At 45.1% G+C, this 46,947-nt stretch carries 35 protein-coding genes; 18 read left to right on the plus strand and 17 right to left on the minus strand.

All coding sequences use genetic code 11. The annotated features are described in order from the left end of the window. Positions 1–91: 91 nt before the first annotated feature. The 4 genes from QUA88_RS23105 (at position 92) to QUA88_RS23120 (ending at position 9,552) form a co-directional block, all read left to right on the plus strand. Entirely contained in the window at positions 92–1,591 is a 1,500-nt protein-coding gene (locus tag QUA88_RS23105) for a hypothetical protein (RefSeq protein WP_333057313.1), read from the plus strand. Positions 1,592–2,051: 460 nt separating this feature from the next. Next, positions 2,052–4,808 carry an NHL repeat-containing protein gene (locus tag QUA88_RS23110; RefSeq protein WP_333274046.1) on the plus strand — a complete coding sequence of 919 codons (2,757 nt, stop codon included), beginning with the start codon at positions 2,052–2,054 and terminating at the stop codon, positions 4,806–4,808. 569 nt (positions 4,809–5,377) lie between these two features. Next, on the plus strand, positions 5,378–7,378 hold the full coding sequence (locus tag QUA88_RS23115) for a cation:proton antiporter domain-containing protein (protein ID WP_333274049.1): 2,001 nt from the start codon (positions 5,378–5,380) through the stop codon (positions 7,376–7,378). 515 nt (positions 7,379–7,893) lie between these two features. After that, positions 7,894–9,552 (plus strand): alpha/beta hydrolase, encoded by a 1,659-nt coding sequence (locus tag QUA88_RS23120; protein WP_333274052.1) that lies wholly within the window; start codon positions 7,894–7,896, stop codon positions 9,550–9,552. A 994-nt stretch (positions 9,553–10,546) separates the two neighbouring features. On the opposite strand, the gene ilvC is transcribed toward QUA88_RS23120, so the two are convergent. After that, entirely contained in the window at positions 10,547–11,596 is a 1,050-nt protein-coding gene (ilvC, locus tag QUA88_RS23125) for a ketol-acid reductoisomerase (RefSeq protein ID WP_333057309.1), read from the minus strand. A gap of 318 nt (positions 11,597–11,914) precedes the next feature. On the opposite strand from ilvC, the gene gloA2 reads away from it, so the two are divergent. Both gloA2 and QUA88_RS23135 read left to right on the plus strand, forming a co-directional pair. Further along, positions 11,915–12,301, plus strand: a complete 387-nt coding sequence (gloA2, locus tag QUA88_RS23130; RefSeq protein ID WP_333274055.1) for an SMU1112c/YaeR family gloxylase I-like metalloprotein — start codon at positions 11,915–11,917, stop codon at positions 12,299–12,301. A gap of 339 nt (positions 12,302–12,640) precedes the next feature. Then, positions 12,641–12,835 (plus strand): hypothetical protein, encoded by a 195-nt coding sequence (locus QUA88_RS23135; RefSeq protein ID WP_333211094.1) that lies wholly within the window; start codon positions 12,641–12,643, stop codon positions 12,833–12,835. A gap of 6 nt (positions 12,836–12,841) precedes the next feature. Here the strand turns inward: QUA88_RS23135 and QUA88_RS23140 are convergent, their stop codons facing one another. The 5 genes from QUA88_RS23140 to QUA88_RS23160 all read right to left on the minus strand — a co-directional run bounded on the left by QUA88_RS23140 (position 12,842) and on the right by QUA88_RS23160 (position 18,101). Continuing rightward, positions 12,842–13,084: a hypothetical protein gene (locus tag QUA88_RS23140; protein ID WP_333274058.1), complete on the minus strand. Its 243-nt coding sequence runs from the start codon at positions 13,082–13,084 to the stop codon at positions 12,842–12,844. A gap of 54 nt (positions 13,085–13,138) precedes the next feature. Beyond that, on the minus strand, positions 13,139–14,809 hold the full coding sequence (locus tag QUA88_RS23145) for a dynamin family protein (RefSeq protein WP_333057303.1): 1,671 nt from the start codon (positions 14,807–14,809) through the stop codon (positions 13,139–13,141). A 14-nt stretch (positions 14,810–14,823) separates the two neighbouring features. Further along, entirely contained in the window at positions 14,824–16,899 is a 2,076-nt protein-coding gene (locus QUA88_RS23150; RefSeq protein WP_333057302.1) for a dynamin family protein, read from the minus strand. Positions 16,900–16,932: 33 nt separating this feature from the next. After that, a complete protein-coding gene (locus tag QUA88_RS23155) occupies positions 16,933–17,265 on the minus strand; it encodes a hypothetical protein (RefSeq protein ID WP_333057300.1) in 333 nt (110 codons plus the stop codon). A gap of 314 nt (positions 17,266–17,579) precedes the next feature. After that, on the minus strand, positions 17,580–18,101 hold the full coding sequence (locus QUA88_RS23160; protein ID WP_333057299.1) for a pentapeptide repeat-containing protein: 522 nt from the start codon (positions 18,099–18,101) through the stop codon (positions 17,580–17,582). A gap of 227 nt (positions 18,102–18,328) precedes the next feature. On the opposite strand from QUA88_RS23160, the gene QUA88_RS23165 reads away from it, so the two are divergent. Beyond that, complete coding sequence (locus QUA88_RS23165) at positions 18,329–19,867, plus strand: SagB/ThcOx family dehydrogenase (protein WP_333057298.1); 1,539 nt, start codon at positions 18,329–18,331, stop codon at positions 19,865–19,867. A gap of 378 nt (positions 19,868–20,245) precedes the next feature. Here the strand turns inward: QUA88_RS23165 and mnmE are convergent, their stop codons facing one another. Both mnmE and QUA88_RS23175 read right to left on the minus strand, forming a co-directional pair. Further along, positions 20,246–21,631, minus strand: a complete 1,386-nt coding sequence (mnmE, locus tag QUA88_RS23170; RefSeq protein WP_333211085.1) for a tRNA uridine-5-carboxymethylaminomethyl(34) synthesis GTPase MnmE — start codon at positions 21,629–21,631, stop codon at positions 20,246–20,248. Positions 21,632–21,681: 50 nt separating this feature from the next. After that, entirely contained in the window at positions 21,682–21,891 is a 210-nt protein-coding gene (locus QUA88_RS23175; protein WP_333057296.1) for a hypothetical protein, read from the minus strand. Between the two features lie 502 nt (positions 21,892–22,393). Between QUA88_RS23175 and QUA88_RS23180 the strand changes: the two genes are divergently transcribed. Both QUA88_RS23180 and QUA88_RS23185 read left to right on the plus strand, forming a co-directional pair. Next, complete coding sequence (locus QUA88_RS23180; protein ID WP_333274063.1) at positions 22,394–24,592, plus strand: tetratricopeptide repeat protein; 2,199 nt, start codon at positions 22,394–22,396, stop codon at positions 24,590–24,592. A 153-nt stretch (positions 24,593–24,745) separates the two neighbouring features. Beyond that, positions 24,746–26,935 carry a tetratricopeptide repeat protein gene (locus QUA88_RS23185; RefSeq protein WP_333057293.1) on the plus strand — a complete coding sequence of 730 codons (2,190 nt, stop codon included), beginning with the start codon at positions 24,746–24,748 and terminating at the stop codon, positions 26,933–26,935. Between the two features lie 499 nt (positions 26,936–27,434). On the opposite strand, the gene QUA88_RS23190 is transcribed toward QUA88_RS23185, so the two are convergent. From QUA88_RS23190 to QUA88_RS23205, 4 genes are all read right to left on the minus strand, one after another. Beyond that, positions 27,435–28,868 (minus strand): protein adenylyltransferase SelO family protein, encoded by a 1,434-nt coding sequence (locus tag QUA88_RS23190; RefSeq protein WP_333274066.1) that lies wholly within the window; start codon positions 28,866–28,868, stop codon positions 27,435–27,437. 557 nt (positions 28,869–29,425) lie between these two features. Then, positions 29,426–31,837: a GH116 family glycosyl hydrolase gene (locus tag QUA88_RS23195; RefSeq protein ID WP_333274069.1), complete on the minus strand. Its 2,412-nt coding sequence runs from the start codon at positions 31,835–31,837 to the stop codon at positions 29,426–29,428. Positions 31,838–32,121: 284 nt separating this feature from the next. Next, entirely contained in the window at positions 32,122–32,727 is a 606-nt protein-coding gene (locus tag QUA88_RS23200; RefSeq protein WP_333058342.1) for a Uma2 family endonuclease, read from the minus strand. Positions 32,728–32,768: 41 nt separating this feature from the next. Next, complete coding sequence (locus tag QUA88_RS23205) at positions 32,769–33,314, minus strand: gamma carbonic anhydrase family protein (RefSeq protein ID WP_333274072.1); 546 nt, start codon at positions 33,312–33,314, stop codon at positions 32,769–32,771. A 106-nt stretch (positions 33,315–33,420) separates the two neighbouring features. On the opposite strand from QUA88_RS23205, the gene QUA88_RS23210 reads away from it, so the two are divergent. The 5 genes from QUA88_RS23210 (at position 33,421) to QUA88_RS23230 (ending at position 39,219) form a co-directional block, all read left to right on the plus strand. Beyond that, a complete protein-coding gene (locus QUA88_RS23210) occupies positions 33,421–33,930 on the plus strand; it encodes a TIGR02652 family protein (RefSeq protein WP_015175878.1) in 510 nt (169 codons plus the stop codon). 190 nt (positions 33,931–34,120) lie between these two features. Beyond that, positions 34,121–34,555: a VOC family protein gene (locus QUA88_RS23215; RefSeq protein ID WP_333040106.1), complete on the plus strand. Its 435-nt coding sequence runs from the start codon at positions 34,121–34,123 to the stop codon at positions 34,553–34,555. A gap of 217 nt (positions 34,556–34,772) precedes the next feature. Next, the gene (locus tag QUA88_RS23220; protein WP_333274075.1) at positions 34,773–36,743 is read left to right on the plus strand and encodes a heavy metal translocating P-type ATPase; all 1,971 of its coding nucleotides are present in this window, start codon (positions 34,773–34,775) and stop codon (positions 36,741–36,743) included. 70 nt (positions 36,744–36,813) lie between these two features. Next, complete coding sequence (locus QUA88_RS23225; RefSeq protein WP_333274078.1) at positions 36,814–37,734, plus strand: vitamin K epoxide reductase family protein; 921 nt, start codon at positions 36,814–36,816, stop codon at positions 37,732–37,734. 180 nt (positions 37,735–37,914) lie between these two features. Continuing rightward, positions 37,915–39,219: an Nramp family divalent metal transporter gene (locus QUA88_RS23230; RefSeq protein ID WP_333274080.1), complete on the plus strand. Its 1,305-nt coding sequence runs from the start codon at positions 37,915–37,917 to the stop codon at positions 39,217–39,219. A 92-nt stretch (positions 39,220–39,311) separates the two neighbouring features. Here QUA88_RS23230 and ctpB read toward each other — a convergent pair whose 3' ends face one another. Continuing rightward, complete coding sequence (gene ctpB, locus QUA88_RS23235) at positions 39,312–40,631, minus strand: carboxyl-terminal processing protease CtpB (protein ID WP_333274083.1); 1,320 nt, start codon at positions 40,629–40,631, stop codon at positions 39,312–39,314. Positions 40,632–40,827: 196 nt separating this feature from the next. On the opposite strand from ctpB, the gene QUA88_RS23240 reads away from it, so the two are divergent. Then, positions 40,828–41,673 (plus strand): hypothetical protein, encoded by an 846-nt coding sequence (locus QUA88_RS23240; protein ID WP_333234232.1) that lies wholly within the window; start codon positions 40,828–40,830, stop codon positions 41,671–41,673. Positions 41,674–41,851: 178 nt separating this feature from the next. On the opposite strand, the gene QUA88_RS23245 is transcribed toward QUA88_RS23240, so the two are convergent. After that, the gene (locus tag QUA88_RS23245; protein ID WP_333274086.1) at positions 41,852–42,421 is read right to left on the minus strand and encodes an rRNA large subunit pseudouridine synthase E; all 570 of its coding nucleotides are present in this window, start codon (positions 42,419–42,421) and stop codon (positions 41,852–41,854) included. 261 nt (positions 42,422–42,682) lie between these two features. Here QUA88_RS23245 and wecB point away from each other — a divergent pair, with 261 nt between their 5' ends. Continuing rightward, positions 42,683–43,795: a non-hydrolyzing UDP-N-acetylglucosamine 2-epimerase gene (gene wecB, locus QUA88_RS23250; RefSeq protein ID WP_333264346.1), complete on the plus strand. Its 1,113-nt coding sequence runs from the start codon at positions 42,683–42,685 to the stop codon at positions 43,793–43,795. A 109-nt stretch (positions 43,796–43,904) separates the two neighbouring features. On the opposite strand, the gene QUA88_RS23255 is transcribed toward wecB, so the two are convergent. From QUA88_RS23255 to QUA88_RS23265, 3 genes are all read right to left on the minus strand, one after another. Then, positions 43,905–44,777: a TPM domain-containing protein gene (locus tag QUA88_RS23255; protein WP_333212745.1), complete on the minus strand. Its 873-nt coding sequence runs from the start codon at positions 44,775–44,777 to the stop codon at positions 43,905–43,907. A 288-nt stretch (positions 44,778–45,065) separates the two neighbouring features. Beyond that, positions 45,066–45,587, minus strand: coding sequence for a hypothetical protein (locus tag QUA88_RS23260; RefSeq protein ID WP_333058332.1), 522 nt, complete (start codon positions 45,585–45,587; stop codon positions 45,066–45,068). 8 nt (positions 45,588–45,595) lie between these two features. Beyond that, entirely contained in the window at positions 45,596–46,093 is a 498-nt protein-coding gene (locus QUA88_RS23265; RefSeq protein WP_333058331.1) for a TIGR00725 family protein, read from the minus strand. Between the two features lie 210 nt (positions 46,094–46,303). Between QUA88_RS23265 and QUA88_RS23270 the strand changes: the two genes are divergently transcribed. Both QUA88_RS23270 and QUA88_RS23275 read left to right on the plus strand, forming a co-directional pair. Beyond that, on the plus strand, positions 46,304–46,480 hold the full coding sequence (locus QUA88_RS23270; protein ID WP_333212743.1) for a toxin-antitoxin system, antitoxin component, Xre family protein: 177 nt from the start codon (positions 46,304–46,306) through the stop codon (positions 46,478–46,480). Next, positions 46,467–46,811 (plus strand): type II toxin-antitoxin system PemK/MazF family toxin, encoded by a 345-nt coding sequence (locus QUA88_RS23275; RefSeq protein WP_333058329.1) that lies wholly within the window; start codon positions 46,467–46,469, stop codon positions 46,809–46,811. Before QUA88_RS23270 ends, QUA88_RS23275 begins: the two co-directional genes overlap by 14 nt. Positions 46,812–46,947: the final 136 nt, after the last annotated feature.

The following is a 46,947-nucleotide window of genomic DNA, read 5'->3' on the forward strand; positions in this document are numbered from 1 at the left end:
CAATCATGAGTTAGCTCTAGCCGATTAAAATTAAAACTTCTGATTATAACATATATCTTTTTTGCAAGAGGTCTATTGAGAGGTCGAATCAATGCCTTCCCTAACTTACATCAAAGGTCTTCCAACGCCAGCAAACGAACTAAATGCTTTAGGATTCACGGATTTTGAGATGTTCCTAGAGGCATTTGCGCCCATCTTTCGAGATGCCGCAATTGAAACAGTCAACCACCTAAAGAACGGCACTGAATTCAACAAATCAATGTGGAACACCCATTTGCAGAAGACCTATCAAATTAGCAAGCGTCATGCAAATGGTGTCATTGCCTATGCAAAAGGTAAAGTAGACGGCTCAAAAGAACATCAAGCTTTGCATATTAAAACATTGTTCGGGAAGGCGAAATCAATCAAAGCTTGGATTAAGAAGGCAGAGCGCAAGCTGAAACTTGCTCGAAAGTTCTACGCAAAAAAGAATTGGGAGAATTCAAAAACAGGTTGCAATTTCCCTCTGTCCTGTTCGTTGAACCATAAAGATACGAATTGGCAAAATTTGAAGTTTCAACTTCATGGAAAAAAACGCAAACTGTACCTGATTCAAGCCAAGATCGAATTCTTGAAACATAAACCCATTAAGGTGTCCGTCCCGCACGGTCAAGTTTTTATTGTTGGGGCCGCAGACGAAAGTTTTGGGAATCAGGTCGCACAGTGGGACGGTAAAACTATTAAATTCCGTGTCCCTGCCTGTCTAGAAACTCGGTTTGGGAAGTCCGTAGTTTCTGAAGTTGGCAACTTCGATCGCAACATTAACCGTTTACCTGAAACAGGCTCTAAGACCTGGCATCTCTTCAAAAAAGATGGCAAGTGGAATATTGCGGTACAGTTTACAGCTTCTGAGGTGAAGCGCCAATCCAAAGATCGTGCCTATGGCTGTATTGGAATTGACATGAATCCCGGTTCGATTGGTTGGAGCTATGTTGACACTGAAGGCAACCTGAAAGCTCATGGTAAAATTCCCCTAGAAATCGGACTCCCATCCGGTAAGCAGCAGGCTCAAATCGTTGATGCCTGTCTGTCTCTGGCTAACCTTGCAATTTGCTTTTCTTGCCCGGTCGTGTGCGAAGAACTTGATTTTGCGCACAAGAAAGAGTGCTTAGGTGAGCAAAGCAAGAAATACGCCAGAATGATGTCTTCATGGGCTTACAGCGAGTTTTTCAAACAACTGAACGCAATCTTATCAAACCGTGGCATTGAGCTAATTACGGTCAATCCTGCATACAGTTCAATTATTGGTTTAGTGAAGTACATGAAAATGTACGGACTAGCCAGTGATGAAGCGGCTGCATTGGTTATTGCCAGACGCGGAATGCGGCTGAGTGAAAGACTGCCATCAACCATAACCGCCTATGTTGAGGTGAACTCAGCAAAGCACGTATGGTCGATGTGGAACCAACTGAATAAACAGATCGAGCGTTCCGGTAAGGTTAATCGCAGACACGATTACTTTACCGTTTCTAACTGGAGTTTCCTAGCCAACCTCGAAAATGAGGAAGATTTATCACTAGGAAAGAACGCTTTCACTTACACCGTGGAGTGAGGTGCGGACAAATTATCTAGCATTGGGTAGTTTTGTCCACACATTTAGAAGCGGTATGCCAAATCAGGATTTGTGTGCGGGGAACTAGAAATCCGGTTTTTCGCATAAATTTCTATTGACTGTTGACCCCCTCGCATCCAGGATACCCGCCACGTGATTCATCCGTCCAGAAATAAAAAACCTCTATCCGATAAAGGAGCCCCCGAATTGATCCGTGGGGTCAATTCTAAAATCTAAAATCTAAAATCTAAAATCTAAAATCTAAAATCGATTGACTGTTTGACATTTGAACAATACCGATGCCACGGGAAACGAGAGGATTGAGAAAGGGGACAAATTTCAGGTTTAATTATGGCAAGGAAATATAAAATACTTCTTAAGATACTTGACATATTTGGAAAAAAGGCTATAATTTCTTCAAATTAATTCCCGATGGCGGGTGTATCTAAAAAAATAGCTTATGTTTAACACAGCAGGACGGTTTCCAGAAAATCCGATTCGGGGAAATGTTGCGGGTGTTTCAGCGGAAATACTAGACTTATTCAGTAAGTTCGATCGCTTAAATCAGATCGGGACAATTGCCGTAGGCGATACCAATATTTTATTTGATACCAGCTACGATTTGACTGAAAAACGCGATGGGGCGGCGGCTGCGACTGGTAGTGCGATCCTCTACGAGGGCTTCGCTAACGGCCTTTTTGGGCCATCCACCGACTTCGGTCTCCCATCGTCAGGAAGCGACAATCTTAAATTTGATAGTAGTCTAAAATCCCCGACCGCTACCTCCACTCAAGGTGAGATAGACGAACTGACAGGGATGGCTTTACCTGTTGGTGAACTCTCCCTATCCCAAACTTCTTCCCTATTTCCTGATGAAAACTGGGCTTTCAATTTTAAAAATTACACCATCGATCACCAAGGTTTAAACACCCTCAACCTTAAAGTTGGTTACGGGTTAAAACCGGGAATTACCCCAAACGAATATCCAGATTTTGTTCCCATTTACCAAAGTATTGATAATTTCCTAGTTAACTACCCGAACGAAACAGATTTCTGGGAAATTCTCAACAAAAATTTGACGGAAAAGGTGCTTACTGAAAATCCGGGACTGACAGATGTTACGATTCAACTGGAAGTTTTGCCAACGGAGGTATTGCCCTACGATCGCGCCAGTACAGTTTTCCGCAGTCAATCGGGCAAAATCACAGAAGATTGGAATTTTTCACTCAAAGACTACGCAATCAATCACCAAGGATTGAACAAGCTCAATCTCGATATAGATTACCAGTACAAACCGGAAATCGCTCCCAATGAATATCCCGATTTTGTGCCAATCTACAATAGCATTGATAACTTTTTAACCACATATCCGAACGAAACAGATTTTTGGGAAGTTGTCAATAAAAACTTGACTCAAAATATCCTCAACGAAAATCCTGCATTGGCGGCAATTAAGATAGACTTCAACGTTCTGCCAAGCCAAAGCTTGCCCTACAACCGCACCAGCAAAGTTACTCGCACTCAACCCAGCAATCCTCAAGGAACTTTCCTAGTTGGCAATAGCCGGGGAAATAATGTACTTCGGTTTGACGGCAATACCGGCAATTTTCTAGGCGAATTTATTCCACCGGGAAGCGGCGGTTTGTCCAATCCAGATACGATCGTTTTTGGGCCCGATGGCAATGGCGATGATCAGTCGGACATTTACGTTACTAGCGGCGACAAGCCCGGAAATTCGGGAGAACCGACAGCATCGGCGGTATTGCGGTATGACGGAATTACTGGCGCATTTATTGACAAGTTTGTCGCCGATAATCCGAACACGGCGGCCGATGAAACTGGCGGATTGTTTCGCCCTTACGGTTTAGCTTTTGGCCCTGACGGTAATTTTTATGTCAGCAGTTTTTTGAGTGACCAAATTCTGCGATATAACGGCCAAACAGGACAGTTTATTGATGTATTTGCTTCGGGAAATCAGCAAGCGGGAGGATTGAATGGCCCGAACGGTTTACTGTTTGCTCCTGACGGCAATTTGTACGTGACAACGCAGGGGAGTGTGGCGACCAACGGTCAACCAGATTTTAGCGCAGGTTTCCCCAGTCAGGTGCTGCGTTACAACCCGCAAACCGGGCAGTCAAGTATCTTTGCTTCGCCCGATCCTTCGCCTCGGAGTCAGGGATTTGCAAGTCTTTTGGGACTGGCAATCGGGCCCGCTGACGGCGACCTTTATGTCAGCGATTTTGCTAACGATATCAGGCGCTACAATTTAAGAAGTGGGGAATTGGTCAAGGTTTTATCTACGAATTATACTGATACTTCGCCCAGTAGCAATTATGTAGGTAGTTTGGCTTTTTCGCCGATCGGCAATTTGTTTGCAGTTGGCTTTGACAACCGCGCTAATGCTAACGGTGCCGGCGCTGTTTTGCGGTATAATGGCAAGACTGACGAACCGCTGCCAATATCGGGAAATCCTGGATCGAGTAACAGTTCTATTTTTGTCCCTCCCGACAGCAAGCTACAGCGTCCAATAGGAATTTCTTTCTTTCCGTCCGATGCTCAACTGACGGAGAAATGGAATTTTACATTGGCAAATTACCCCATTAATCATCAAGGGTTAAACAACCTGAATATTGATGTAAATTATAAGTACAAAGACGGGATTCAAAATTCTGAGTATCCTGATTTTGTGCCGATTTACAAGAGCATTGACAACCTTTTAGTTAACTACCCGAACGAAACAGATTTTTGGGAAATTGTCAACAAGAATCTGACCGAAAAAGTGCTTGCTGACAATCCGGCACTTTCGTCGGTGACGGTTAATTTGGATGTTTTACCGACGAACCGATTGCCTTACGAGCGCAGCAGTACCGTTACTCGCACTCAAGATGGTAAATTAGGCGAAGCATGGGATTTCAAAATTCCTAATTACTCGATCGATCACCAGGGTTTGAATAACCTCAATATGGATGTCAAATATCAGTACAAACCAGGAATTACGCAGGATGAGTATCCAGACTTTGTGCCGATTTACCAAAGCATCGACACTTTCTTGACTAATTATCCCAATGAAACGGATTTCTGGGAAATTCTTAATAAGAGTTTGACGCAAAAGCTGCTAGCCGAAAATCCGGCTTTGGATGCGTTGCAAATTAATCTGGAGGTTTTGCCGACTAACAGATTGCCTTACGAGCGAGCTAGCATTGTGTCGATCGCTTAGCCTATCATTGGAAATTAGATGGAAAAATCTTGACAAGAAATACATACTTAGCTACCGTAAGGGTAAGGTTAAGTACGTTGCGTAGAAACCAGGTTGTTTCGCGTCCAAGACAAACCCATTTAAATTGTCTGTTGTGCTGTGGTGAAAAACCCGGTTTTTAAAAGAAACCGGGTTTCTGAATTAGACCGAGTTTACCAAATTCCATTTTGGGATATATGTCTGTGTCCCGCTGCATTTGATACCTAAATAGTGGTGGACGCAAATAGGATAAAAAACCAGGTTTTGGCGTTAAAGTCGATCGCTGACAACCTGTTATTTTGACTCTTAACCTGGTTCTTGTGCTTCCAGGACTGAAAAATATAGTTTTTTTTATCGGAGTTCGTGCTGCGCCCAATTTCTAGTCATCCAACCCATATTTTACCAATAAACCCAGTTGCTCCCGCCCAGTCCTACTTATTACCAATTACGCTGTAAAATATTGAGAATACCTCTTTAGATTGATAGACATTTTGATTATTTCCTTTTAAATATGGTAGCAGTTCGCTGCCAATATGTAGGGTAAAAAATTTATGTTAACTTCCGGGCCAATTACCGCCCCCGTTCCCGTTTTCCTGGTTCTTTTAGCAATCATGCTACTCGCGCCGCTGGTATTTGAGCGCTTGCGACTACCGGGAATAGTGGGTTTAATTATTGCTGGCGTAATTGTCGGGCCCAACGGTCTCAATTTGCTGCAACGAGACGCTACTATTGTTTTGCTAGGTACTGTAGGATTGCTGTTTTTGATGTTCCTAGCGGGACTGGAAACTAGCCTTGACGATCTCAAACTGAATGCGGACAAAGCTGTCATATTTGGGCTAGCTACTTTTGCGCTACCGATGATATTGGGGACAGGGGCGATGCTGCTGTTGGGATATAGCTGGCTGGCTGCAATTTTAGTCGCTTCTTGTTTTGCTACGCACACACTTTTAGCGCTGCCAATTCTCACCAAATTGGGATTGATGCGAACTCAGACTATTACTACGACTTTGGGCGGGACTTTAATTACCAATGTGTTGGGACTGTTGGTGCTGGCTATTGTTGTTAAAGCTTACAAAGGAAATCTCACTCTCGAATTTTGGCTGTTTCTCATTCCATCTCTTGCTATCTACACTTTTGCTACTTTGTGGGGCGTTCCCAAAATCGGTCGCTGGTTTTTCAAGAAATTCGGACACGACGAAAATGCCGAATTTATATTTGTATTAGCAACCCTATTTCTAGTTTCTTACGCAGCAGAACTAATTGAAATTGAGGCAATTATTGGTGCATTTTTATCGGGGATTGCCATTACTCAAATTATTCCCAAAATGAGTCCCCTGATGAATCGGATTGAGTTTATTGGCAATACGCTGTTTGTGCCGTTTTTTCTGATTTCTGTGGGGATGTTAATTGACCCGCTAATTTTGGTAAAGCAGCCGCAGTCTTTGTTGGTGGCGGCGGTGATGATTTTAGCAGAGGTGGTGAGCAAGTTTTTGGCAGCTTGGCTACCGGGGAAATTATTTGGCTTTGAGTTTCCGAACATTATGGTAATGTTCGGCCTTTCTGTTGCTCAAGCTGCTTCTACTTTGGCGGCGATTACGGTTGCTTTTGAGATTAAATTGGTCGATCGCGTAACGGTGAACGGCATCATTGCCATGATTTTAGTAACTTGTGTCGCTTCTCCTTGGATTGTATCTCGGTGGGGTCAAGAAATGCAGCCGCCGGGGTCGAGTTTGCCGGTTCCTACTGCGGGAAAGCATTCATGGGGAGAGCGAGTTTTAGTGCCTGTTGCTAATCCGAATACGGAAGATAATTTGCTGCGTTTGGCTTTGATTTTAGCAAAAACATCTCAGGGAACTTTGTTGCCGCTGCATATTTTGTCCGATCGCGGGGAAGCAATTTCGCCCGCAGAGAAAATGCAGCAAACTCAACTTTTGACTGCTGCGGAAACTGTCGCCCATGCGGCTGCTTGTGCGGTTGAACCGATCGCGAGGATAGATGATGCGATCGATCGCGGAATTCTGCGGAGTGCAACCGAACGCGAGGCTAGTTTAATAGTTTGCGGTTGGAAGGGATTTTCCACGACTCGCGACAATTTTTTTGGCAGCATCATTGATACTGTGATCGGGCGATCGCCCGTACCCGTACTGATTGCTCGATTTCCCGATCCTCTCCAGAATACAGCCAGAGTTCTTTTGGCCGTAACTGACAGCGAGTTGACTCGGTTTGGATTTCAGGAAACCGTGGATATTGCTAAGAGTTTAGCCGACGAACTCAAGGCGACTTTGCAAGTGTTGTTGGTGGCGACAAAACGGGAACCAAGCAACAAAAGTGGGGCGGAGGTGGAAATTCTTTCTGAGATACCAGTAAATCGGGTGCGAGGAAATTTTATCAAGCTAGTTTCGCAGAATTTGTTAGAACACGATTTGCTGATTTTAACCACAATTTCTCACCAGAATTTGTGGGAAAAACCGGGCACTCTCAAAGAACCGGAAGCGATCGCCCGGGTTCACGCAGATATCTCGATGCTTGTTGTTTATTTTCCTGTATCTTGAGGAATATTTTGGGAGCATCTCAATGAAAGCAGGCAAGCTAGAAATTGGAGTTAGGAGTCAGGAGTAAGGAGTCAGGAGAAAAGAGTCAGAAGGAAGAAGTCAGGAGCCAGAAGAAGTGTTTTTACAAATATGAGATGCTCCCAATATTTTAACCGCAGATGATGTTATGAATCTGCATTGATCTGCTGTTAAGATTTAATCCTACTCCATCCGATGCAACCGTCCATGAGATAACTAACTTCCGAAGTTTGTACTTTTCGGGCTGCAGGTTAATATCAAATCCGTGGGTACCGACACTATTCCTATCTCTCTTCTCTTCCTCTGCGCCCTCTGCGCCCTCTGCGGTTTAATCATTCAAAAAGAACCCGCCTAAAGCCCGGACGATCGCACTTTTCCAAACTAATTTCGATCGCACTCCGATGGAGACAATTTCTCGGCATCTAGGACAATTTCTCGGTATCTGGGAGAATTTTGAGAATATGGTGATATATCTCCTCTAGTTCAATAACGTAAAAATGAGCATCAGACCAAATTTCAGATGGTTTTCTTCGGTGGCGAGTGTTTTGGGTTCGATTTCGATTAATCCTTTCAGCGGCACGACATCCCCTGTAAAAGCTGCAGAAACGGTTGTTATCCGCAAAGGTATTTTAGAATCGTCAATATCGGTTGCGGATTTGCGCGAACTCGCAGAAACAGGAAAAGTCCCCGCCAAACTGCAAGCTTATGCCAATCTCTTGTCTGACGAACAGCGGAGTAAAATTTTTCGGGCGCTGCAAGCGAAAATTCCCCTCAATGTAGTCGGCCTGAGCAACTTGCTAAATACGGGCATTGGCACTGGCATCCTGACGGATTTGACTACTGTCATACCCAGGCGCGACGGTGGGGGTGTGGAAGCGCTGCGAGCCGCTCTGGTGCAGGGAGCAAAAGCGCCGGAAGGCTTATCTATATTGAGTTTCATTGAATCTTATCCGAGCTCGCGGGTCGTGGTGGATCTAGATCGAGCTTTCGCTGTTTTGGGAAATATGAACGTAAGTTTTTGGCAAACTCAGCGCTTTATGGCGGCGATCGCACCTCAGTTAGCACCAGTTAAACCCGCGTTTAAGCTGCCTTTCGATCCAACCCAGCCGGGCCCTAATGTCGTGCAGGTACGGGCGCTAGATTTGAACGATAGCGCCCGCAATCGGCGTATTCCAGTTGATGTGTACTGGTCAAGAGCTGCGACAGCCGACAAACCGACGATCGTCTTTTCTCACGGTTTGGGTTCCGTCCGCACGGATTTGCGCTACTTAGCCGAGCATTTGGCGTCTCACGGCTATGTGGTAGCAGCTTTAGAACATCCCGGCAGTAACGAGACGAATACCAATGCTGCGATGGCGGGGAAGTGTCCGTTGCTAGCTCCTCAAGAGTTTTTAGACCGTCCCAAAGACATCAGTTTTGTACTCGACGAACTGACAAAATTGAACCAAACTGATGATAACTTGCAGGGGAAAATTGCGATCGACCCAGCGGTGATCGTTGGCTATTCCTTCGGCGGCGCTACAGCCTTGTCCGTGGCCGGCGCCGAACTGCAATTGAGCGGACTCAAACAAAGGTGTCAGGGGGATTTGATTGGGTTCAGCTTAGGCGAAGGCATTCAGTGCGCGGCGGCCGGATTGCCCGAAGAACGGTATCAATTGCGGGATGGGAGGATTAAAAGGGCGATCGCCATGAATCCGATCGCATCATTATTATTTGGAGAAACGGGCTTAAGTAAAATTAAGATTCCCACATTAATAGTAGCATCTTCTGCCGACAAAACCACTCCTGCCTTAGCCGAACAAATTGCTGGCTTTCCGAAAATTCCATCTCCTAAATGGCTAGTTGGTTTTGTAGGAGGAACGCACTTAAGCGTCAAAGATCCGAGTACAACTTTAAACCAAGTTCGCAGGCCGAGCACAGTAATTACTGGGGATGAAGTTGTCGGCGACCAAGCTGTTAGCATACGCAATTATATTAAAGCTGTAAGTTTGGCTACCGCCGCGCAACTAACTGCTGAAGCTGATAAATATGCAGTCTTTCTAACACCAGAATACGCGCAATTTGCCTCCACATCGGCAATCCCGGTGCGGCTAGTAACAGAAATTTCCCCGGAAATTAATACCGTCGTGCAAACTTTTATTCAAAGGAATAAGTAGTTATTAGTCATTAGTCATTAGTCATATCATGTCCGGTCAATTAACCATGATTCCTGTAGGGGCGGGTTCGCCAAGATATTGAATAGAAACGGGAAAATCTGTAAACCCGACCCGACCTTTAATCGCCGTAAATCGATGGGACATAATATCATTAGTCATTAATCATTAGTCATTAGTCATCAGCTAATAACTAATGATAAAAACTTGTAGTAATATCAAATAAGGTGACATCGAAATTATACTTGAGTGCGAGCGGGACGATCGCTCCTGAGAGCGCGGAGCCACACGGGAAACTCCCACTGCACTGGGAAAATTATGATTCCGATGTCAGCGGAAACGAGATTACGACTAGCAGCCTTTCCTTTTGTATGCGCGGTAGCTTAGCCCCCAGGGTGGATTTTCTTCTTAAGCTGTTTCTGATATTTTTTGTCCGTGCAAGGGCAAAATATAAGCAACCGCTTTCACAAACTCTACTCCCCAACTGCGATGCCTAAAAAAAATCTTATCCCGCTATTGCTTCTGTTGGCAGCCCTGTTTACCCTTTACGGTGACACTTTAACTTTTCTCCCCAAACCTGTAAGAGATACTAGCGTGGCCAGTCGAAAGTTCTTCGTCGGGTTGTGGCCAGATTGGTTGAGGCCGAGAGATTTCAACGAGAAAAGGCAACAGGATATTGAGAAATTGCAAAAAACTCCTAGCCCGAGTCGATAGTTTTGAGCTACCAGCGAGAAACCCTGTTTCTTTAACAATACCTAGCCATTTTCTTGTAGGTTGGGTTAAGCGAAGCACAACCAAACAGTACGATTTTAGATTTTGGATTTTAGATTTTAGATTTTTTATCCCATCTCTAATCTGTAATCGATTAAACTTGAGATTTGAGATTTTCCCAGCAGTAAGGTGTGCAATGCACACCCTACAGATAGAGGTTATGCGTCCAGGACTATTTTAGATCGATCCTCCCATCTAAAATCTAAAATCTAAAATCTAAAATTGATTAAGCGTGCTTTTTCAACCAGCTAAACATAGCTCGCAAATCTTTACCAACTTCTTCAATAGGATGTTCTGCTTCCTGACGGCGCATGGAGGTAAAACCTGGCTTGCCGGCTTGGTTTTCCAGAACGAATTCGCGGGCAAATTGGCCGGATTGAATTTCGCTGAGAATCTTACGCATTTCGGCGCGGGTTTGATCCGTGACGATGCGGGGGCCGCGAGTTAAATCGCCGTATTCTGCGGTATTGGAGATGCTGTCGCGCATTTTGGCGAGGCCTCCTTCTACTACTAAGTCAACGATAAGTTTAACTTCGTGCAAACATTCAAAATAAGCTAATTCCGGTTGGTATCCGGCGTCAACTAAAGTTTCAAATCCAGCTTTAATTAAGGCGCTCAAACCGCCGCACAAAACTACTTGTTCGCCAAAAAGATCCGTTTCTGTTTCTTCGCGGAAAGTGGTTTCCAGGATGCCGGCTCTGGTGCCGCCGATACCTTTAGCATAGGCCATTGCCCGATCGCGCGCTTGACCGGAAGCATCTTGATATACTGCAAACAAACTCGGAACACCTTCCCCTTGTTCGTAAGTCCGTCGCACCAAGTGTCCGGGGCCTTTGGGGGCAACCATTACTACGTCTACATTGGCAGGGGGAACAACTTGGCCGAAGTGAATGTTAAAACCGTGAGCAAATGCTAAAACATTTCCTTCAGAAAGGTTGGGTTCGATTTGTTCTTTGTAAATAGTTTTTTGAACTTCATCGGGCAATAAAATCATGATGAAGTCAGCAGCGGCTGCTGCTTTGTCTACCGGGTGAACTGTTAAACCCGCGTCGGTTGCTTTGGCGGCAGATTTGCTACCGGGATACAAACCGACAACGACATTCATGCCACTGTCTTTGAGGTTAAGCGCGTGGGCGTGTCCTTGGGAACCGTAGCCGATGATAGCAATCGTTTTGTTGGCTAAGAGGTCTAGGTTCGCGTCGGTGTCGTAATACATACGGGCCATAATCCTTGTCTCCTGAGATGCAAATTGGGTGATTGACTGCAAAACTCTCATTTTATCAAAGTAGGGTACTTTTTTTACAGAATTTTTTTTATTAAGATTTGAGCGGGGGAAAACAAAGGGATCTCGCCCTGAATTTAGCAGCGTTGGTGGCGGAGTCTGCGATCGTCAAATATAATTGTCAATAGCGTGCTGTGCATTTGGAAAAATCTCACATCTGGCAACATTCTCGCTTAACAGGCTTTTCGGCCTGTTTCACAAGAAAATTCACTCTTTGTGGAACAGGCCGAAAAGCCTGTTCATAAAAAGCTTATTGAGAATGGTGCAACAGTGCAACATCTCAGAAAAACGCAACTAACTAACTTTTGTAATATGAAAATAAAGGCTATACATCATGTGGCGATTATTTGCTCTAATTACGCAGTGTCGAAGAAATTTTATGTAGAAATATTAGGATGTTCCATTATCAAAGAAACTTTCCGAACCGAGAGGAATTCTTACAAACTAGATTTGCGAGTCGGAAACGGGGACACCATCGAGCTTTTCTCATTTACCAATCCTCCTGAAAGAATTAACAATCCTGAAGCTTGCGGTTTGAGACATTTAGCTTTTGCAGTTGAAGACATAGAATCATCAGTTGCTTACTTAAAATCCCAAGAAGTAGAAGTAGAAGAAATTCGCCTTGACGAAATTACCGAAAAACGGTTTACATTTTTCCGAGATCCCGACAACTTACCCTTAGAAATTTATGAAATTTAAGGAGGTTACCGAGTTTGTAAAGTCGCTCTTAAGTCAATAAGCTGTCACGCATTTAAATTGCATATTCAGGGCGGGATCTTAGGCCCAACCCCTACTCCCCACAAGACGGCGAATTGTTTGTTGACATTCTATTTAAATGCACAACAGCTTAGGTGGGGTGTGCATTGCCCTAAAAACTGCATGATTCATTCTAAATCTAAAATCTAAAATTTAAAATCTAAAATTGTATAATGGACTATCTCATCAGAAACACCACGCTCGGATTGCCTGCTTTCATGCTATTTATAGCCATAGTAGCTACAGGTAAAACAGGTAATGTGGTCGCCATTCTACAAAAATATGGTAAAAACCGCAAAACTGCGAAATGCGCGATCGGGCTTTGGCATTTTACCGACTTGGCCGACTTTTATGCCGCTGGCTTATATTCCGATCGATCACTTTCTAGTGAGCAAAGAAATTGGTGTTTCAAAGATTCGTACTGGCCGAAATGTCGGTTCGGATCATTTGCCGTTAATTACAGATTTGGTCATTTGAAGGAAGTTAAAGCAGTGACTGATTAGAAATTGGATCTTTCATTATTTTTAGGAACGGGCAAGATGCCCGTTCCACAATAAAACTGAATTTTTGTGGAACAGGCATCTTGCCTGTTCTTCCCACAATAAAACTGAATTTGTGTGGCACAGGCATCTTGCCTGTTCTTCCGACAATAAAACTGAATTGTTGTGGAACAGGCATCTTGCCTGTTCTTCCCACAATAAAACTGAATTGTTGTGGAACAGGCATCTTGCCTGTTCTTGAGGATTTGACAGAGCCATCAAAGTAATATAAAATCTCAAATCATATAACTTTTATTCTCTCCAATTGTGCTTCTAAGTTCTCGATTAAATTATTTACTAACTGTAACTGGTACTGTTGAACATTCATATTTAATGGCTCTTTGCTGTCTTGAAAACAGATAACTTTTCCGGCGATTTCCTTATAGTGTTGCAGCATGGAAAAAGTATCGGTACTGAAGCGAGCGAGATAGTTTTTAGCAGCCTCGCTGCAAATTTCCGTTACTTGATTTAGATAAGCTTCTGGCGATTCAGGCGGCTTTTCATACCCAGTTCTTTTATTCAAAATATAGCTAGCACCGCCGACTACTGCGGCTCCCACGGGCCCGCCCAATAGCCAACCTAAGCCTGTGGCGATCGCCACAGGAGTCACTTCACTGTCGATCGACTTTTGAGCTGGAGGTGGTGGCGGTTCCGGTAAGCTAACTTGCGGGGATGGAGGAAAGGAAATCAAAAGTGCGATCGGCTGTTCTTTATCAAAGAACTCGCAAGCTTTATTTACCCATTCTGCGATGGTTTGCTGCTGCTTCAACACCTCTCGCTCAAATTTTAGCTTCCAGGCATCAAAACTCCCTTCCTGGAGCGACAGCGCCATTTCCGATTGATACCGCTGCAAAAGTGTGGGCTGGTAAAGCCAAATCTCGAAATCGGAAACGCTGGCTTGAAAGCCTTTTGATATCAGTTTTTCAGCTTTTTGTTTAATTTCAATTTTGTCTTTGTGCTTCTTTTGAGCAGCGGCTATTTCTGCGGTGACAGTTTCAGCTTTGGCTCGAAGAGATTGGCAAATTTTAGTAGCTATAGCTTCAATTCTGGGCAACTTAACTGCTAGTTGTTCCTGTCGATCTGCCACAATACTCTGCAAAGCCGATTCAAAGCTGGCAATTCCTGTAGTTTGGGCGGCCGCCACATCTCCTTTCAGCCTCGCCCTCAAAGCCGGCAAAGCATCGACGCGGTAGATATTGCTGATATTGTTCGGCAAGTTCGAGCGAAAACTTTCGGCAACAAACAACAAGCGATTGTAAACTTGTTTTTGGTCGTCTGGTTCGAGTAGATTGAGAAAATTGGCAACAAACACGACTGTGTTGATGTTGCGATCGCTCAACCAATCTCTCAAGTTCTCCCGTTCGCCTAAAGTCATCAATTTGCGAGCATCTAAAACCTGCACAACCAAATCAGCCGTTAGCAATTTATCCCGAACCAAATTATCCTGTTCTTCGCGATCGTTGGTTCCCGGCAAATCCAGCAATTCCACACCGGTTTGCAGGAATGGATGGGGACAGTAAACATTCACGGCTGCCACATCATCCCGCATTTGTCTCGCGTCGTCAAGGATGGCGTAGCGTTTCAAAACATCAGTCCCCGGTTCGCTAATTTCCGTGCCGTCTTTGAGGGTAATTTTTGCGCGCAATTCCTCGCCGTAGTTGACATAAATGGCAGCACCTGTAGTGGGCACAAGGTCGATCGGCAAAGCACGATTTCCAAGCATTGCATTGAGCAAAGTTGACTTGCCGTAGTTAAACGGGCCAAAGACAGCTATTTGAAAAGTTGGTTTGGCGAGATACTCGCAGATTGAGGTTGTATCTAGATAAAGTTGGGAGTTTTTGTCGAGTTCGAGAATACCGAGTGCTGATTTGAGATTGTCGGTGAGGTATTGATAAATTTCGGGTTGTTGCATATTGTTGTTTTATTTCAAGCGGATGCTAGGAAAGCTTGATATAGCGATTCGATACTCTGCGACTCCGCAGAAACATCAGCCTCCAATTTTTTCAACCGCTGTGATTCAGCCTGACAATTAATCTCGCGAGATTCCTTTTGTTCCAGCAAATTATCTAACTCTGATTTCCGAGAATTGATATCACCATTCATGCGATCGCCCACTTCCCGCCCGTAAACATCAAAACACTCTTTTACAGCATCGTGAATCGGCTGCCACTGCTCTTGAGCCACCTGCGGCAGATATTTAACTAGCTCTTTTTTCGCCGCTTTCACCAACTGTTTATGAGCTCCGTCTGCTTGCAAAACCCCAACACCCATCCCCAATAAAGCCAAGTACAGCGGCCCCAAAACAATCCCCGTCAAACTAGCAAGAATCGTACTGACGCTCAACACAGTAATTAAGTTTAGCAGGATATTTTTCCAATCAAAACCTGCTCCTGCCATTGCTACGCCTGCCAGATTCCCGGTCGTTAACGAGAACAATCCCATCGCCCATTTTGCCCAACTGGGCGAGTTATCTTCGTTCGAGTTGCTGACTGCTGCTGGTATTTTTTGTCCCGTTAGTTTTTCGGTGATTTTTTCAGTCACTTTCGTGTAAGATGCTCCGTAATTTGCGGCACTTTTCGAGAGTTGCGAAAATGCTGAATTCATCTCTTGTTCAGCAGTTAGAGTCCAAGCTGCTAGTTTGTCATTGATGTACTGCTCGAATGCTCGTTTGAGCGATGCTTCAAAGGCTTCTCGCTTGCCTTGGCTGAAGAAATCCAGAAATCTCAGTTCAGGTTGATACCGTAAGAAATCTGTTTCAAAGGTATTTTCTAAGTTGAGAACGTAGGTGCGGAAAGAATCTGCGATCGCCCGCGATTTACTATCTCTAACTTCGATAATTTCTTGTTGAAACTCATCGCGAATGTGAGTCAGCTTCTTAAACTCCGGCTCAACTGAATTAATCTTTTCCTTCAACTCATTGACATCGCGATCGAGTAATGGTAATCTGCGCCCAACAGTTTCGCGGACACGAGCAGAAATTTGACGCGCCAAAGTCCTCGCCGGACGCAATTCCGAAATCGCTCTTTCCTGGGTCAAAAACGTATTTAGTGCCGCCATAAACTCTGGAAAACCAGTTCCTGTCAAATCCGCATCCGGGTTTTTCATCCGCAATCTGAGCGCCTTAATTGAGGTAATTGCAAACACTCGCTCGTCGTAAATGTCGTGGCCTTCTGTTAAACAATATTCAGCCAAATTAGCTTGAAAAACCCGCCGCAGTTTCCCTTCTGCTTCTGCCAATTCTTCAGGATCATCCGGGTCAATCAAACTTTCCCGCACCTGATCCCAAGCATTTATCAGGAAGAAAATGCTCAATCCGCGATTTTTGATGTAATTTTCTAGATAGCGTCTTTCGCCCATTGTGCAAGGCTGAGTGGCTCTAAGTACAAATAAAATAGCGTGGCAGTTGTTGATGTAACCGAGAGATAATTCATTCCGGGCTTCTGTATCGTTCAGTCCGGGACTGTCTACTATTTCTATGCCTTTTTCTAGCAAAGGTAAGGGATATTCTACTACGGCGCAATCGATATCGGGAAATGCTGGTTTCTTTTCTTCTTCTAGGCGTTTTGCCTCAGCGGGGTCAATTGTGTAGTTCTGTTTAAAGCTTTTAAAATCTAGCTGTTTTGGGCTTTTGCCGTCATTGAAATAAACTGTTACTTTTTTTTCTGAACCATATCGCAAAATCGTCAGCAAAGCTGTACAGGGGTTTACGTCGCTGGGCAGTAAGTTTTCGCCGATTAACGCATTGAGAAAAGTGCTTTTACCGCGTTTCATGTCGCCTAGCACTAGCAGCCGAAAGACTCCTTGGCGCAAGTTTTTACTGGCGATATCAATGTCGGCGTTGTCTGTTTCTAAACCGAGTTTTCCCGATGCTTCTCCTCCTGCTAATTCTGATTGGTTGATGGCTGTGGCGATGTTGCTGAGGCGAGTGGCAATTTCTCGGCGGACGGCGGCTACTCGCTCTAAATCGTTGAGAAAGTTGCTAGTTTCTACTTTAAGGTTCATGGGTATTTCCTGATAGTTTCCTGCTTGACATTCTCAAATTTTGTCTTCTTCAATAAACATTTTGTAAGCTATGAAAGCAATGCCTCCCACTATCAGCGCGGCTGCCAGCCAAGATGCTATGCGAACTGCAACGATAACAGCAATGACAATGCCTGTAAATTGAGCGGCTGCTATAATTTTTCTGCGCCACTGTTTGAGTTTGCCGTTAACTTGGCTGTCGGGTTCTTGGTACTTGCTTGTTAGATGTTCGGGCACTGAACGGTCAATTTCGGCTTCTAGTTCGCGGAGCCTAATTTCTTGTTCGCGCTTCCGCAGTTCTTGTTCTTTGCGCCGGAGTTCTCTGGATTTGTTGTCTGGAGAATTCATAAATTTTAGCCTGTTTTTCGCTGAAAAAATGTGTTATTTATTGTCAATGTTGCGGAGCGATAAGTTCTCTACGACTGTAACTCACCTTTTCCGGCGTGTCGAGAAATGTTAAGAAATTTTAAAAAGGGCGATTCCCTACGGGATAGCTACGCTGTCGCGCATTTAAATTGTATATTCAGGGCGGGCTTTTAGGCCCACCCCACCCCACAAGACGGGGAATTGTTTTTTAACAGACAATTTAAATGTAGAACAGCTTACGCTTCACGACTAATTAAGCCGATCGCCCTACGCCCTAGATTAGCCGCTGCCAATCATCAATAGCCTTCGGGGCCGATAGTAGTGCGATCGCACTCGGCTTCCGACAAATCAACCAAGCGCGATCGAAATAAGTTGCATCCCGCTAATTGAGCTTTGGTTAACTTTGCTTTCTCCAAATTAGCACGGCTCAAATCCGCATATCTCAAATCGGCATTCGTCAAATCTGCATTGTACAAATCCGCACCTTGCAAATTGGCTTTCTGCAAATTAGCACCTTGCAAATTGGCGTGACGCAAATTTGCTCTTGATAAGTTTGCTCTTGATAAAGTTGCTTCCGACAAGTTAGCTTGATAAAGTTGAATATCGCCCAATTCAGCATCTTGCAAATCAGTTTTATAAAGATTGGCTTGAGTCAAATTTCCGTAGGGCAAATAAGCTCGCCTCAGAACGCTACCAGAAAGATTTATTTCTGTCAAATCTGCTTGAAACAAGTTATCTTCACTTAAGTCAACTGCGTTAAAGTTTCGCTGGCCCTCAGCATACTGAGCGAGCAATTCCTCAGCGCTTAGCTTTTGCATTTTCACCCCTCATGACGACAGCTACTGCAGCCAATCCATAACAGTAATTAATGGTTATTATTCTGCGTATTTATACTTAGGCATATTCTTATGTTAAGCTTGTGTAACAACAGTCGCATTTTTTCTAAGATTTTTTTTATATTTGTAAATTTCTGCCTTGCTTAACCAGTAAGCGGTTAGTAATGTCAAGATCGATCGAGAAACCAAAGCCAATCCTCTACTGAAATATGCCAGAACTTCCTCTCTCCATTGCTCAGCACTACCACGAACGGACAAAATACGACCCTGAAACCATTGCTGCTAAAAGCAAACAGCTAGATTGGACAGAGCAACCTGTGCCTTTCAAAGAATATAAAATTGGAGCGTATTTTGACCTCAAGCCTTATCTCAAAGACCCCTCGGAGGATGCCGATGCCGATCCCGATGCCGCTTGGTGGCATCGGTTATCTAGCTTGTTGCTGTGCAGCTACGGGTTGACGGCGAAAGTGCAGACGGTAGACGACAGCTACCTGTATTTGCGATCCGCACCGTCGGCGGGTGGACTCTACCCAGCAGAGGTTTATTTAATTTCCCGTGGCACTGCCCAGTTGCCGGCCGGACTCTACAACTATCAGTGCAGAACTCATTCACTTGTTCATTTTTGGGACAGTCAAGTTTGGCCGACATTGCAAGCAGCTTGTTTCCAGTCGCCCGCGCTAGAAAATACCCAATTGGCGATCGCCATTACCACTGTTTTTTTCCGTTCTTCTTGGCGTTACGAAGACCGAGCTTATCGGCGAATTTTTCTAGACACCGGTCATTTATTGAGCAATATCGAGTTAGCTTGCGCCGTCAACGATTACCGACCTCACCTGATTGGAGGATTCGCCGACGAAGCTGTCAATGAATTACTGTACATCGACTCGGATCAAGAAGGAGCAATTTGTGTAGTTGCTTTAGCCGACTTGCTAGATATTGACCAAAACTTGCCTAAATTTAAAACAGCTTTGCCCGGAAACACCACCACTGATTACCCGAAAATTTCCGAAGGTCAACTGTTAAAATACCTCCACAAAGCGACGCATTTAGAATCAGACCCTACCGGATCTGACGGCTGGAAAGTTGATGAAAATGAAGGGGAATTAGAAGATAAATACAACTTTCCCTTTTGTACTAAAGTTTCGACTGTCACTCCTTCGATTCCTTGGGGAGTGAACCTGGAAACTTTAGAAAACACTATGCTCAAAAGGCGTTCGACCCGTGCTTATACAGGTGCTTCTTTGAGCTTGGGCGAACTGCTAGCTATGCTGGATTTTACTTACCAGCCGCAGCACTATATCGACCAAGGATTAGACGGTAATCCAGACTATTTCGATCTAAGTTTGATCGAGACTTTTATTGCTGTTTCGGGAGTGCATGGGTTAGAAGAAGGCTGTTACTATTACGCTCCGAAAGCTCAAGAATTGCGGCAAATTCGGTTTAAGAATTTCCGCAGGGAATTGCATTTTTTGTGTTTGGGGCAAGACTTGGGCAGAGATGCGGGGGCGCTGTTATTTCACACGGCGGATTTGAACAGGGCTGTAGCAAAATATGGCGATCGAGTTTACCGCTATTTGCACATGGACGCGGGTCATTTGGGCCAGCGGTTGAATTTAGCAGCTATGCAACTGCGTTTGGGTGTCAGCGGTATCGCGGGCTTTTTTGACGATCGCGTCAATGACGTTCTCGGTATTCCTGCGGGAGAGGCTGTGCTTTATATTACCAGTCTGGGAAGACCTCGATCGTGACAATAAGTTAGTTGTTATTTGTCAGTAGTATTGCTTCACTAAGCCCAGGCGCATCTAAATTTTACAGTCAAGTTTGAGGAAATTAGGATCGTGGATTAAATAACTTCCGTAGGTTGGGTTGAGGAACGAAACCCAACGCCACGCTTAATTGTTGGGTTTCGTTCCTCAACCCAACCTACAAAAAATGCAAGTTATTTAATTCTCATTCCTTAACATCTTACACTATTCTCAAGAACAGGCAAGATGCCTGTTCCACAAAGAGTGAAATTCTGTGTTCCACAAATAGTGAAATTCTTGTGGGGTGGGCGTCCCGCCCGCCCTAAAAATACAACTTAAATGCGAGACAGCTTACCTATTTAATTTACTCTTTTCCTATTACTATTTGCCAATGCAAAACCTGCTAAATATTCTGTCCAGCACTGATTCTGTCACTTCTTCGCCCGTAACTTCCCCCAATGCTTGAATTGCACCGCGCAAATCTATTGTCCAGAAATCTAAAGGCAATTTGTTGTTCATAGTCTCTGTGCATTGTTCCAGAGAAATTTTAGCTTTAGTTAAGGCCGCTGCTTGTCGCTGGTTGATTGCTAAGTCGGAGTTGGCTGCTTGCAAATTTCCCCCGCTGACAGCATCTAAAATTGCTGTTTCTAAGTCTTCTATGCCTCGGTCGATGGCGGCGGCTGTGGTAACTATTGGGTGAATTTCTGAGGAAAAAGGTAGTTCGGGGAGGGTTTTTACTAAGTCGATTTTGTTGATAATTATAATTAGCTGGCGGTGCTTTACTTGTTCGTAAATTTCCGAATCGCCCTCTGTCCAACCAGATGTCGCGTCAATTGTCAACAACACTAAATCGGCTTGTTTTGCTGCTGCGCGCGATCGCTCAACGCCAATTTTTTCTACCTTGTCTTCGGTTTCTCGAATGCCCGCAGTATCGAGCACCTGCACCGGAATGCCGCCCACAACTAGCTGCGATTCTACCACATCCCGCGTCGTACCGGGCAAATCCGTGACGATCGCCCGATCGCTCTTACTCCACGCATTCAACAAACTCGATTTTCCCACATTCGGCCGCCCAACAATCGCTACTTTCAAACCGGTTCTCAACAATTCTCCGCGATCTGCCGTCGCCAAAATTGTTGACAATTCCTCCAAAACATGATTTATTTCCAAAGATGTTTTAGCTTCATCTAAAGGCGGCAAATCTTCCTCAAAATCAATTCTCGCCTCAATTTCTGCCAACACGTCCAAACAAGTTGTTCTCAATTTGCGAATGGGCTGCGCTAATTTTCCCTGCAAACTGGCCAAAGCACTTTGTGCAGCAGCGGGCGATTTTGCTCCCACCAAATCTGAGATACTTTCAGCTTGAGTTAAATCCAGCCTCCCGTTCAAAAAAGCCCGCAGCGAAAACTCTCCTGGCGCGGCTAATCTCGCCCCATGTTCCAAACACAACTGCAAGACTTGCTGCACAGCCATAATGCCACCGTGACAGTGAAATTCCACCACATCTTCGCGAGTAAAAGAACGCGGCGCTTTCATGATTAGCAGCAAAGCTTCATCGACTACTTCTTGAGTTTTGGGGCGGCGGATGTGGCCGTAAAGAATGCGGTGAGACTCCCAAATTTGCCGTCCTGGGGCGCGAAACAGAGTTTCGGCAATTTTTAAGGCTGCGGAACCGGAAACTCGCACAATGCCGACGCTGCCTTGTTGGGGAACTATGGCGGTGGCGATCGCTGCGATCGTTCCTCCTTTTGTTAGTGATTCAGACATTTTTATTGTTCACACATTTAAAAGTTCTCTCAATCTCCTGTTTTTGAGTATCAGGCAATTGCTTCTCGGTATTTGAGAGTATAAATCTCTAGTTCGTCATTCAAAAAATTAAAATAGTCGCCCTTTAGGGCAAAATGCACCAGTTTCCGGGTCGAAGCGTAGGAGATATTTGGTAATCTTTTCCCTAGAATCGCTAATTGCTCGTCGGCTGCGAGAGACCAGATAACTTGAATTAGGGATTCAACCACTTGTACGTTCATTTGACTGACCTCCGGCTTGGTTGTTAAATTATACATATCTCATTGACAGGATAAACAATTTCAGCATTTTTTTTCTAAAATATTAGAAGAGCGTGGCAACAGCGATGGACTTGGCTAGCCAATCCGATCGCCCGTTTGTCCAGTCAGTCGATTTTAGATTTTAGATTGACTCCACAAATGAATCGGGTAGCTTGAACAGGGGTCTAAAATTTTGGGAGGCTAACGACTCCTGTCGGAAAGCAACTATCGGTTTTTGGGTAGGAGTCACGGATCGATCGAACTTAAATTACTCAGCCAAATATTTTGGCTATTCTGATTTCATGCGATAATGGAAAATTGACAATCAAGCATCCAGGATACAAGCCCCCGGATTCATCCGTGGAGAAAGAAAAAACCTGTATCCGATGAAACTTGCCCCCCGAATTTATCTGTGGGGTCAATGCTTCAATCTAAAATCTAAAATCTAAAATCTAAAATCGATTGACAGGGTAGAGGGCAAAGTATGATTGGTCAACTTCTAGACAGACGTTACCGCATCATTAAAGTCACAGACTCAAGTGAGGTGGGAAAAACTTATCTAGCAGCAGATACTCACCGTCCCGGGTATCCGCAATGCACGGTTAGAGAAATGCGGCTACCCGGCACAAGTTCGCAAACTCCAGAATTAGTCAAAGTTTTATTTCAAAGAAACGCCGAAATAATTGAAAAATTGGGAAAACACGACAAAATCCCGGAATTATTGGCGTATTTTGAGGAAAATCAAAGTTTATACTTAATTGAAGAATTTATTGCCGGATTACCTTTAAGTCAAGAACTAATACCCGGTCAACCTTGGGATGAAGACCAAGTAATTAATCTGCTATCAGAAATATTAGAAATTTTGGTGTTCATCCACGAGAAGGGTTTTATTCACCGCAGAATTCAACCAGACAGAGCGATCCGGCGCGAGTCTGACGGCAAATTTGTATTGGTAGACTTTAGCTTAGACAAAGAAATTAACCCGGAACTTGCTAACTGTCATTTGTTGTCGCAAACTTCCCCGAACTCTGTTAAACGGCCTGTGGCAAAAAAACAGGATTTGGCGGCTCAGGAATTATACGTGCCGATCGAGCAATTGAGCGGCAACCCCCGTTACAATAGCGACATCTACGCTCTAGGTACGATCGCCCAGATTGCCGTCACGGGACTCTCACCCAACGAACTGAGTGCCTTAAAAAACAACAAAAACGAAATTCCCTGGCGAAACCGGGCAACTTGTTCGGTCGCCCTAGCAGATATTATCGATCGAATGGTGCGCCCCGACTGCGAGGAACGTTATCAGGAGGCCGCCGAAGTTTTAGCAGACCTCAAACAAATCGCCGTAAAATTGGAGGTTGAGCCGCCGCCAGCCACAATCATCACGGACGCTATGAGTCAACCGCGAAGACAAAGCCAAACCAAACTGCTGCTGTTGGCTGCAACAGCGGCAGCTTTAATCTTGACTGCACTGATGATTTACTTTTGGCAGAGTCAAAGTCCGGCGAGGTCAAAAGAATTGTTGGCCCGCGGCGTTACCAAGGCGCAGCAAGGGGACACAACAGGCGCGATCGCCGATTATACTCAAGCGATCGCCCTGAATGCCAGCGATGCGGAAACTTACTACAAGCGGGCAAACGCTCGCTACGACACGGGCGCCACCGAGGAAGCAATACAGGATTACACGCAAGCAATTAAAGTCAATCCCAGCCACACCAAAGCTCTCTACAATCGAGGTATGGCCCGCCTCGACATCGGGGACAAGCGGGGGGCCGTGGAAGATTTCACCCAAGTAGTGCGACTCAATCCCAGCGACGGTGAGGCCTACTCTCAGCGGGGTTTGGCCTACTACGATTTGGGCGACTACCGCACAGCAATTGAAGACTACACTCAGGCAATTCGGCTCAGTCCCAACGATGCTACAGCTTACAGCAATCGGGGTTTAGCTCGATCGGCAGCAGGCGACAAAACAGGAGCAATGGCAGATTTTACTCAAGCCCTGCAAATTAGCCCCAAACAAGCTGGCGTATACTACAGTCGTGGTCGAGCGAGATTTAATCTGGCAGATTATCAAGGAGCGATGGAAGATTATACTAAGGCGATCGAATTACAACCCGATCTCGCCGATGCTTATACCAATCGGTGCAGCGCTTACTTGAATTTAGCCACCTACGACAAAGCGATTGCAGATTGCACCGAAGGAATTCGCCTCGATCCAAAAGATGAAGCAGCTTACAACAACCGCTGCATTGCTTATCTGAATTTAAAACAATATCAAAAGGCCAGCGAAGATTGCAGTTTGACGATCGGACTCAACGGCAACAATCCCAAAGCATACAGCAATCGAGGATTAGCTCGATCGGCTTCAGGAGACAAGCAGGGAGCTTTAGAAGATTTTACTCAAGCAATTCGGCTCAATCCCAGCGATGCAGTAGCTTACAGCAATCGCGGTACTATTTACTCAGAACTAAAAAATTACCCTTTAGCAGTTGAGGATTTCGCTCACTCGCTGCGGCTCAACCCCAACAATGCTAGCGCTTTTTATAGCCGGGGCCTCGTCCGCCGCCAACTCAAAGACCGTGCTGGGGCGATCGAGGATTTTCAGAAAGCTGCAACCCTCTTTCTAGAACAAGGAAGAGCCGATGGTTTCCAAAACGCACAATCACAAATCAACGACCCTAAATAAACTATTAGTCACCATTCAGATGTTAAAAAAAGCAGAAAAAAGTCAGAAGGGAGAAGAAAAAAGGAAGAAACAAGAAAGCAAAATTACCAATTACCAATTACAAATTACAAATTACCAATTCCCCGTTACCAATTCTAAATTATAGATATGAACATGGTTGGTCAACTTTTAGACAGGCGTTATCGCGTAGTGCAAATTCTCAGTTCAGGAGCTTTTGGACAGACTTATTTAGCTGTCGATACTCGCCGACCGGGCCATCCTCAATGTGTAGTCAAACAACTGCGCCCTCCCAGCAACACTTCCACAGTTCTCAAAACAGCTTATCGCTTATTTAAACAAGAAGCAGAAATATTAGAAAAGCTGGGAAAACACGATCAAATTCCATTTTTACTAGCTTATTTTGAAGAAGCGAATCAATTCTACCTCGTTGAAGAGTTTGTCCCCGGACACGCCCTAAATAGGGAAATTGTGGCCGGTCAACCTTGGCGAGAAGAACGAGTGCTGGATCTGTTGCAAGAAGTGTTACAAGTTCTCGCCTTCGTACACTCTCAGGGAGTGATTCACCGCGATGTTAATCCCTCCAACTTAATCCGCCGCAAACCAGACGGCAAATTAGTTTTAATTGACTTTGGTTCGGTTAAAGAAGTTGCAAGTCACGTCAGTGACTACGATACCGAATTTCCGCGCACCATTGCTACTGGTACTCCGGCTTATATGCCGATCGAACAATTTCAAGGCAACCCGCAATTTAGCAGTGACCTCTATGCAGTCGGGATGATGGCAGTCCAAGCTATCACTGGTTTACCCGGTACGGATTTGCCAAAATTGCAAGATCCGAGTCCTTCTCATACCGGGGAAATTGTTTGGCGAAACCGAGCTCAATGTTCTGTGGGATTAGCCAATATAATTGACAAAATGGTCTGTCACCAATTTGCCAAGCGCTATCAATCTGCGGATGAAGTTTTGCTAGCTCTGAGCAAGTTGAGACACCGCCAAGAACCGATGAATCCGGCTCACAAGAAAAGTATGGCTCCCACCTTAGTTTCTTCTGATAGTTTTTCGTCACGTTTGGGAAGTCGATTTTGGTTGCTGATTTTGGCAGGCGTCGGGGCGGCAATAGTTCTGATATTTCTGTTTAGTTACTGGCGCCGCCCGAATCCGATTAAAGCTCAGGAATATTACGAACAGGGAGTGGAAAAGTCTCGCAATAAAGATGCGGATGCAGCTTTGCAGGCTTTTAATAAGTCAATTCAATTGAATCCTAAAAATGCTGAGAGTTTTTACCAGCGCGGTAATGCTAATTATGATTTACAAAAATATCAAGAAGCAATTGCAGATTATTCTCAGGCGATCGCTCTCAATCCTAAATATGTTCAGGCTTATTTTAACCGCGGCCTAGCCCGTCACGATTTTAACGACACGCGCGGGGCGATAGAGGATTACACTCAAGCTCTGAATCTCCAGCCCAAGGATGCTGATACATATTATGAAAGAGGAGTTGCTTATTTAGAACTGCAAGATTACAAGATGGCTATTCAGGATTTTAATGAAGTAATTCGGTTGCAGCCGAACCTGGTTAAAGCTTATCATTCGCGGGGGTTGGCTCGTGCTGGGAGTGGCGATTTGCAGGGGGCGATTGGAGATTATACTGAAGCAATTAAACTTGATGCTAAGAATGTTGATGCTTTCTACAGTCGGGGGAGAGCTCGCTTTCACCTAGGAGATTATCAGGGAGCTTTGGCGGATTATTCTCAGGTAATTGCGATCGATCCCAAGAGTGGAGATGCTTACGCTAATCGTTGTAGCACCCAGTTGAATTTAGGAGCGCATCAAGCGGCAATTGACGATTGTACTCAGGCAATTTCGCTGAGCGAGGAGGATGGGGTTCCTTACAACAATCGCTGCATTGCTTATTTAAATTTGAAGGATTATCCCAAAGCAATTGCCGATTGCACTCAAGCGCTGACAGTGAATCCGAATGATTTTAATGCTTTTAACAATCGCGGTTTAGCTCGCAGCGCCGGGGGTGACGCCCAGGGGGCGATCGCAGATTTTACAGCAGCAATCGGGTTCAATCCCAACAATGCTGAAGCTTACGCCAATCGGGCTAAGATTTATCACGAGTTAAAGAATTACAATAGTGCGATCGCAGATTACGTGCAAGCTATTCGGATCAGTCCTAATTATGCTGCTGCTTACTACGGTAGAGGCATGGTTCGTAGCTCCTTGGGAGACAAAGCAGGAGCAATTAGCGATTTAGAAAAAGCTGGCAAAATGTTTCTCGATCAAGGACTTACTGGCGGTTACAAAGATGCACAATTTGAGATTGAAAAACTCAAGTAGTCAATCGATTTTAGATTTTAGATTTTAGATTTTAGATTAAAGAATTGAAGCATTGACCCCACGGATAAATACGTTCGGCAAGTTTCATCGGATACAGGTTTTTTACAGCATATTCCATGTATATTTAGTACACACAATCTTGTAGTAAGTAAGGTGCGTCGCCACCAGTCAATCTGCAAGTTCTATTTAAAAGGTCGCAGATCCGCACCCTACATATTAAAATCACACAACATAAATATAGCAGCTACTGTACTTCATCAACCACCGAATATGCTGTATTTCTCCGTCCTGATTCTGCTTTCGGAATGAATCCGGGGGCTTGTATCCTGGATGCTTTCGGTCATTAGTCATTAGTCATTATTTCTCGGTGTTATATTTCTTATGTGGCAGATTTTTATAATCTCAGATTGCTCCGGGGCTGGTTCACGCTAATCTTTAATACCAACAGAAAATGCAGGTGAACCAGCCATTACGCGCTATTAATTCAAGCTATTATCAATCAATTTTCTGGGTCTTGCAGTCTCTTCACCAACTCATAAAACGGTTCCCAATTATCATCAATAGCTATCGGTTCCCAAACAGCCTCAATCGTCGGTCTCAACAGCGATTGTTCGGGATTGTGCCGCAGCAACCTGTCCGCCATTTTGTCCATATCATCCGCCGACAAACTTTGCAAAACGTGATAATAAAACTGTCGCCAAGGTGCTATCAAGTCCGCCGGTTCCGCCTCAGTAAAAATTAGACTAGCATCATCTCGCCAAGTGCCAGAAAACTGTCTTCGCAGTTCAAAAAAGAAATCGTGATAGCCTACTTGAGACTCCGCCAGCATTTTAATTGTCACCTTCAACAACTCATCTCCATCAGCTTCTGGCAAATCCTCAAATCCCAATCTATTTAGCATCAACCGCCGATAAGCTGCATTATAATAATCGCCAAACTTTGCCAAACCCGCATCCATATCAGCTTGAGGAATCGCCGCTGCTAGCGGTTCCTGAAGCTTCTCTAAATTGTCCCTACAAATCAACGGTTGATTGCCGTAACAATAAAGACCCGAATAGTCAAAATAAGCTGCTGTAAATTGCGGCTTGTAAGTTGGGATAAAAGCGAAAGGCCCGTAATCGAAACTTTCTCCTGTAATTGACATATTATCAGTATTCAGCACGGCCTGGCAAAATCCTGCCGCCATCCACTGAGCGACTAATTCAGCTACTCGCTTGACTAAATCTGCATAAAACAGGGCGTACTTTTCCTGCGGCGAAACACCCGCATTGGTTGCTTCTAAATGCAGTTCAGGGTAGTAATATTCAATAACAAAATCTAAAAGTTTTTTAGTTAAATCCGGGCGGCGGATATAGTGCAATCTTTCAAAAGTTCCAAACCTGATGTGAGAATGACTGAAACGCACCATTACGGACGATCGCGTCGGAGATGGTTCGTCCCCCCGCCACAAAGCATCTCCAGTTTCAACTAAACTAAAACAGCGAGATGTTCTAACTCCCAACCGGTGCAAAGCTTCGGCGGCTAAAACTTCGCGAATTCCCCCTTTGAGAGTGAGTCTACCATCACCGCCCCGCGAGTAGGGAGTGCGGCCGGAACCTTTAGTGCCGAAGTCGTAAAGTCTGCCGTCAGTACCGCGAACTTGGCCGTATAAGAAGCCTCTACCATCACCTAAATTGGGGTTATATTGGTTGAATTGATAGCCGTGGTAACGGAGTGCGAGAAAGGGGCGGACGCAGTGAAATTCGCCGAACGCTTCGATAAAATGTTGGTCGGTTACTTGTGCTGGGTCTAAACCCAATATCGGCAATAATTTGTCGTTGCGGAAGCGGAGAATATGCTGCGGAAAATCGGCCGCAGGGACTTCATCAAAATAGTCGCCACCGAGGGATTCGAGGGCGGGTTCGTAGTTGAGGGAAAGCAAAGGATTTGACATTTTTCTATTTTATCTTGAAATTGGCGATCGCTCCAAATTATATACGGGTAAGGTGCGGACTGCATTGGTGTCAACAATCGCCTCAAACCCTTTTTCTCTCTAGTTTATAGCCGAGTTCGATCTCCCTCGCATCCCAGCAGGGCTGTTTCATTTTAAAATTTTAGCATAGCTAAAGTTTGAGCAGGAAACATTAGCGTCTCCCTGGAAGGCTAAAAATTTTAACGGTCAATTTTAGCGATAGTTAAATTAACCGTTTTTCTTGCTAAAAATGGAGTTGATCTCATATCGGATTGACCATAATATCCCGGCCGGGCGGGTTTTTGAGATTGTCAATTATTGGCCGATGTTATTGGTGAACCCGCCCCTACCTGATGAAGGGTAATCGACGGGACATGATATGAAGTCTTAAATTTTTTAAAGTTAAGTGGGATTCACCACCTAATATAGTAATCTAAATCATTTGTGAATTTCTTACTCCCTCCCCACGGGTTCGGGGAGGGTTGGGGTGGGGTCAAAAAAATTACAACTCCTACAAGGATTGCTATCTACCTTTTCCCCTATTTAAAATTAGTCAACACTCCGTAAATCGCCCAAATTGCCATCGCCCGCAAATAGTGACTCGCCCGAAAAGTTCCCCCCGCCGTAATCGCTTCCGGCGTCCGAAACTGCAACCCATTTTCATAAATCTGCTTCACCACCGCATCCGTCAATTTAAACGCTTTCTCCTCCATCCCCATCTGTACCAAAAAAGCCGCCAACCCAAAATTAATACCCGTCCAAACTTCCAAAGGATGAGTCGCATTAGGATTTTCCGGCGAACCGTTCAGCATCACCCCATTTGCCGCACCGAACTCGCCATCGTTGAACTTCAAAAAGCAAGATTCGTACACAGTTTCTAGAGCACTGGCTGCACATTCCGGCGGCACAATATCCGGTAATCCTAACAGTTTCGCGTAAAATTGACCGCACAGTTGGTCGGCCATCACCACTTCGGAATTACTCTCGCTGTCCAAACGGTAATATTGACCGTTCCACAGTTTTTCTTGATAGCTCGGTCTTGCTTGTAGCAGCCAACTGTGATATAATGCTATCTTTGCTTGAGGGTTAGGAATTATCTGCGGTGCTGCATCTTCCAAGATTTCGCCGATCGCGATCGCAGCCTCCAGCGCCGCCAACCACAAACCCCCGCAATAGGCACTTATCCCCCGCATTTGCCAATCATCAAACGTCTGATCCGGTGCTCCAGAATTCTCAGGAATTCCGTCCCCATCCTCATCAAAAGTTTTCAGATAAGCCAAAGCCTCAACAATTGCCGGCCAACACTCTTGCAGAAACTCACAATCTGTGGCGCCAGTCAACAGGAAATCCCGATAAACCTGCAACACAAAATCGCAAGGCAAATCCTTCCACAAATTGCAATCTTGATAGCTAGTATAATTCGTTTTCTCCCAAGGATGTTCGTTAGGAGCACCCAAATCGTGCGGCGTCGCGCCGACAGCTTTTCTAATAGCCGAAGCTTGATTCCAGCCAATAATTCTCGGCGTATCGTCTCCGGCAGAAATTGCCCTAGCAAACGCTAAAACCACCGACTTTTCCAAATCCGGCCACAGCATTAACAAAGCAAAAGAACCGTAAAGCCGCACGTCCAAACTTTCGTACCAGCGGTAATCAATGCACTCCAAAACCGCAAATTGACCCTTGGGATCGCGTTCGTCAGCCGCACTCCAAAGAGTACCGCCGTCTGTGAGGGCGTATAACTCGTTAAACAAAGCCATTTTAAAACTGTCTGACAAATCTTTCCGTTCTAAAATCGGTTTTTGCCAAGCTTCAATATTTTCGCGCCAAGTATCGGAATGCTTCATTGCAGTGCGAATAATCGGCCAAGCATTTTTGCCGTTGCGGCCGAAGAAGTCCGTATAGCGGCGGTAGTACCAAACTCCCGATGCAAACTCAGTAACGGGCAAATCCCAAGCTATAATAAAGGGGATTTTGCGAGTTTTTCCCGGTCGAATAGTAAAGCGAACTGCGATCGCACAAGCCAACTGTTCTCCTGTTGCTGCGGCTGTCTCGTCTTTGTCATCCAACAAGAAACCTTCTGCAGAAAAGTTGCGCCAAACATCCTCGCCATTCCCCGCCGGGTTCCAACGAGTTTGATAGAATACTTCTACCGCCGGATTAGTAATAGTTGCGATCGCCCATTGTCCATCCCCCTCTTGCGGTTCGTCCTCAGCAGTCAACCGCGTCATCACGCAACCGATCCGGTGAAAATCTTCCACCAACAAATTCAAATTTCCGGCACTTTCTCCCCACCGGGATTGATAGTCATAAAATGGACTACCATCATCTCGCACCATCACTTTCGGCGACTTGTTGGCATTAGTAAACCAACCAACAATATTCTCCCAAGTCAGCATGATGCTGAGAGTGATCGGCGCATCTGTAGGATTGTGCGCCACCCATTCAAACATGGCGACTGGGTAACTGCTTTCCTGATAATTGTTCGGCAAAACTGGCGAAAATTGCTCGCAGCTTAATTGAGCATGAAACACATTTTCGTAAACAAACCAACTGCGCGGATACAAAGCATGATAAGTACCAGAATTAGACTCTTCTCTTGTTCCTTCTTTTGGATACCATTTCCAACTCGATAAACTGCCATCGGTAGGCGGTTCAGTGGACAGTGCAAAAGCTTGTTTCTTGCCTTGAGTTTCTTCAAAAACGCTGAACTGACAAGCGGGCAAACTGCGAAAAATGTGCTCGCCGCCGTCAATGTGCCAGAGGTTGAAGTCGCCGCGGGACGATCGCCCGATGCAGCCGGCACCGAACCCGCCCAGAGGCATTCCGTGCCAGGGCCCGTCGTCGAGATTGCTTGCGTAGCGGACTGTATAGGGATTCTCCCAACCGAGGCCGATGGGACGTTTCCAGGTGTGCGGGGGGATGTTTGGAGTAGATGTGCGATCGTTATTCATGTGATTAATCTTAGCGCTCGATCGAGCTTTACAATTTTTTTTATTTTATTTTAAACTTTTATCTATCGAACAAATTCCGAGATTTCCGACGGTTGTTGACTGTAGATTGTTGACTTAAAGTAATTGGGTTCTGGACTCCCGGATTCATCAATTCTCCCATCTCAAATCTCAAATCTCAAATCGCTCGACTGTTGATTGTTGGCCAAAAGCAATTGGGTTCAGGGCTGCCAGATTAATCAATTCTCCAATCTAACATCTAAAATCTAAAATTTGTTGTCGATCGCCTAACGCGGTAGAACATCATCTAACCGCAGTTGCAAGCTGGTTAACAAAGGAGAAATAATCCGATCGCCGAGGCGAAATTGTTGCTGCGTGTAATCTTGGTCAATCAGTTGGCAAACGGTGATAGTAGGTTGTTTTGGTTTACCGATAAAAGCCACGCCTCCCAATCCGCGATAATCAACTATCCAATACTCTGGAATCCCTAAAATAGCATATTCTTCAACTTTTCGGGCATAATCTGTTTCCCAGTTAGTGCTGACGACTTCTACCACCAATTTAATAGATCGTCCCAGCGTAATCACTGGTTCTCTTTCCCAAAGAGGTTCGCTGACAATAGCAGTTTCATCTAATACGACAATATCGGGACGGCGGGCAGTAGCTGCATCTGAAAATGGACGGATCAAACAAGTGCGCGGAATGAACCAAGGTAGTTTTTCGGCTGCGATGGCGATGCCGATTTGAGTTGCTAGTTTACCGCTGACGGTTTCGTGGGGGCCTGTGGGTTCCATGTCAACTAATTCTCCGTCAGCGAGCTCGTAGCGGAAGTTGTCACAATATCGATCGAGGAATGTTTCAAAAGTTAGGATTTTTTGCGCGGTGTAAGCCATTGGAAACAAATAGTTTTTTGCTGAAAATCTTATTCTATCAACTAACCAAATCCCAAATCAGAACCTTTCCCCGCGTGAACCAAAGCCAACTTTTCGTAACGCTTAGCGTGTTCCACCAACTCGGCTGCTTCTTCCTCAGAGACATCCCGCAGGGGTTTGGCAGGCACTCCCGCAACTAGCGTGTGAGGGGGAACGTCTTTGGTGACAACCGCCCCTGCACCGACGATCGAGCCTGTGCCCACCCTCACTCCATCCAGGACGATCGCCCCAATCCCGATCAGGCAGCCCCGTTCAATGTAAGCTGAGTGAATCACGGCTCGGTGTCCCACTGTCACGAAATCTTCCAAAACAGTCGGTTGCCCCGGATCGCCGTGCAGAATTGCTCCATCTTGGATATTGGTACTTGAGCCGATCGCAATTCGCTCTATATCCGCCCGCACCACCGCCCCGTACCAGATACTAGCCCCTGCAGCCACCTCTACCCTGCCGATGACAACAGCGCCTTCAGCGACAAAAGCCGCTTGGGACAGATCGGGTCTGGGCCAATAGGAAGGAAGTGCAGACAGAGGTTCGTTGAGATTGCTCATTAGTTGCTCGATCGTTATACTTCTAGCAGATTAGCTGGTTGTTGATACGGGATATAATAAAAGTATTTGGGACTTTTGCAGAGAAAATATGCTGGGACGCAAATAAATGATTGAAGTTGCCTTGCAATACCCGATGTTTGGCCCGGAAATTCAGTGTCCCCACTGTCGCCAAACAATTCCGGCTCTAACGCTCACGGATACCTATTTGTGTCCGCGTCACGGGGCATTTGAGGCAGATCCAAAAACGGGGGAACTGGTTCACCTTCAGTCTGGGCGGCACTGGCGCCGCTGGGAGAATGAATGGTATCGCCAGCACACGCACCCCGACGGGATTCGGTTTGAAATTCACGAAGCGCTCGATCGACTGTATACTCAAGGCTACCGAGCAACTCGCGTGATCGTTGCCCAACGCTATCGGGACTTAATCAGCGCTTATTTGGAACGCAGCACGCCTTGGCGGGGCCAGTCGGAATCGCCCCGGCCGAGGTTGTACGGTTTGCCTGTGGATTTTAGCCCCGAGCCTCAAGAGGATCCTTGCTGGGAAGTGATTAATTTTGATTTGGAAAAAGAGCCGGGAGTTCCGATTAGATATCCCTATTTTCGGTTGTTTGAATAGTCAGTAGTCAGTAGTCAGCAGTCAGTAGTCAGTAGTCAGTAGTCATTAGTCAGTAGTCATTAGTCATTAGTTAGTTCCTATTCCTAATGCCCAATGCCCAAGGCCCAATGCCCAATGCCCAATGCCCAATGCCCAATGCCCAATTACCCAATCTAAAATCTAAAATCTAAAATCTAAAATCTAAAATCGAATGCACCACGCCTCCATTCGCACTGCTAACATTCACCGGGCGATCGCCTTTTACGAACAGTTGGGATTTACTGTGAGCGATCGCTTTACCACTGGTTACACTCTAGCCTGTTGGATGGAAGGTCTCAACGGACGCATCGAACTAATTCAAATCCCGGAACCAAAACCCGCACCTGATGCTTTCGGAGACGAGCATTATGTTGGATATTATCATTTATCTTTTGATTTAACTGAGGCGACAACTGACTTGCCTAGCTGGTTGCAGTCTCTGAAAGAACGGTTTGAGGAAGCTGCTAAAGACCAACCAAACCAGTTTCAAGCTTTGAAAGTTTTATTAGAACCGACTCAACAGGCGATCGGGCAAAATGTTTACGAAGTAGCTTTTATTGCCGATACTGATGGTTTGCCTTTAGAATTTATCCGGCGGCTTAATTAGTCGATCGCTAATGACTATGGATAATCATTCTCTCTCTCAATCGGAAACTGAGAATAGTTATTACTCTTAATCCCTGGTAACGTTCCCGACCAACTTAACAATATTTTTATAAAATACAGTAGATTTTTAACTCACAATCTACTATATTTTATTTTTGACTATACAATATGAATATCTATTCATACTATCAGGTGTTAAAATAAACCCAGGAAAAACCATGCAAAAAGCCAAATTGAGCGATTCCGGCTGCTGTAGTCACGACGACGACCACGATCGCAGCCATGAGAATCATAACCATGACCACGACCACGGGAACGGAGATTTTAACCTGAATCAAGAATTGATTCCTGTGATATTGGTTGTTGTACTATTTGTCGGCGGTTTAATTTTTGAAGAAAAACTGCACAACACGCCCTATTCTATAGGTGAATATCTGGTTTTCATCCCAGCCTATCTTTTAAGCGGATGGAATGTTTTAACCAGTGCGGGTCGCAACATTCTGCGAGGTCGATTTTTTGATGAAAATTTCTTAATGACTATAGCAACACTCGGCGCTGTGGCTATTCACAAACTCCCGGAAGCAGTCGGGGTGATGTTGTTTTTCAAAATCGGAGAACTTTTTCAAGAATTTGCGGTTGGGCGATCGCGTCAATCGATCCGATCGCTTTTAGAAATTCGCCCAGACAGCGCCAACCTCAAGGCAAAGGGCGAAATCAAAAAAGTTGCACCAGAAACCGTAGCCGTCGGCGAGATCATCCTAGTCAAACCGGGAGAAAAAATTCCCTTAGACGGTGAAATTATAGACGGCAATTCTCAGATTGACACATCTGCACTAACTGGAGAATCAGTACCTCGAACCGTGAAAGCTGGAGAAACAGTTTTAGCAGGAACAATTAACCAGACAGGAGTTCTCACCGTCAAAGTTACCAAACTCTTCGGCGAATCTTCAATATCCCGAATTCTGGAATTAGTAGAAAATGCCAGAAGCAAAAAAGCTGAAACTGAGAAATTTATCACCAAATTTGCCAGTTACTACACGCCTTTTGTAGTATTTGCATCCCTAGCAGTGGCTTTAATTCCGCCTTTGTTCATTTCAGCAGCAACTAATGCAGACAGATTTTTATGGATTTACCGCGCCCTAGTCTTGTTAGTTATTTCCTGCCCTTGCGGATTGGTGATTAGCATTCCTCTGGGATACTTTGGAGGAATTGGCGGTGCAGCCAAGGGCGGTATTTTGGTTAAAGGATCGACTTTTCTAGATACCCTGACATCAGTCAAGACAGTTGTTTTGGACAAAACAGGAACTCTGACCAAAGGAGTTTTTAAAGTAGCACAAATTGTGCCTCAGAATGGTTTTTCCAAAACAGAGTTAATGGAAATAGCGACTAAAGTAGAATCTCAATCAAATCACCCTGTCGCGAAATCTATTCGGGAAGCTTACGGGGGGAAAATAGATTCATCGGATATGAAAGATTACGAAGAAATAGCGGGACACGGCATCCGAGCAAAATTAAATAATCAAATTGTGCTGGCGGGAAATGACCGTTTGCTGCACCGAGAAAACATTGCTCACGATGTCTGCAATGCTGAAGGCACAGTAGTGCATTTAGCGGTAGACAACCGCTACGCTGGGTATATTTTGATTGCTGACGAGCTTAAGGAAGACGCAGTGCAGGCTATTCGCGACCTCAAGAAACTGGGTGTTGAGCGAATAGTGATGCTCACAGGAGATAATCAAGCTGTAGCCGATAGTGTTGCTAAAAAGCTCGGTTTAGATTCCTATTTAGCCGAGTTATTACCAGAAGGAAAAGTCGAGGCGATCGAAAAACTGATCGGTCAATCTAAAAAAGGCGATAAAATTGTCTTTGTTGGAGACGGAATTAATGATGCACCCGTTCTTGCAAGAGCTGATGTGGGCATAGCGATGGGGGGTTTGGGTTCCGATGCGGCGATCGAAACTGCCGATGTTGTGATTATGGCAGATGCACCGTCCAAGGTGGCTGAAGCCATCCAAATTGCCCGAAAAACTCACAATATTGTTTGGCAAAATATCATTTTTGCCATGTTAGTCAAAGGCATATTTATTGCTTTCGGTGCTTTTGGGTTAGCTACAATGTGGGAGGCAGTTTTTGCCGATGTTGGGGTGGCTTTAGCAGCTATTTTCAATGCGACTAGAGTTTTGAAATAGAGTGTTCGCAGGGCGGGCATTGTCCACCTTACGCCACAATTGAAACATACATTTTGAGGTCAAAAATACTATGCGTCGTCAACGTTCTCAGCCCTGGATTCACCGCTATTCTCGTCCCATCACGGCAGGAATTGCCTCGATAGGGGCTGCGATCACTGCTTATCTAACAGCGGTCAAGTTATCCAACGGCACGGCAGTTTGTCCGATCGAAGGCTGCGATATCGTGCTTTCGAGTCCCTATGCCTATGTCTTTGGTTTGCCTCTTTCTTTGTTCGGTTTTTTGGGCTACTTGAGCATGATAGTTTTTGCCGTAGCTCCCCTACTTGTTAATCCCGCAGAACAGAAGAGTCTCCGCTCTAAGTTAGAGTCTTGGACGGGACTATTTCTGTTTGCTGGTAGCACAGCTATGACGATTTTCAGCGGCTATCTGATGTATGTACTGGCTGTTGATATTAAAGCAGCTTGTATTTACTGTATTGCGTCTGCTTTGTTTGCAACTAGCTTGTTTGTCTTAGCATTAATCGGTCGCGAATGGGATGATATCGGGCAACTATTTTTTATAGGAATTCTGGTGTCTATGTTAGTGCTGATTTCCTCTATGGCTCTTTATGCCGATGTCAATAATCTCGGTACAGCTAAGGAAACAAGTATGAATACCACAACATCTTCTGGTACTTCAGAAATTGCTTTAGCCCGACATTTAAAAAGAGTGGGAGCTAAAATGTACGGCTCTTTTACCTGCGATCACTGTCAGATGCAGAAGGAAAGTTTTGGCAAAGAAGCGGCTCGCATTATCAATTATATCGAGTGCAATCCGCAAGGGAAAAATGCTCGCCGCGATCTTTGCGAAGCTGCCAAGATTCAGGGGACTCCTACTTGGGAAATTAATGGTAAGTTTTACCCAGGGCAAAAATCTTTGCAGGAGTTAGCTGATTTATCAGGTTATCAGGGAACTCGCGAATTTAAAAACCTCTCAAATCAGGAACGGTGACAAGAGTGATTTTTGGCGATCGACCTCATCATAGTCGATCGCACACATCTCGGTTCAGGGTCAAAATATACACAACTTAATATATACGGTGACTCTGCCGGATTTCGATCCGACTGATGACATTCCGCTACCTTTGTGAGATTATGAAAAGAATATGAAAATTATTTAACGGTAAAACCAATGACTCACCCCGAAAACAGACCCAGCCTTCCTGAAGTCCACCGCAGCATCCCGGTTCCCAACAGCAAAGGTTTCTGGCGTAAAATGCTGGCTTACGCAGGGCCTGGGTATTTGGTTTCAGTGGGTTACATGGACCCCGGAAACTGGGCGACTGACTTAGCGGGGGGAGCAAAGTTTGGCTATGCGCTATTAAGTGTGATTTTGCTATCTAATTTGATGGCAATTTTGCTGCAATCACTCTGCGTGCGTTTAGGAGTGGCAACGGGACGAGATTTGGCACAAGCTTGTCGAGATTATTTCAGTCCGCGAGTTAGTTTTTTGCTGTGGATACTTTGTGAAATTGCTATTTCGGCTTGCGATTTAGCTGAACTTGTTGGAAGTGCGATCGGACTGCAATTGCTATTTGGCATTCCCTTAGTTTGGGGAGTGTGCATCACTGCACTAGATGTGATAATGGTGTTATTTTTACAAGGTAAAGGCTTTCGTTATATCGAAGCTTTGGTGATTACGATTATTGCAATTATTGGCGGTTGTTTTATTGCCGAAATAATTTTTGCCAAACCAGATGCCGGAGGAGTTTTACTCGGTTATGTTCCCAGCCTAGAGATTTTGCAAAATCAGGCAATGCTTTATATTGCGGTTGGTATTTTGGGGGCAACTGTGATGCCGCACAATCTCTACCTGCATTCGTCGATCGTGCAAACTCGTTCTTGGCAAGAAACTGCGGATAAAAGATGGGAAGCAATTAAATTTGGCACAATTGATTCTACCGTAGCGCTGTCAATAGCTTTGTTTATTAATTCAGCTATTCTGATTTTGTCTGCTGCCAGCTTTCACTTTTCCGGCTATCAAGAAGTAGCAGAAATTCAAGATGCTTACAAACTGCTTTCTCCGGTGCTGGGTGTGGGTTCTGCCAGTGCAATTTTTGCCTTTGCTTTATTGGCTTCGGGGCAGAATTCAACCTTAACTGCAACTCTAGCAGGACAGATTGTGATGGAAGGATTTTTGAATTTTAGGCTGCGGCCTTGGCTGCGGCGCTTGCTGACTCGATTGATTGCAATTGTGCCGGCTTTGATCGTAATTATATTGTTTGGGGAAGGCAGTACAACTAATTTACTGGTTTTCAGTCAAGTGATTCTCAGTTTGCAATTACCCTTTGCAGTAATTCCCTTGGTAATGTTTACCTCAAACCGCAACTTAATGGGAGAGTTTGTGAATCCATTTTGGCTGAAAGCCTTAGCTTGGTTAGTGGCTAGTATTATAGTAGGATTAAATAGTTGGCTGTTATTACAAACCATTTTTTAGCAATCTGAAGCTAGATAAAAATACAAAAATAAAACCCGCTGGTGCGGGTTTCATCTTCATCCTTATGGTTAATCAATTACGGTTTCAACTACTTACTTTTTAGGAACAATAACCTCATTAGCGGCTAGGGGACGCGCCGAGGAAGCAGTAGTTTTCAAAAGTGCGATCGCCTGCGCGTAGCAAGGATCATCCTTAGTCGCAACCAACATCGGTTTGTTAGCTAATTTCAGCTTTTGTTCGTCGGTGACTTCGACTTTAACATCGGGAGTAACCCCCTTCTGGCTGATATCCGTACCGTTGGGAGTATAGTAGTGAGCGATCGTCACCGCCAATCCCGAACCGTCAGCCAAAGAATGCACCGACTGCACCAAAGCTTTGCCAAAAGTTTGGCCGCCCATCACAGTTGCGCGCTTATTATCCTTCAGAGCACCGGCCAAAATCTCGCTGGCGCTGGCCGAGTTGTCGTCCACGAGCACCACCAAAGGCTTGTCAGTGAGCGCAGTTCGATTTGCCTTCATTTCCTGAGAATCGCCCGCGCGATCGACTGTGCGGACGATCGCCCCTGTATCCATCCACATCCGAGCGATATCAATGCTCACTCGCAGCAAACCGCCGGGATTCCCCCGCAAATCCAACACAAAAGCGTCAGCTTTCTGAGCCGAGAGCTTTTTAATCGCCGCCTCCATTTGTTCGCCCGCGTGGGAGCTAAACTCTTGCAAACGGATGTAACCCACATTCTTACCGCCTTCATTCTTGAGGCTGTAGCGAACCGCTGCTACCTCAATTCTCGCCCTAGTCAGAGTGATGTCAAATTCGCTTTTGCCCTCACGAGCAATCCGCAGCGTGACTTTCGTACCTTCGTCGCCCCGAATTACCTGAGCCGCATCCGAGACAGTCATGCCTTTGGTAGTTTTGCCGTCAATCACCAAAATCGTATCGCCCGCTAGAATCCCTGCCTTCAGGGCCGGGGAATTTTCCATCGGCTCGACTACCCTAATCGCTTTCGTTTTCTCGTCTTCTTCCAGCCTCATCCCCACCCCTGTCAGTTCCCCAGAGGTTTGATTCGTCAGCGCTTCGTACTGCTTCGGGTCCATGAAGCGCGTGTACTGGTCGTTTAATTTCTCTAGGGCTTTGCGGAGAGCGGTGTAGGCAGCTTCGCGAGAGGTATAATTTTTGCTCAGCAATTCTTGGCGGGTCAATTGCCAGTCAGTCTTGTTAAAGCTGCCATCAACATACTCTCGGTTGACAATTTGCCAAGCTTCGTCTAAGACAGCTTTGGGGCTATCTTGAAGCTCAGCGCGGACTGATTGACTCAGGCCGGGAACGAGCAAAGATATCGAAGCGGTTGTTGCCATCGCCCCACTGAACAGGGCTGCCTGTAATTTAGAAAAGCGTCTGCGGGCTTGATTCATTGAATTTGGCTCAATTCGATTTTAGATTTTTGATTTGAGATTTTATATTGCTAAAAAATCTCAAACTACTACTTAAACTATTGTGTGGAGGCTCCACCATCCCTTTGGACAGTTTAACGAGATTTTTAGTCGATCGCCAACCAATTATTACTCTCTTTCAATAAACTTAATTTAAAACTTGGATTTATAAAGTGCCGTGGAAGCTAAAATCGAACAATTTTCGCGTAAGTGGTTGAGCCTGCTCGTTAATGGAGCTATCGGTCTAGCAGCGCTGGCGGGGGTCGTCGCCATGCAGTCTAGCGGGCAGTTAGGCGGAATGTCCCCAGTTGGCGTTCAGGGGCAAAACCCGCCCTCTGGAATATCCGCTGCCAGTTTCAAGCGAGCCGCACAGCAAGAAGCGCAGCAAGAAGCCCTGCGGCTGAGAATGCTCAAAACTATCCCTAGTTTTGGATTTGATAATTTAATTGCAGATTGGACATTTCTCAAATTTTTGCAGTATTTTGGCGACGACGAAGCGCGAGATGTGACGGGCTACAATCTGAGCCAAGATTATTTTGACATAGTTACGCAGCGCGACCCGCGGTGGGCTGACATCTACCTGTTTCTCTCCACAGCTATTTCTTTTTATCAAGGAAACCCTGAAACTGCTGTTAACTTTATAGAGCGTGGTACTAGGGCCCTTGCCCTTTCGCCCCAACTTCATTCCCAATCGTGGATAGTGTGGCGAACGAAAGGTATTGATGAGTTGCTGCTGTTGGGGGATATTCCCGAGTCAATTCGCTCCCACGAAATGGCCGCTGATTGGGTGGAAGGAACCCCAGAAGGAGCTTCATTGGCGCCGAGGTTTCGAGCAACTGCTGAGTTTTTGCGCCGAGATCCCGATAGCGTGCCGGTGCGGTTTACTGCTTGGAGCACGGTTTATGCTCAAACAACTGATAAGTTGGTGCGTCAAAGGGCGAGACAAGCTCTTGTCAAGTTGGGAGCTCAGGTGCAAAAAGATCGGGATGGAAACGAGAGTTTTATTTTGCCCCCTCGAAAGTAAGCAGAAGGAAGAAGGAAGTTCGGCAACGGATTGTGTAACGGATGTAACGGATGTAACGGATATCAGGAAGTCGGAAGAAGGAAGAAGGGAAATGCAGTCGCAGTCATAGTTTCAGATATCAAGAATGTCCTAAATGTCAAGGCGGTTGACTGTAATTCCCCAATCTAAAATCCAAAATCTAAAATCTAAAATCGGCTTGAGTTAATTCGCGCCATTCACCGGGTTTGAGGCCTTCCAGACGCAAATGCCCGATCGCACATCTGACCAGCCGCAGCGTCGGAAACCCTACTGCTGCGGTCATCCGGCGCACTTGACGGTTGCGGCCTTCTGTCAGAGTCATTTCCAGCCAAGCTGTCGGCACGTTTTTGCGAAATCGAATCGGCGGTTCGCGGGGCGGCAAAGCGGGTTCTTCTAACAATAATTGCACTTTTGCCGATCGAGTCCGATAATCTTGAATTGTGACACCTGTCTGCAAAGCAGCGATCGCACTTGCATCAGGAACTCGTTCAACTTGCACCCAGTAAGTGCGGGGATGAGCGAATTTCGGGTCACTGAGGCGGTGCTGCAGTTGTCCATCATCGGTTAGCAGCAACAAACCTTCACTATCGTGATCGAGCCTTCCCACTGCATAAATGTTAGGAATAGGAATATAGTCTTTGAGAGTGCTGCGTTTAGTTTCGCTGGAGTTGTCAGTGAATTGAGTTAAAACATCATAAGGTTTGTAAAATAGAATGTAACGATAGGGCATAAGCAATTAACAAAAATGTACTAATATCAATAATCCTGTAGGGGCGGGTTTCACCGACAATAATTGGCTAAAACTCACAATCTCAAAAACCCGCCCCCACCCAACGTCAAACCACTTTCTATCTCTCTTCTCTCCCTCCTCTGCGCCCTCTGCGCCCTCTGCGGTTCATAAAAAAATAAATCTTGTTAACCAAAGATTCAAACCAGCTCTAAAATCTTCAGCCTTTAAGAGCCTCGCAAATCTCAACTACCCAATTTTACCATGCCCGAAGCCACACACCGCGTTTGCATCGTCTTAGGAACTCGCCCGGAAGCGATTAAACTAGCCCCAGTAATTCAACTGTTCAAAAATTCGCCAACCTTTGACACCCAAGTAATTTTAACCGGTCAGCACCGAGAAATGGTCGAGCAAGTAATGCGAATGTTCGATCTAAAAGCCGATCGGGATTTAGCAATTATGCAGCACCAGCAAACCTTGACGGATATTACATCCCGGAGTTTGCAGGGTTTGGAAGCCTTGTTTAAAGAATTGCAGCCCCAAATCGTGTTAGTACAGGGCGATACAACCACAGCGTTTGCCGCTGCTTTAGCTGCATTTTACCAGAAAATACCCGTAGGTCACGTAGAAGCGGGATTGCGGACAGACGACGTGTTCAATCCTTACCCCGAAGAGGCTAACCGACGGTTGATATCTCAGCTCACACGGCTGCATTTTGCCCCGACAGAGCTGGCTCAAGAGAATTTAGGGCGATCGGGCGTTTTGGGAGAAATTCACCGTACAGGCAACACAGTAATCGATGCTTTGCTTTCTGTCGCCAAACGCCAACCAGAATGCAACATTCCCAATTTAGATTGGAGCAAATATCGCACTATCTTAGCAACAGTTCACCGCCGCGAAAATTGGGGAGAACCATTAGCAGGAATTGCGCGGGCATTTCTCCAAATTTTAGATAAGTTTCCCGATACAGCCTTGCTCTTACCTCTACACCGAAATCCCACAGTCAGAGAACCTTTAAAAGCTCTTTTGGGCGACCATCCGAGAGTCTTTTTAACTGAACCTTTAGATTACGCAGAATTAGTAGGAGCAATTCAGAGATGTCATTTAATTTTAACTGATTCCGGCGGCTTGCAAGAAGAAGCACCTAGTTTGGGCAAACCAGTTTTAGTATTACGAGAAACCACAGAAAGACCAGAAGCAATTTCTGCAGGTACTGCTAAACTCGTTGGTACTAATTCTGATATAATTACAGCAGCAGCGGCAGAATTGCTGAGCAATGCGGAAGCATACAACGCAATGGCAATGGCAATTAATCCCTTTGGGGACGGTTTGGCCGCCTCGCGGATTTTGAAAATTGTTGAAGAGTATTTTAGTTAACTACTCCTCGATTATTCGGCGGTTGAAAGCGCAACTATACAAACTTTCTTACCCGCAGAGGGGGACTAATTCCTGCTAAAAAAACTCGGTTTCTACCTCGCTTCCCGAATTACCAATCCCCACCGCCACCCCCACCACTAGACTCGCCCCCGCCAAAGCTACCCCCGGAGTCGCTACTGCTATAGTCACTGCGGTTATTGCCCTGATAACGGCTGCGGGAGGGGAAAGGAGATTTCCCAGAAAATAAGCTGCCAAATATCCTGAAGATAATGAAGCAAGGTATAAATGCTATGAATAAGAACCCAAGTAAGTCATAGATTGAATTCGATGAATCTTCACCTGTGGAGGTACTATTGCTAATAACTGGCGATTGACTAGGTGTTGGTGACGGTTTCACCCCTTGAGATGGTACGATTGGAGCCAAAGGTAGCGTGGTTTGAGATTGAGCATTTACCGTCGGAGTTTGTAAAACATTTACTAACGCCTTTGTCCCGGCTAATGTGCCCCCGTCAAAGTCCTGCTGTTTAAATCGGGGCGTAATTTCGGCTTGAATAATGCCCACTGCTTTAGCATCCGGCAAAATGCTTTGAATGCCAGAACCTGTTTCAATTTGAACGCGGCGTTCCCCCGAAGAAATCAACAATAAAACTCCGTTATTTTTACCTTTCTTGCCAATACCCCAAAAGTTAAATAGTTCTGTAGCAAATGCTTTTGGTGTCGCCGATGGTTTAGTACCAGTCACTGTCACAACAGCGATTTCTGAGCCATTTTTCGCCTCTAAATCCGAAATCATTTGATTTAGCTGAGTTTCGGTGCTGTTGCTGAGAATGTTTGCCTTGTCCGTTACCCAAGTGTTATTTACTTGACGGGGATTCGGTACTTCTTGTACTGTTATAGCTTGGCTTGTTAGGGGAAATGCAATTGCCGAAAAGCACAGCAAACTGCTCCAGATTATTTGTTTATTGCTAAATTGTAACTGCATCGCTTCAGTCTCCTGAATAACTGCTAGTCTGAAATTGACATATATCTGTCCGCCTAATTACCATTAAATAACCAGCTCGCTGTGATGTCAATTCAGATTATTCAGAAGTTGGATTCATAAAAATCATAATTTTAGGTGCGCCGTGGGTACCCTACATTTATACTCTTGCACGCACGGGTGGCGAGAAACCGGGTTTTTTACCAAAATAATTGCTGAAAACAGTCAATCTGGGTTCAAAAACCCGGTTTCTTAGTGGGCGAGTGCAAGTGTGAACTAATTTAGATATTTTTAAGGAGAGGGAACCGGTGGCAGAAAATTGCTGCTGCCTTTATAACCGGATAAAATAGCCAGTTTTTCCAAAGATTGCCGCCCCGTGTAATATTTCCCCCGAATTTCCCAAGTGGGATAAGCTTTAATATTGGCAGCTTTGCACAAATCCGGTTGAGCATCTTTGCCTCTGGGATCGCACTCAATGTAAGTAATTGCGGTAAATGCTTCTTTGCCGAAAAGTTCTTGTTGCGTGTGACAGTGAGGACACCAGTAAGCACCGTACATTCTAGCTTTGATGGTCTGCAAATGGGTTGCTAAAGCTATTTGATCCGGCACGGATTCGCTGCGAATAGGTGGCGCTTCTTGTTCGGTAACAGGCTGTGCGAAAGGGGGAGGAGGAGGGAGGGTTTGTGCTAATTTTTGAGTGGATTTGTTGTTGAAACTGAACTGTGCAATTCTTCCGTCTGCTTTGGTACTGACGAAAATCCCCAAAGTCAGGAAAATGCCGATCGCACAAAAGTTGAATTTGCTTACTCTCATCTTGGATTTCATCTTGAATTTGCTAGGATTTCGCGAGCTTGATTCATAGCCTCTACAGCATTGTTTACCACAAAGATGTTAAATTGTGCTAAACATTTAAAAAAAACTTGACTTTCGGCGCTGTGATTTAACAATATAACTTGTTTGTTAGCTTTGAGGGCGAGGGCGATTTCCGAAGCAGTGCCCGTGCCCGTACCGCAGGCAATTATTACATCTGAAGAAAGAACGTTAATGTTATTTCTGGCGTTTCCCATATCGGTGACGATCGCAATATCTACAGATTCAGAAATGCCGCGAGTGTCATTCCCCGGAAGGATGCCGACTGTTAAACCGTTAGCTGATTTTGCTCCTTTGTTGGCGGCATCCATGACGCCGACATTTCTGCCGCCAGTTAGCAATATCCACCCTGCTTCGGCGATGAGTTGCCCGAGTTGATAGGCGTTTTCTAAGTCAGTTGATGCGGCACTTTCGCCGGGGCCCATGATGCCAATGATGATTTTTTTCATAGTTTATCGGTGAATATGGCGTTATTAATACTTGCTAGTTTTTTTGCACTATCTACGAATGTATGTTATCATAAAAATAGTGGTAACTCTAAACAGTTTGTGAGCCAAATAACTTCAGGGAGTTTTCTAGTATTTTTACAATATATGCTGATTTAACATTAAGAAGTGAGAGATAACATGAGTGTCGCCCCAAACCAGGAAACAAAGCTGATGGAAAAAATCCGTAGTTTACCGCCCGATAAAATTACGGTATTAGAAGATTTTATCGATTTCCTTTTAACGCGAAGTGAAGATCGTCTTCTCGTTTATACTGCAACTAAACTCTCAGAAGCAGCTTTTGCTAAAATTTGGGATAACCCAGAGGACGCGGAGTATGACGAGTTATAATTTTGGTGACGTGGTTTTAGTTCCGTTTCCTTTTACAGATCAAACTACCACTAAAAAACGTCCAGCAGTTGTTATTAGTTCTGACGTTTATAATGCAGAATATCCCGATCGCATTCTTATGGGTATAACTAGCCAAGTTAGCATTAGCCCAAAAGTCTGTGATATTATCATCACAGATTGGCGATCGGCTGGGCTTTTAAAAGCTTTTATGATTAAGCCAGTTATTACGACAATTGAGATGCAACTGATTCTCAAAAAATTGGGAAGGCTTCAAGATGTAGATATCCAGTCTTTGAAAGAGGGATTGATTGGAATTATAGGGGAGAAGTGAGCGAGATCCTTTCTGAATTGTCCTTAGAAAGGGCGATCGATCGGGAGCATCTCATATTGGTAAAAACACTTCTTCTGGCTCCTTCCTTCTTCCTCTTCTCTCTTCTCTCCTGCCTCCTGCCTCAAAACTCCTGCCT

This window comes from Microcoleus sp. D3_18_C2 (assembly GCF_036702395.1).
Classification (GTDB): domain Bacteria; phylum Cyanobacteriota; class Cyanobacteriia; order Cyanobacteriales; family Microcoleaceae; genus Microcoleus.

Excerpts from the sequence above, each read along its gene's own strand:
- QUA88_RS23105 (WP_333057313.1), top strand. The coding sequence starts at position 92 with ATGCCTTCCCTAACTTACATCAAAGGTCTTCCAACGCCAGCAAACGAA.
- QUA88_RS23110 (WP_333274046.1), top strand. The coding sequence starts at position 2,052 with ATGTTTAACACAGCAGGACGGTTTCCAGAAAATCCGATTCGGGGAAAT.
- QUA88_RS23115 (WP_333274049.1), top strand. The coding sequence starts at position 5,378 with ATGTTAACTTCCGGGCCAATTACCGCCCCCGTTCCCGTTTTCCTGGTT.
- QUA88_RS23120 (WP_333274052.1), top strand. The coding sequence starts at position 7,894 with ATGAGCATCAGACCAAATTTCAGATGGTTTTCTTCGGTGGCGAGTGTT.
- ilvC (WP_333057309.1), bottom strand. The coding sequence starts at position 11,596 with ATGAGAGTTTTGCAGTCAATCACCCAATTTGCATCTCAGGAGACAAGG.
- gloA2 (WP_333274055.1), top strand. The coding sequence starts at position 11,915 with ATGAAAATAAAGGCTATACATCATGTGGCGATTATTTGCTCTAATTAC.
- QUA88_RS23135 (WP_333211094.1), top strand. The coding sequence starts at position 12,641 with ATGGTAAAAACCGCAAAACTGCGAAATGCGCGATCGGGCTTTGGCATT.
- QUA88_RS23140 (WP_333274058.1), bottom strand. The coding sequence starts at position 13,084 with ATGCCTGTTCCACAACAATTCAGTTTTATTGTGGGAAGAACAGGCAAG.
- QUA88_RS23145 (WP_333057303.1), bottom strand. The coding sequence starts at position 14,809 with ATGCAACAACCCGAAATTTATCAATACCTCACCGACAATCTCAAATCA.
- QUA88_RS23150 (WP_333057302.1), bottom strand. The coding sequence starts at position 16,899 with ATGAACCTTAAAGTAGAAACTAGCAACTTTCTCAACGATTTAGAGCGA.
- QUA88_RS23155 (WP_333057300.1), bottom strand. The coding sequence starts at position 17,265 with ATGAATTCTCCAGACAACAAATCCAGAGAACTCCGGCGCAAAGAACAA.
- QUA88_RS23160 (WP_333057299.1), bottom strand. The coding sequence starts at position 18,101 with ATGCAAAAGCTAAGCGCTGAGGAATTGCTCGCTCAGTATGCTGAGGGC.
- QUA88_RS23165 (WP_333057298.1), top strand. The coding sequence starts at position 18,329 with ATGCCAGAACTTCCTCTCTCCATTGCTCAGCACTACCACGAACGGACA.
- mnmE (WP_333211085.1), bottom strand. The coding sequence starts at position 21,631 with ATGTCTGAATCACTAACAAAAGGAGGAACGATCGCAGCGATCGCCACC.
- QUA88_RS23175 (WP_333057296.1), bottom strand. The coding sequence starts at position 21,891 with ATGAACGTACAAGTGGTTGAATCCCTAATTCAAGTTATCTGGTCTCTC.
- QUA88_RS23180 (WP_333274063.1), top strand. The coding sequence starts at position 22,394 with ATGATTGGTCAACTTCTAGACAGACGTTACCGCATCATTAAAGTCACA.
- QUA88_RS23185 (WP_333057293.1), top strand. The coding sequence starts at position 24,746 with ATGGTTGGTCAACTTTTAGACAGGCGTTATCGCGTAGTGCAAATTCTC.
- QUA88_RS23190 (WP_333274066.1), bottom strand. The coding sequence starts at position 28,868 with ATGTCAAATCCTTTGCTTTCCCTCAACTACGAACCCGCCCTCGAATCC.
- QUA88_RS23195 (WP_333274069.1), bottom strand. The coding sequence starts at position 31,837 with ATGAATAACGATCGCACATCTACTCCAAACATCCCCCCGCACACCTGG.
- QUA88_RS23200 (WP_333058342.1), bottom strand. The coding sequence starts at position 32,727 with ATGGCTTACACCGCGCAAAAAATCCTAACTTTTGAAACATTCCTCGAT.
- QUA88_RS23205 (WP_333274072.1), bottom strand. The coding sequence starts at position 33,314 with ATGAGCAATCTCAACGAACCTCTGTCTGCACTTCCTTCCTATTGGCCC.
- QUA88_RS23210 (WP_015175878.1), top strand. The coding sequence starts at position 33,421 with ATGATTGAAGTTGCCTTGCAATACCCGATGTTTGGCCCGGAAATTCAG.
- QUA88_RS23215 (WP_333040106.1), top strand. The coding sequence starts at position 34,121 with ATGCACCACGCCTCCATTCGCACTGCTAACATTCACCGGGCGATCGCC.
- QUA88_RS23220 (WP_333274075.1), top strand. The coding sequence starts at position 34,773 with ATGCAAAAAGCCAAATTGAGCGATTCCGGCTGCTGTAGTCACGACGAC.
- QUA88_RS23225 (WP_333274078.1), top strand. The coding sequence starts at position 36,814 with ATGCGTCGTCAACGTTCTCAGCCCTGGATTCACCGCTATTCTCGTCCC.
- QUA88_RS23230 (WP_333274080.1), top strand. The coding sequence starts at position 37,915 with ATGACTCACCCCGAAAACAGACCCAGCCTTCCTGAAGTCCACCGCAGC.
- ctpB (WP_333274083.1), bottom strand. The coding sequence starts at position 40,631 with ATGAATCAAGCCCGCAGACGCTTTTCTAAATTACAGGCAGCCCTGTTC.
- QUA88_RS23245 (WP_333274086.1), bottom strand. The coding sequence starts at position 42,421 with ATGCCCTATCGTTACATTCTATTTTACAAACCTTATGATGTTTTAACT.
- wecB (WP_333264346.1), top strand. The coding sequence starts at position 42,683 with ATGCCCGAAGCCACACACCGCGTTTGCATCGTCTTAGGAACTCGCCCG.
- QUA88_RS23255 (WP_333212745.1), bottom strand. The coding sequence starts at position 44,777 with ATGCAGTTACAATTTAGCAATAAACAAATAATCTGGAGCAGTTTGCTG.
- QUA88_RS23260 (WP_333058332.1), bottom strand. The coding sequence starts at position 45,587 with ATGAGAGTAAGCAAATTCAACTTTTGTGCGATCGGCATTTTCCTGACT.
- QUA88_RS23265 (WP_333058331.1), bottom strand. The coding sequence starts at position 46,093 with ATGAAAAAAATCATCATTGGCATCATGGGCCCCGGCGAAAGTGCCGCA.
- QUA88_RS23270 (WP_333212743.1), top strand. The coding sequence starts at position 46,304 with ATGGAAAAAATCCGTAGTTTACCGCCCGATAAAATTACGGTATTAGAA.
- QUA88_RS23275 (WP_333058329.1), top strand. The coding sequence starts at position 46,467 with ATGACGAGTTATAATTTTGGTGACGTGGTTTTAGTTCCGTTTCCTTTT.